This is a genomic window from Burkholderia gladioli (assembly GCF_000959725.1).
In the GTDB taxonomy this organism is placed as follows: Bacteria; Pseudomonadota; Gammaproteobacteria; order Burkholderiales; family Burkholderiaceae; genus Burkholderia; species Burkholderia gladioli.
The window spans coordinates 459,641-517,311 of the sequence record NZ_CP009322.1; the positions used below are offsets into that span (position 1 = coordinate 459,641).

Genomic DNA, 57,671 nt, shown 5'->3' on the forward strand with positions numbered 1-57,671 from the left:
CTGGTCCTGAGTGGGCGTAGCGAACTCGATGCCGAGGCGCGCGAGGCCTTGCGCGCGCTGGCGGGCGAGGGCGACGCGCGCGTCGAATACCGCCGCCTCGACCTGGGCGACGCGGCGGCGGTGCGCGCGGCGGTCGACTCGGTGGTGGCCGATCACGGCCGCCTGGACGGCGTGCTGCACAGCGCGGGTCTGCTGCGCGACGCGTTCCTGTTCAACAAGCAGCCGTCGCAATTGCGCGAGGTATTGGCGCCGAAGGTGGCGGGCCTGCAGGCGCTGGATGCGGCCACGGCGGCGCTGCGGCTGGATTTCCTGGTGAGCTTCTCGTCGACGGCTGCCGTGTTCGGCAACGTGGGCCAGGCCGACTACGCGAGCGCGAACGGCTTCATGGACGGCTTCGCGGCGATGCGCAACGCGCGGGTTCGCGGGGGGCAACGGCATGGCCGGACGCTGTCGATCAACTGGCCGCTGTGGGCGCAGGGTGGGATGCGGGTGGACGCGGCGACGGCCGAGCGTCTGCGCGAGCGCTACGGCGTTCGGCCGTTGTCGAGCGAGGCGGGGCTGGCGGCGTTCTATCGCGCCTTCGCCTCGGGCTTGGACCAGGTCTGCGTGCTGCCTGCCGGCCAGACGCCGCCGGCTCGGGCCGCCGCGCCGGTGACCGGCACCGCGTCCGGCGCGCGGCCCGACCCGCTGGAAGAACCGGCACACGCGCTGATCGAGCGTATCGCGAACGGCACGTTGAGCGAAACCGAATTCGAGGAGTGGCTCCTGGCATGAACCCGGCAACGCAACGCGCCGATGTGCGCGACGAAATCACGGCGCTCTATCGTCAGATCCAGGCGGGCAGCATCGAGCGCGGCGAGGCCGCCGCGCGCATCGCCCGGTTGCGCGCGTTGGCGCGTGACGGTGGCTCGGACGGCTCGAGCGGCACGGACGACGGGCCGGCCGTGCCGCTGGCCGCCATCGTCGAAGCGGTCAAGACGCGGGTGGCGGCCGTGCTGGAGGTACCGCTCGCACGCATCGAGGTCGACGCCCCGCTGGATCGCTACGGCATCGACTCGGTGACGGTGATGCGGCTGACCGGCGAGTTCGAGCGCGAACTCGGCCCTCTGTCGAAAACGCTGCTGTTCGAGTACCGGACCGTCGGCGAGGTCAGTCGATATTTCTCCGTGTCGCATGCGGCTTCGGTGGCGCGCTGGCTCGGCGTGGCCGCGAGCGCGCCGTCGGCGCCGCCCGGGGCGTACCAGGCGGGCGCGAGGACGATGCGCGCCATGGCCGTGGCCACGCGCGGCCTGGCCGTGCCGCCGGCGACAGCGAGCGCGAGCTTGCCGCAAGACCGTCCCGAGGCGACGGCGACCGGCACCCAGGCAGTCGCCGTGATCGGCCTGGCGGGACGTTACCCGCAGGCAGCCGATCTCGATGCGTTCTGGGAGAACCTCAGCACCGGTCGCGACTGCATTACCGAGATTCCGAGCACGCGCTGGGATCACGAGGTCTATTTCGACGCGCGCAAGGGCCAGCCGGGCAAGAGCTACAGCAAGTGGGGCGGTTTCCTGGACGGCGTGGACGAGTTCGATCCGTCCTTCTTCAGCATCTCGCCGCGCGAGGCGCAGCTGATGGACCCGCAGGAGCGGCTGTTCCTGCAATGCGCGTATCACGCGCTGGAGGATGCGGGGCACACGCGCGCCTCGCTCGGCGCGGCGCGCGTCGGCGTGTTCGTCGGCGTGATGTACGAGGAATACCCCTATCACGGCAGCCCTTCGCAGGGCACGACCCAGCCGCAGGCACTCGGCGGCAGCTCCGCGTCGATCGCGAACCGCGTCTCGTACGCCTTCAACCTGAACGGTCCCAGCATCGCGATGGACACCATGTGCTCGTCGTCGCTGACGGCGCTGCATCTGGCGTGCCAGAGCCTGCGCCTGGGCGAATGCGAGCTGGCGCTGGCGGGTGGGGTGAACGTGTCGATCCACCCGAACAAGTACCTTGGGCTGAGCCAGGGGCAGTTCGCCTCGAGCGAGGGCCGCTGCCGCAGCTTCGGCGCGGGCGGCGACGGCTACGTGCCGAGCGAGGGTGTGGGCTGCGTGCTGCTCAGGCCGCTGGCGGCGGCCGAGGCGGCTGGCGACCGGATCCTCGGTGTGATCCGCGCAAGCGCGATCAACCACGGCGGGCGTACCAACGGCTACACGGTGCCGAACCCGAACGCGCAGGGGGAGTTGATTGCCGAGGCCTTGCGGGCGAGCGGCGTCGACGCGCGCGCGATCAGCTACCTGGAGGCGCACGGCACGGGCACGGCGCTGGGCGACCCGATCGAGATCGCGGGGCTGGTGAAGGCCTATGGGGCGTGGGAGGGCGAGCCGGGTGAGCCGGGCGACGCACGGCTGGAGCCTTGCGCGATCGGCTCGGTGAAATCGAACATCGGGCATTGCGAGAGCGCGGCGGGCATCGCGGGGCTGACCAAGGTGCTGCTGCAGATGCGTCACGGAAAGCTGGCGCCGAGCCTGCATGCGCAGACGCTGAATCCGCTGATCGATTTCGGCCGCACGCCGTTTCGGGTGCAGCGCGAGCTGGCGCCGTGGCGGCGGCCGCGCGTGCGTGTGGACGGGGTGGAGCGGGAGATGCCGCGGCTGGCCGGGATTTCGTCGTTCGGAGCGGGCGGGGCGAATGCACACGTGATCGTCGAGGAATACGTGGCGCGGGCGGTGGAGGCAGCCGATGCGAGACGGGAAGGGCAGCCGGCGATCGTGGTGCTGTCGGCCCGGAGCGAGGCGCAGGTGCTGATTCAGGCGAGGAACCTGCAGGCGGCGATCGAGCGCGAGGCATATGGAGAAGGCGAGCTGGCGGCGCTGGCGCACACGCTGCAGGCAGGTCGCGAGGCGTTCGAGGTGAGGCTGGCGACGACGGTGACGAGCATGGCGATGCTGGTGGAGCGCCTTGCCTCGCTGGCCGGCGAGACGCCCGATTACTCGGCCTGGATGCGCGGCGAGGCGCGGCGCGACGCGGCCGACCTGCCGGCACCCGAGACGGTCGAGGGCTGGCTCGCGCAGGGCCGCGTCGAGCCGCTGCTGCGCGCCTGGCTGGACGGGCTCGCGTTCGACTGGAGGCGCCTGCGGGCGGCCGATCCGCCGATCCGGCCGCTGCGCCTGCCCGGCTACCCGTTCGCGCGCCAGCGCTACTGGGCGGATCCGCCCGCCGCGGCCGCGCCTCGGGTTGCGCGGCTTCATCCGCTGCTGCACGAAAACCGTTCCACCGCGTTCGAGCCGCAATTCGTCTCGCACTTCGACGGCCGCGAGGCGTGCCTGGCCGATCATCGCGTCGTTCACGCGCGCGTGCTGCCCGGCGCGGCCCAGCTCGAGATCGCGCGCGCCGCGGCGGCCCTGAGCCTGGGCGAGGCGGCGGCGCTGGAATTGACCGAGGTCGCCTGGCTGCAGCCGGCATGCTTCGACGAACAGGGCGGCTCGCTGCGTATCGCCCTGTTCGTCGACAGCGAGACCGAAGCCGAATTCGACATCGGCAGCCTCGACGGCGATACCGTCTACAGCCAGGGGCGGCTGAGATTGCGCGAGGCGGCTTCGCCGGTCGTGCTCGAACTCGCCTCGCTGCGCGCGGCCTGCGGGCAGGTGCCGCTCGCCCCGGAAGCGCTGTATGCGAGTTTCGCCGCGGCCGGGCTGCAATACGGGCCGGCCCATCGCGCCATCGCCGAACTGCGCACCGGCCTCGACACGGCTGGCCGGCCGCAGGTGCTGGCGCGGCTGGAGGTACCGGACGGCGCGGCCGATGAAGCCCTGGTGCTGCATCCGTCGCTCGTCGATGGCGCGATCCAGGCCACCATCGGCCTGCTGCTCGCGCCGGGCGGCGCTCGCCGCGCGATGCTGCCGGCCCGTCTCGGCCGCGTCGGCGTCGCGGCGGCCACGCCGGCGCGGGGCTGGGCATGGCTGCGCTTCGCCGAGGGCAGCGGCCCCGAGGATGTCGCGCCGCGCATCGACCTCAGCATTTGCGACGAGCACGGCGCGGTGGCGCTCGAGATCGAGGCCCTGACCTTGATGCCGGCGCCCGTCGCGAGCCAGACCGGTGTCGAGACGCTCTGGCTCGCACCGGCCTGGGACGAGGCGGAAGCGCCCCTCGATGCCCCGCGCGGCGCGGCGCAGCCGACCCGCGAAGTGTTCGTGGCAGGCCGGCTGCCCGACGGCGTGCTCGCCGCGCTCGCGCGGCGCTACGGCGAGAGCCGCGTGCATGTCGCGCCGGGTGCCGACGCGATGCCGCTTGCCGCGCGCTACGTCGCCGCCGCCGATGCGCTGTTCGCGATCGTGCGCGAACGTCTTGCCGATGTCGCGTCGGGCGAATGCCTGTTCCAGTTGCTGCGGGTCGAGGACGGCACCGCCGGCGCGGCCTGCCTCGACGGCCTGGGCGCGCTGCTGCGCACGGCCAGCATCGAGAATCCGCGTTTCGCGACCCAGTCGATCCGGATCGATGCCGCCGACGCGACCGACGGCGAGACGCTGCTCGCCCTGCTCGACGCGAATGCCCGCGAGCGGGACAGCCGTGAAATCGCCTACCTCGACGGCCGACGCCGCCAGCGCCGCCATCTCGAACTGTCGCAACCTGGCGGCGATGTGCCTGCCTGGCCGGCCGGCACCGTGGCGCTGATCACGGGCGGCCTGGGCGGCATCGGCTATCGCGTGGCCGAGTCGATCGCGGCGAGCGGCCCCGGCACGACGCTGCTGCTGTGCGGCCGCAGCGAGCCGGCCGACGCCGCGGCGCGGCTCGGCGCGCTGCGCGCGGCAGGTGCGAACGCGGAGTTCGTACGGACCGACATCACCGATGCGGCGGCCACCGAGGCACTCGTGGCAGGGATCGTGGCACGTCACGGCCGTCTCGATACGGTGATCCACAGCGCCGGCATCGTGCGCGACAACTTCGTGATCCGCAAGAACGCCTCCGAGCTGCATGCGGTCCTGGCGCCCAAGGTGGCCGGCCTGGTCAACCTCGATGCGGCGACCCGCTCGCTGCCGTTGCGCGAACTGATCGTGTTCTCGTCGGTTTCGGGCGCGTTCGGCAATGCGGGGCAGGCCGACTACGCCTGCGCCAACGCCTTCATGGACGCGTTCGCCGCGTGGCGGGCCACGCGCGTGGCCGCCGGCGAGCGCAGCGGCCGGACCCTGTCGATCGGCTGGCCGTTGTGGGCCGAGGGCGGCATGCGGGTGGACGCGGCAGTCGAGGCGAAACTGCGCCGCGACGGCCTGGCGCCGCTCGACACGGCCAGCGGCCTGGCGGTGCTCGCGCGCTGCCGGCAACTGCCGCCCGAGCTCACGCAGGTGGTCGTGCTGGCCGGCGACGCGGCGCGGCTGCGCGCGCGTCATGGCCTCGCCGCGGCGGCCATCGGCACCGCGGCATCGGCTCCAAATCGGGCGCCGAATCCGGCGCCGAATCCAGCGTCGCTTTCGTCCGTGCCTGGCGGCCAGGACGCGACACGCGCGGCGTCGGCGGCGTTGCTTGCCGACGAGGCCCTGCGGCACGTGAAGCGGCAGCTCGCGGCCGTGATTCGCCTGCCGGTCGAGCGCATCGACGAGGACGCCTCGTTCGAGGAATACGGTATCGATTCGGTGATGGCGGTCGAACTGACCGACCGGCTCGAACGCGCCTGCGGGCCGCTGTCCAAGACCTTGCTGTTCGAGTACCAGTCGGTACGTGATCTGACGGCCTTCCTGGTTCGTCACCATGCCGAGGGGCTGGGCGCCGCGTTGGGCCTCGGTGAAGCGTCGAGCGACGGCGAGACGGCCAAGGCGGAGGTCGCGGTCGCGGCGCTTGCCGCTGGTGCGGTCGCCACGGCACGCGCGGCTGGACCGGCGCTCGCGCCGGTTGCGCCGCGCACGCGCCGCCGTCCGCGCGGCCGCCTTCCCGGGCGTGAGAGCGAGCCGCCGCGCATCACCGCGATCGCCGTGATCGGCCTGGCGGGACGTTACCCGCAGGCAGCCGATCTCGATGCGTTCTGGGAGAACCTCAGCACCGGTCGCGACTGCATCACCGAGATTCCGAGCACGCGCTGGGATCACGAGGCCTATTTCGACGCGCGCAAGGGCCAGCCGGGCAAGAGCTACAGCAAGTGGGGGGGCTTCCTGGACGGCGTGGACGAGTTCGATCCGTTCTTTTTCAACATCTCGCCGCGCGAGGCGCAGCTGATGGACCCGCAGGAACGGCTGTTCCTGCAATGCGCGTATCACGCGCTGGAGGATGCGGGGCATACGCGCGCCTCGCTCGGCGCGGTGCGCGTCGGCGTATTCGTCGGCGTGATGTACGAGGAATATCACCTGCTCAGCGATCCGGCCGGCGGGGATCTCGCGCAGACCTACATTCCGGGCGGCTATCTCTCGTCGGTCGCGAATCGGGTGTCCTACTTCGGCAATTTCCGCGGGCCGAGCTTCGGCGTCGACACCATGTGCTCGTCGTCGCTGACGGCGCTGCACCTGGCGTGCCAGAGCCTGCGCCTGGGCGAATGCGAGCTGGCGCTGGCGGGTGGGGTGAACGTGTCGATCCACCCGAACAAGTACCTTGGGCTGAGCCAGGGGCAGTTCGCCTCGAGCGAGGGCCGCTGCCGCAGCTTCGGCGCGGGCGGCGACGGCTACGTGCCGAGCGAGGGCGTGGGCTGCGTGCTGCTCAGGCCGCTGGCGGCGGCCGAGGCGGCGGGCGACCGGATTCTCGGTGTGATCCGCGCAAGCGCGATCAACCACGGCGGGCGTACCAACGGCTACACGGTGCCGAACCCGAACGCGCAGGGGGAGTTGATCGCCGAGGCCTTGCGGGCGAGCGGCGTCGACGCGCGCGCGATCAGCTACCTGGAGGCGCACGGCACGGGCACGGCGCTGGGCGATCCGATCGAGATCGCGGGGCTGGTGAAGGCCTATGGGGCGTGGGAGGGCGAGCCGGGTGAGCCGGGCGACGCACGGCTGGAGCCTTGCGCGATCGGCTCGGTGAAATCGAACATCGGGCATTGCGAGAGCGCGGCGGGCATCGCGGGGCTGACCAAGGTGCTGCTGCAGATGCGTCACGGAAAGCTGGCGCCGAGCCTGCATGCGCAGACGCTGAATCCGCTGATCGATTTCGGCCGCACGCCGTTTCGGGTGCAGCGCGAGCTGGCGCCGTGGCGGCGGCCGCGCGTGCGCGTGGACGGGGTGGAGCGGGAGATGCCGCGGCTGGCCGGGATTTCGTCGTTCGGAGCGGGCGGGGCGAATGCGCACGTGATCGTCGAGGAATACGTGGCGCGGGCGGTGGAGGCAGCCGATGCGAGACGGGAAGGGCAGCCGGCGATCGTGGTGCTGTCGGCCCGAAGCGAGGCGCAGGTGCTGATCCAGGCGAGGAACCTGCAGGCGGCGATCGAGCGCGAGGCATATGGAGAAGGCGAGCTGGCGGCGCTGGCGCACACGCTGCAGGCAGGTCGCGAGGCGTTCGAGGTGAGGCTGGCGACGACGGTGACGAGCATGGCGATGCTGGTGGAGCGCCTTGCCTCGCTGGCCGGCGAGACGCCCGATTACTCGGCCTGGATGCGCGGCGAGGCGCGGCGCGACGGCAATGACGCACTCGCGCATTTCGCCAAGGATCCCGAACTGAACGAGGTGCTGCGCAAATGGCTCCGCGCCGGCAACCCGGTGCGTATCGCCGAATTGTGGACACGCGGGCTCGACATCGATTGGGCCGCCATGCAGGAAGACGGACCGGCGCCGGCTCGGCTGCGCTTGCCTGGTTATCCGTTCGCGACGAAGCGCTACTGGATGGCGCGCGCGGACGGCTCGCCGGCACTGGCCGCGCGGGCGGCGGTCCCGGCCCGGCCTGAGCCGCCGACCCGGGCCGCCGTGCCGCCCGCGGCCGTCGAGGTGCTGGCCGATGCGCCGCGCGTCGCCATCGTGCTCGGCGAGCCCGGCGGATTCGAAGCGCGTTCCGAAGGCGCCGCGCGTGCGGCGTCGATTCGCCTGGCCGTGCTCGACCCGCTCGACGAGTTCGAGCCGCCCGCGACGTCGGCGGCGCCGGCGGCAGCCCGGCAGGACGACGGGCAGACGGCGGCCGCGGCGCGGCAGGTGCCGGCCGGCATCGAGGTGAGTATCGAGCGTCTGCGCCTGAGCCTCGCGCAGATGCTTTGCGCCGAGGCGGCCGATCTCGGGCCCGATGTGCCCTTCGGCGAGCTCGGGCTCGATTCGGTGGTGGGCGTCGAGTGGACGCGCGCGATCGGTCGCGAGTACGGCGTGACGCTGGCCGCGGCGACGCTCTACGATCATCCGACGCTGACCACGCTGGCCGCCTGGCTCGCCGCGACGGTCGAGGCCGGTGCCGCGATAGCGACGGCTGGGCGCGATGTGCCGCCGCGGCCGGGTGCGCATCCGGTGCGGCTCGTCGAGCCGGACCAGGATGTCGCGACGCCGCTCGCAGCCGCAGCCGCAGCCGCCGTCGAAGGAGGCAACGAAGCCGAGGTGGCGGCCGGCATGGTGATGCCGATCGAAGCCTTGGTCGAGCGGCTCGCCGGCACGCTCGCGCAGGCGCTGTGCGCCGAGCGCGAGGAGATCGATCCCGACACGCCGTTCGCCGAACTGGGCATCGATTCGGTGGTCGGTGTCGAGTGGGTGCGCGACATCAATCGCGCCTTCGGCACCGAGCTGAAGGCGACGGTGCTGTTCGACCATGCCACCGTGAAGCTGCTCGCCGCGCATCTGGCGCCGCTCGCGTGTCCGGCGCCGCACTCCGTTCGCGTCGACCCGCCCGCAGCGCCCGTCGAGCAGTTGGCGGCCGCGAGCGCCGTGCCCGCCCGGGAGCTCGCGGACACGGCGCGCCACGCCGGATCGCGGGGGCATGTCCAGGCTGTTGAACCTGCCGCTCCCGTCGCCAAGACCGGAAACGCCCCGCGCGTCGAGGCAGGCAGCTCCGGCGCGCGGCCCGCTTCCGTCGCCGGTGCGATGCGCATCGCCGTGATCGGCGGCGCCGGCCGCTACCCCGGCGCGCCCGATCTCGACAGCTACTGGCGCAATCTTGCCGCCGGGGTCGATTCGGTCGGCGAGGTGCCGGCCTGGCGCTGGTCGGGCCAGCCGTACGCTGACGACGAGGCCCTCTACTGCCGCCGGCTCGGCGCGCTCGACGACATCGAGTACTTCGATCCGCTGTTCTTCAACATCAGCCCGGCCGAGGCGGAACTGATCGATCCGCAGCACCGGCTGTTCCTGCAGGAAAGCCATCGCGCCTTCGAGGATGCCGGCTATGCGGGCGCCGGTCTCGACGGCCTGAACTGCGGCGTCTATCTCGGCATCATGGGCTGCGAGTACGCGCAGATCGTGATGCGTGCCGGCCGCGGCAGCGCGACCGGCGCCAGCGCGGCCATCGCGGCCGGGCGGGTGGCCTATCACTACAACCTGAACGGCCCGGCGATCCCGGTCGATACCGCCTGCTCGTCGTCGCTGGTCGCGATCCACCTGGCCGCGCTCGCGCTCGAACGCGGCGAGATCGACCTGGCGCTGGCGGGCGGCGTTTCGCTCTACCTGAGCGCGGAAACCTACGCGCGGATGTGCGAGGCCGGCATGTTGTCGCGCAGCGGCAGTTGCCGCAGCTTCGACGACGGCGCCGACGGTTTCGTGCCCGGCGAGGGAGTCGGCGCGGTGGTCCTCAAGCGGCTCGACGACGCCCTGCGCGACGGCGATCGCGTGGATGCCGTGATCGTCGCCTCGGGCATCAACCAGGACGGCCGCACCAACGGCATCACCGCGCCGAGCATGAAGAGCCAGGCCGCCTTGCTGCGCACCGTGCATGCCCGCCATGGCATCGACCCGGCCAGCATCGGCTACGTCGAGGCGCATGGCACCGGCACGCGACTCGGCGACCCGATCGAACTGGCCGCGCTGGCTACCGCCTTCGGTGCCGCGCCGCGCGCCGGCGGCCCCTGCGCGCTGGGCGCGGTCAAGACCAACCTCGGCCATACCTCGGCCGCGGCCGGGGTTGCCGGTCTGCACAAGATCCTGCTTTGCCTGCGTCATCGCGAACTCGTGCCGAGCCTGCACTTCACGCGCCCCAACGCGCATTTCGAGTTCGCCGGCTCCGGGTTGCGCCTGGTGAGCGAGCGCGAAGCCTGGGCGACGCACGGCGATGCGCCGCGACGGGCCGCCCTCAGTTCGTTCGGCTACAGCGGCACCAATGCGCACCTGGTGGTCGAGGAGTATGTCGATGCCCGGCTCGGCGCCGGGGAGCCATCGCGCGAGCCGCTCGACCTGGTGCTGTCGGCCAAGACGCCGGCGCAGTTGCGGGCGCGTGCCGCCGCCTTGCTGGAGCGGATCGAGGACGGTGCTTACCGCGACCGGGACCTGCCCCGGATCGCCTGGACCCTGCTGCATGGCCGCGCGGCCTTCGGTGAGCGGCTCGGCATCGTGGCCGCCGATCTCGGCGGGCTCGCGCAGGGGCTGCGCGCGTTCCTGGAAGGACGCGGCGTGCCGAACCTGTTCGTGCCCGGCGGCGGCGCCGAGGACAGCGCGCTGGTGCGCTGGGTCGAGGGCGGCGCGTTCGACGCGCCGCGGGTGTCGCATGGCGAGTGCCAGCCGGTGCGGATCGGCCTGCCGACCTATCCGTTCGCGCGCCTGCGCTGCTGGGTCGAGACGGAACGCGCGGTCGCGCCGCTTGCCGCGGCCGCGGCGTCCAGCCAGGATCCGCGGCGCGAGGACGGCACGAGTTTGCAGGCCTTCGCCTCCGAATGGGTCGTCGATACGCGCGACGGCGCCGCGGCGATCCCGCCCGGCCGCGTGGTGCTGGTCGCCGCGCGCGAGGGCGACACGCTGGCCGACGCGCTCGGGGTGGACTGGCCCGAGGCGGCACGGCTCGATCCGGCGCGCGACGGCGGCTCGCCCGAGACGCTGCGCGAGGCGCTCGGCGCTGCCGGCTCGATCGGTCGGCTGATCTGGCTGCTGCCGCGCGAGGCCGGCACGTCGGCCGAGCTGCTGGCCGCGGCCCAGGCGGGCGGCGTCGGATTCGGCCTGCGCCTGGTCCAGGCGCTGCTCGCGCTCGGCTACGGCACGCGGGCGCTGCGGCTCGATGTCCTCACGCGGCAGGCCGCGGCGCTCGACGGCGAGGCCGTCGAGCCTGCCCACGCGGGCGTGCATGGGCTGCTCGGGGCGCTCGCGAAGGAATACCCGCACTGGTCGGTGCGGCTCGCGGATCTGCCGGCCGACGACAGCGCGCGCGAGCCGCTCGCGCAGAGCCTGCGGCGCGAGGCCGATCCGCAGGGCGAACTGCTGGCGTGGCGCGGCGGTGCCTGGCACCGCGAGCGCATGGTGCCGGTCGGGTTGCCCGCGCGCGCGGCCGCCGCGCCGTTTCGCGAGCGCGGCGTGTACGTCGTGATCGGCGGCGCGGGCGGGCTCGGCGTGGTGCTGACCGAGCATCTGGTGCGCCACTACCGGGCGCGCGTGGCCTGGATCGGCCGCCGCCAGATGGATGCCTCGATCGCCGCGAATCTCGACCGGATCGCCGCGCTCGGGCAGCGCCCGCTCTACCTGCAGGCCGATGCGACCGACGCACGGGCGTTGGCCCGGGCGCGCGAGGCGATCCACGCGGACTTCGGGCCGGTGCAAGGCCTGGTGCATAGCGCGATCGTGCTCAAGGACCGCGCGCTGGCCGGCATGGACGAGGCGCGCTTCGAGGCGAGCCTGCGCGCCAAGGTCGACACCAGCGTATGGATGGCCGCCGCGTTCGGCGGCGAGCCGCTCGACTTCGTGCTGTTCTTCTCCTCGATGCAGAGTTTCCTGAAGGCGCCCGGGCAGAGCAATTACGCGGCCGGCTGCACCTTCGCCGACGCCTACGCGCGTCATCTCGCGCGCAGCTGGCCGTGCGCCGTGAAGATCATGAACTGGGGCTACTGGGGCAGCGCGGGCGTGGTGGCCGATCCGGCCTACCGGCGGCGCATGGCCGAACTCGGTATCGGCTCGATCGAGGCGGCCGAGGGGATGGACGCGGTCGAGCGCCTGCTCGGTTCGCCGCGGATGCAGCTGGCGGTCGTGCGGCAGCGGCGCGCCGACGACGATTCGAATCAGCGGGACGCTGGATACGACGGCGGGGCCGTCGAAACCGCGCCGGCGATGGAGGCCTTATGGAACGACTGACGACGGTCGCGAAGACCCTGCTCGAACGGCGCAAGCTGCCCGCCAACCGCGAGTTGACGCGGCTCCAGCTGCATCTGCTGTGGCACCGGCTCGGCACGCTCGGCTTCGGGTTGACGCCGACCGGCTGGCAGGTGGGCGAGGCGCTGCTGCCCGGCTATACGCGCTGGCTCGACGAATCGGCGCGGCTGCTGCGCGAGGCCGGGTTCCCCGCCTGCGCCGGGCAGGATGCGCAGACGCTGCGTGCCCGCTGGCGCGAACTGGAGGCGAGCGGCGCCTTCGAACAGGCCGGCGTGGCCAGTCAGGCCCGTCTGGTGGCGGCCACGCTCGAGGCGCTGCCGGATGTGCTGACCGGGCGCCGGCCGATCACCGACGTGCTGTTTCCCGATTCGTCGATGGCCCAGGTCGAGGCCATCTACAAGCACAACGCGCAGGCCGACTATTTCAACGACCTGGCCGCCTGGTGCGTGCGCCGCGTGATCGATGCGCGGCGCGACGAGGGCGTCGACGCGCCGCTGCGCATCCTCGAGATCGGCGCGGGAACCGGCGGTACCAGCGAGCGGATCTTCGAGGCGCTGGCGCCGGTGCGCGAGCGCATCGCCGTGTACACCTACACCGACGTGTCGCGCGCCTTCCTGCAGCACGCCCAGGACAGCTACGTGGCCGCGCATCCCTACGTGGACTGCCGGCTGTTCGACGTCGAGCGGCCGCTCGCGGCCCAACAGATGGCCAGCGGCAGCTACGACATCGTGCTCGCCGCCAACGTGCTGCATGCCACGCGCAATATCCGCCGCACGCTCGACAACGCGAAGGCGCTGCTCAAGCGCAACGGCGTGCTGATCGTCAACGAGATCGTCGAGCGCAGCCTGTTCGCCCACCTCAGTTTCGGGCTGACCGACGGCTGGTGGCTGGTCGAGGACGGCGAGTCTCGGCTCGAGGGCTGTCCGGCGCTGTCGACCGCGCAGTGGGACGCGCGGCTCGGCGAGGCCGGCTTCGATCGCGTGCGCTGGCCCGTGCCCTTGGCCGGCGAGCTTGGCCAGCAGGTGTTCATGGCGCGCAGCGACGGGCGCATCCGTCAGCCGGAGGCCGTGACGCCGCCGTCCTCGCCGTCCTCGCCGTCTTCGTCGGTGAGCGCGTGGCCCGCGCCGGACCTGCCTGCCGGCCGGGAGCATGCCGCGCGGGTGGCGCAGGCGCCGGTCGCGCACGCGGGGAACGACGACGATCCGGCGCTGGTCGATGCGGTTCGGGCCGCGATCGCCAGGCACCTGACCGAGACGCTGCGCGTGCCGGCCGAGCAGATCGCCTACACGGCGCCGTTCGGCGACTACGGCGTCGATTCGATCACCGGCGTGAAGCTCGTGCATCGCCTGAACGACGCGCTCGGCGCGACGCTCGAGACCACCCATCTCTACGACTACAGCACGATCCGGCAACTGGCCGATCATCTCGTGCGCACCAGCGCCGCTGCGCTGCGCGCGCGCCTGCTGCCGGCCCCGGCGGGCCGCGCGGCGGTCATGGCGGACGTGCCGGCACCGCGAGCCGCCCACGCGGCGCCGATGCCGGCCGGGTGCGGCGAGCAGGGCGACGGCGGCAACGACCGCATGGCGAGCCCCTCGCGGGAGCCCGCCGCGGCGGCCCGGGCGGAGCGCCCGCCGCGCGATCCGATCGCCGTGGTCGGCATGAGCGGTCGCTTCGCGCGGGCCGCCGACCTGGATGCGCTGTGGGCCCATCTGGCCAACGGCGACGACCTGGTCGGGCCGGTGACGCGCTGGCCGAAGCCCGCCGGCCGGGCCAGCGGGGATGCCGCCTGGTTCGGCGGCCTGCTCGACGATATCGACCGCTTCGATGCACGCTTCTTCAACATCTCGGCGACCGAGGCCAGCGTGATGGATCCGCAGCAGCGCTTGTTCCTCGAGGAAGCCTGGCAGGCCCTCGAGGCGGCCGGTTATGCGGGCGAGGCGCTCGACGCGGCGCGCTGCGGCGTCTATGTCGGCTACAACGGCGCCGATTACCAGACGCTCGTCGACGAACACGCGCCGGCCCAGGCGATGTGGGGCAACGCGGGTTCTATCCTGTCGGCGCGCATCGCCTACTGCCTGAACCTGCAGGGGCCGGCGGTCACGATCGACACGGCCTGCTCGAGTTCGCTGGTATCGGTGCATCTGGCCTGCCAGGCGCTGCGGGCCAGGGAAATCGACGCGGCGCTGGCGGGCGGCGCGTTCGTGCAGGCCACGCCGGGCTTCTACCTGCTCGCCGGACGCGCCGGCATGCTCTCGCCGACCGGGCGTTGCGCGACCTTCGCCGCCGGCGCGGACGGCTTCGTGCCGGCCGAGGGCGTGGGCGTGGTCATGCTCAAGCGGCTGGCCGACGCGCTGGACGACGGCGACACGATCCATGGCGTGATTCGCGGCTCGGGCATCAATCAGGACGGCACCACCAGCGGCATCACCGCGCCGAGCGCGCTGTCGCAGGAACGCTTGCAGCGCGAGGTCTACGACAGTTGGGGCATCGACGTCGAGACCATCGGCCTGGTCGAGGCGCACGGCACCGGCACGCGGCTCGGCGATCCGGTCGAACATCGCGCGCTGGCCAGCGCGTTCCGCCGCGATACCGCAAAGCGCGGCTTTTGCGCCCTGGGCGCGATCAAGACCAATCTCGGGCATGCCGCCGCCGCCGCCGGTATCGCGGGGTTGCTGAAGCTGCTGCTCGCGCTGCGCCACCGGCAGATCCCGCCTAGCCTGCACTTCGACGCGCCGAACCCGGCGATCGACTTCGCCGACAGTCCGTTCTACGTCAACACGACGCTGCAGGCCTGGAATCCGCCGCCCGGCATGCCGCGCCGCGCCGCCCTGAGCGCCTTCGGCTTCAGCGGCACCAACGCACATCTGGTGATCGACGGCCACGAGGGTGCGGTGCCCGCCGCGCCCGCGCGCCCGGCGCGGCTGCTGGTGCTGTCGGCGCGCACCCCCGAACAATTGCGCGAGCTCGCGCTCAGGCTGGCCCGTCATCTGCGCGCGCAGCCGGCGCTGGACCTGGGCAACGTCTGCCACACCCTGTGCGTGGGCCGTCGCCACCTGGCCCACCGGCTCGCCTGCACGCCCGCCACGCTCGACGAACTGGCGGCGACGCTCGAGAGCTGGCTGGCCGGCGAGGCGCCGCCGCGGCTGTTCACCGGCCATTGCAGCGACGGCGCGCGCCACGAGCGCGCGGTGCTCCGCCATTACGCGACCGATTGCATCGCGCGGCTCGCGCCGGCCGCGCCCGCGCTCGATGCGGCGGATTTCGTCGCGCAACTGGCGGTGCTCGCGGAGCTGTACGTCGAGGGATACGCGCTCGACTATGCACGGCTGTTCGAATACGCGCGCCACGGGCGCGTGCCCCTGCCGACCTATCCGTTCTCGGACGAGCGCTACTGGATTCGCGCGAGCGCACCGGCGGCGGTGCCGGACAGCCGCCCGCGCGATGCCGGCGCGGCGCGCGCGGCGGCCGAGGTCTGGCTCGCGCGGCCGGCCTGGCGCGCCGAGCCCGCGACCCCGGCCGCGACCGCGGGCGGTTTCGCGGGGGATCGCCATGTGTGGGTGCTCGCCGGGCTCGACGACGCGAGCCTCGCGGCGATCGACGGCGAACGTCTGTGCACGGCCGGCCCCGACGACGCGGCATCCTATGTCGAGGCCGCCGCCGCGCTGCTGGAGCGGGTGCGCGGCGTGCTGGAGCATGGCGTGGCGCGGCCGGTCCTGGTCCAGTTGCTGATCGGCGCGGGCGAGGGGGCTGGGTTCGGCGGCCTGGCCGCGCTGCTGAAGACGGCGGTGCATGAAAATCCGAAGCTGCTCGCGCAAACCATCGAGATCGCGGGCCGGCCCGACGGCGAGACCCTGCGGGCCTGGCTCGATGCCGATGCGGCCGATGCCGCCGGCGCGGGCGAGATTCGCCGCGCCGGCGCGCTGCGCGAGGTGCGGCGGCTCGAGCGTGTCGCCGCGCCGGTGCTGGCACCCGAGCCGGTCTGGCGCGACGGCGCGGTGCACCTGATCACGGGCGGTCTCGGCGGTCTCGGCCACGCGTTCGCGAATGCGATCGCGCGGGCCTCGCGCCGGGCGACCCTGGTGCTGGTGAACCGCTCGGCGCCGGATGCGACGGCCCGCGCCCGGGTGGCCGCGCTCGAAGCCCTGGGTGCGCGCGTGGTGGTGTGCCGCGCCGACGTCGCGGACGCGGACGCGGTGCGCGAGCTGGTCCGGCGCGTGGTGCATGAACACGGCGCGCTCGCCTCGGTGATCCATGCCGCCGGCGTGTTGCGCGACAGCCTGATCCTCAAGAAGACCGGCGAGGAGCTGCGCGAGGTGATGGCACCCAAGGTCGCCGGCCTCGTCAATCTCGATGCGGCCACGCGCGAGCTGAGGCTCGATCGCTTCGTCTGCTTCTCGGCGCTCGCGGGGGTCTACGGCAACCCGGGGCAGGCCGACTACGCCGCCGCCAGTGCCTTTGCCGACCGCTTCGCCGCCTGGCGCGAGGCTCGGGTTCGCGAGGGCGAGCGCCACGGGCGCACGCTCGCGATCGCGTGGCCGCTGTGGGCCGACGGCGGCATGCAGATGAACGACCTGGTCAAGGAGCGGATGCTGCGCAGCGGGCTGGGCGAACTCGGCACCGCCGAGGGCTTGGCCGCCTTCGAGGCCGGCCTGGCCGGCGATGCCGCCGAGCTGGTGGTGCTGTGCGGCACCGCGAGCCGGCTCGACGCTTTCGTCGGCGTGCCGCGCGCGGCCGCCGAGGCCGCGCCGGCGCCCGCGCGCAGCCGCCCCGCGGCGCGGCACGACGCGCCGGAAGGATTGCGCGCCGGCGTGCTGGCACGGCTTGCCGGGATGCTGGCCGAGGTCACCAATCTCGATGCGGCGCGCATCGACGGCAACGAGCCCTTCGAGCATTTCGGCATCGACTCGATCATGATCGGCAAGCTCAACCACGCGCTCGACGAGGTATTCGACGCCTTGCCGCGTACGCTGTTCTACGAATACCGGAACCTGGGCGCCTTGGCCGAGCATCTGGTGCGGGAGGACGCGCCGGCCTGCGCGGCATGGCTCGAGGCCGGCGGCGAGCCCGCCGGCCGCGGCGCGCACGAGGCCGCCGAGCGCGCCGGCCGTGCCGCCGCATCCTTGTCGGGCGTGGCGGCCGTGCCCGCGCTGGCGTCGGCGCCCGGCGCGGATACGGCTGTCGAGGACACGACGCGCGCCGAGGCCAGCCTGCCGGCCGCACTCGCGCCCGAGCGGGGCGGCCAGGCCGAAGCCGGCGCGCCGGCGGCCGTATCGAACCCGGCCGGCCCGCGGGCGCAGGACACGCTGCCGTCCGGCTACCAGATCGCGATCATCGGGCTGAGCGGGCGTTACCCGCGGGCGCGCACGCTCGACGACTATTGGGACAACCTGCGCACGGGCCGCGACTGCATCACGGAGATCCCGCCCGAGCGCTGGTCGCTCGAGGGCTTCTACGATCCCCAGGCCGACTGCTCGCCGGGCAATGGCAAGAGCTATTGCAAGTGGGGCGGTTTCCTGGAGGGCTTCGCCGAATTCGATCCCTTGTTCTTCGGCATCTCGCCGCGCGAGGCCGAAAGCATGGATCCGCAGGAGCGGCTGTTCGTCGAGACCTGCTGGGAGGTGATCGAGGATGCCGGTTATACGCGCCGCACGCTGCGTGAGCGGCACGACGGCCGGATCGGCGTCTATGCCGGCATCACCAAGACCGGTTTCGATCTTTACGGCCCCGCGCTGTGGGCGCGCGGCGACGACACCTATCCGCACACCTCGTTCTGTTCCCTCGCGAACCGCGTGTCCTATCTGTTCGACTTCAACGGGCCGAGCCTGGCGTTCGACACCATGTGCTCGTCGTCCCTGGTCGCGATCCACGAGGCCTGCGCGCACCTGCTCGCCGGCGAGTGCGAGCTGGCGATCGCCGGCGGCGTCAACCTGTACCTGCATCCCTCGAACTACGTCGCGCTCTGCGCGCATCGGATGCTGTCGCCCGACGGCCGCTGCAGGAGCTTCGGCGCCGGCGCGAACGGCTATGTGCCGGGCGAGGCGGTAGGCGCGGTCCTGCTCAAGCCGCTGGCGGCCGCGCAGGCCGACGGCGACAACATCCACGGCATCGTGCGCGGCTCGGCGATCAATCACGGTGGCAAGACGCATGGTTATACCGTGCCGAATCCGGGCGCGCAGGGCGCCCTGATCGAGCGGGCGCTCGCGCGTGCCGGCGTCGCCGCGCGGCAGCTCGGTTATGTCGAGGCGCACGGTACGGGCACCGAACTCGGCGACCCGATCGAGATCGCCGGGCTGATGCGGGCGTTCGGCGCCGACGCGATGCCGGCCGAGGACCGGCCTTGCGCGCTCGGCTCGGTGAAGTCGAACATCGGCCATGCCGAGAGCGCGGCCGGCATCGCCGCGGTGACCAAGGTGCTGCTGCAGTTCCGGCATCGCCAGCTCGTGCCGACCCTGCATGTCGACACGCCGAGCCCGCAGATTCGTTTCGAGCGCACGCCGTTGCGCCTGCAGACGCAGCTCGCGGATTGGGATGCCCCCGGCGGGACGCCGCGCCTGGCCGGCGTGTCCTCGTTCGGCGCGGCCGGCACCAATGCGCACGTGGTGCTGCAGGAATACCCGGCGCCCGATGCGAGTCCGGCGGCCGATGGCGAGCCGGTGCTGATCGTGCTGTCGGCGCGCGACGAGCGAGCCTTGCGCGACAGCGCGGCCCGGCTCGGCGCGGCGCTGGCCCGGCGCGGCCACCACGATCGCGACCTGCCCGATATCGCCTGGACGCTGCAGATCGGGCGCGAACCGATGGACGAACGGCTCGCGCTGGTGGTTCGCGACGTGGCGGCGTTGCGCGAGGCACTGGATGCGTTCGCGGCCGACGGCCGTTGTCTCGACGGCGTGCTGCGCGGCAGCGCCGTCGAGCGGCCCGATGCGCTCGGCACGGCCGAGGCCCTGGCCGAGGTGGCGGCGCAATGGCTGGCCCAGCGCCGTTATCGTGAGCTGGCGAAGCTCTGGGTTGCCGGATTCGAGCCCGACTGGCGCGCGCTGACGCCGGCCGGTCGGCCCGCGCGGCGGGTCAGCCTGCCGACCTATCCGTTCGCGCGCGAGTGCTACGGGCTGCCTGTCGTGGCGGTCGCGACCGCCTCCTCGGATGCTCCCGCTCCCGCATCCGCCAGGCCGGTGGACGGCCCGCTCGAATACGAGCCGGCCTGGCTTCCGGCGGCGTCGGCCGAGGCAGCGCTCGATACGACCGGCATCGCGGCGCTGCTCCACGTGAGCGAGGATCCGGCCGTCACGGCGGATGTCTCGGCCGCCTTGCGCGCGGCGGGCGAGACGGTGGTGGTGATTCCCGTGACACGCGAGGCATCGGCGCGGCCGGCCCAAGCGCAGACGATCGTCCTGGACGGCACCGACGAGACGGCATGGCGCGCCGTGTTTGCCGGGTTGCGCGAACGACTGCCGCGGGACGCGGCGATCGGCATCGTCCATGCACATCGCTCGGGCGCGGCACGACTGGCCGAGCTGCATGCGCTGCTGCGCGCGGCGCGGGCCGAGGCGGTGGCGTTGCGGCGGCTGGTGGTGCTGGGTAGCTGGGACGAAGCGCAGGCGCAGGGCTGCGGCGACCAGGCCGCGATCGGGCTGGTTCGCTCGCTGCGGCTGTCGATGCCGCAACTGCGGGCGTCGGTGCTGTTCGGCGAGGGCGGCTTGCCCGATGCGGAGTCGGTGGTTCGGAGCTGGCGCGAGACGAGCGGCGCGGATGTGCTGCGCGAGCGCGCGGGCCGGCGCGAGACGCTGGGCTGGCGCGCGGCGGAGCCGGCGCCGGCTGCGGCGGATCTGCGCGAGCGCGGCGTGTACCTGATCACGGGCGGCGCGGGTGGCTTGGGGCGCTTGTTCGCCCGGCATCTGGCGCGGCGCTGCCACGCGCGCCTGGCGCTGGTCGGGCGTCGCGCGCGGGATGGCGAGATCGACGCGCTGCTCGACGAGTTGCGCGCGCATGGCGCGACGGACGCGGCGTATTTCCCGGCCGAGGTGGCCGACGAGGATGCGCTGCGCGGGGTGGTGGAGACGATTCGCATGCGCTGGGGCGGGCTGCACGGCGTGCTGCATGCGGCGGGCGTGGCCACACGAGGCACGCTGGAGGATCGCAGGCCAGAGGACGTGGAGGCGGTGATATCGCCGAAGGTGGCGGGAACGCAGGCGCTGGACGCGGCGACGGCGGATGAGGCGCTGGATTTCTTCTGTTGCTTCTCGTCGTCGTCGGCGGTGCTGGGCGACAGCGGTGCGGGCGACTACGCGGGCGCGAACGCGTATCAACTGGCGTATGCGGCGTATCGCAACGCGCGGGTGGAGGCGGGCGAGCGCTCGGGGCGGACGGTGTCGGTGGCGTGGCCGCTGTGGCGCGAAGGCGGGATGGGCGCGCAGGAGGGCGAGGCGATCGAGCAGTACCTGCGCAGCAGCGCTCAGCGTTACCTGGAGCGCGAGGAGGGGTTGGCGGCGTGGGAGCGCGCGCTGGCCTCGGGTGCCGCGCAGCGTTTGGTGCTGGCGGGCGATCGCGCCCGCGTCGAGGGCTTCCTCGCGCGCCTGGGCGCGACGCGCCAGGAGACCGGCGCCGAGGCGCCGCCCTCGCTGCCGCGCGTGGCGAGCGGCGAAGCCGATACCTGGCTGCCGGTGCTGGTGCGCGCCGGCATCGAGGCCGTGCTGAAGGTCCCGGGCGAGCGGGTGCGCGATACCACGCCGTTCGCCGACATCGGCTTCGATTCGATCGGCCTGGCTCAACTGGCCAAGTGGCTGAGCCGGCAGCTCGGCGTCGAGGTGATTCCCAGCGTGTTCTTCAGCTACAGCACGGTCGCGACCCTGGCCGCGCATCTGCTCGCCTCGCATGGCGAAGCTCTGATCGCCTCGTCGGCCGCATTACCTGCTGCCTCGCCGGCCCGGGCGACGCCGCCGGGCGCGCCCGCTACGCCCGCGCCCGCCGTGCCGGCAGAATCGGTGCCGATTGCGCCGGCGGCGCCCGTCGCGCAAGCGCGCCAGGCCACGCCGGCGCAACAGCCATCGGAGCCGGCCGGGCGCGCCGGCGCGGTGTTGCCGCCGCCGATCGCCATCATCGGCGTTTCGGTGCGCACGGCGGGGGCGAACGACGCGGGCGAACTCTGGGAACTGCTGCGCGCAGGGCGCCAGGCGATCGGCGAGGTGCCGGCCTCGCGCTGGGACTGGCGGCCGTACTTCAGCGGTCCGGGCGAGGCGTCCAATCGCATCGCCACCAATCGCGGCGCCTTCATCGAGGGGCTGGACGGCTTCGACCCGCTGTTCTTCGAGATCTCGCCGCGCGAGGCGCAGTGGATGGACCCGCGCCAGCGGCTGATCCTGGAGGAAGCCTGGCGGGCCTTCGAGGACGCCGGCTATGCGGGCGAGCGGCTGCGCGGCAGCCGCTGCGGGGTGTTCGTCGGGGTGGAGGAAGGCGTGCCTGGCGAGGCGGCCGACGGCCTGGCGACCAGCCACCACAACGGCATCCTGGCGGCGCGGATTTCGTACGTGCTGGACCTGAAGGGGCCGAACCTGGCGATCAACACGGCCTGCTCGTCGGGGCTGGTGGCGGTGCACGCGGCCTGCCAGAGCGTGCAGCGCGACGAATGCGAGCTGGCGCTGGCCGGCGGCGTGAACGTGCTGAATTCGCCGCTCATGTACCTGGCGCTGACGCAGGGCGGGATGCTGTCGCCGGACGGCGAGTGCTACACCTTCGACGCGCGTGCCAACGGCATGGTGCCGGGCGAGGCGGTGGCGGCGGTGGTGCTGAAGGACCTGGCGCGTGCGCAGGCGGACGGCGACCCGATCCACGGGGTGATCCGCGCGAGCGGGGTGAACTACGACGGCCGCACCAACGGCATCACGGCGCCGAGCGGGCTTTCGCAGCAGCAACTGGTGGAGCAGCTCTACCGGCGCTACCGGATCGACGCGAGCGAGATCGGCTACGTGATCGCGCACGGCACCGGCACCCGGCTCGGCGATCCGGTCGAGGTCAACAGTCTCGCCGACGCTTTCCGCACCTTCACCGACCGGCGCGGCTTCTGCGCGCTCGGCTCGTTCAAGCCGAATCTCGGCCATACCTTCGCGGCCTCGGGCGTGGTGAGCCTGGTCGCGATGCTGGCGGCGATCCGCCACCGGCAGATTCCGCCCTCGGCCAATCATCGCAGCGACAACGAATTCCTCGATCTGCCGAACTCCGCGTTCCGGCTCGTCGAGCATTGCACGCGATGGGAGTCCGATGCGCCGCGCGTGGGCGCGATCAGTGCCTTCGGCATGAGCGGCACCAACGCGCATCTCGTGATTGCCGAATACGTCGACGCGCGCGTGCCGGATGCGGGCCAGGCGTGGCCGGCGGCCGCCTGCCTGGTGCCGCTGTCCGCGCGCCGGCCGGAGCAACTGGTCGATGCCGTGCGCCGGCTGCTGCGCCATCTTGCCGACTTGCGGCGCGATGCCGAGGAGAGCGGCGTCGCGCCGCCGTCGCTGGCCAGCATCGCCTGGACGCTGCAGACCGGCCGCGAGGCGATGAAGCATCGCCTGATCTTCCGCGCCGGCGGGCTCGACGAGCTGTCCGCGCGCCTGGGCGCGTGGCTCGGTGCGGGGCCGGGCCGGGCGCTCGACGACCGCGACACCGATCCGCTCGCGGCCCGCTGGGCGGCGGGCGAAGCGCTCGACTGGCGTGCCGAGTACCCACACGACGTGCCGCGGCGCACGCCGCTGCCCGCCTATCCGTTCACGCGCCGCGCCGCCGCCGGCGAGATCCGTTCGCGCGATCCGTCGGCCCGCCTGCATCCGCTCGTTCACGAAAAACTCTCCGCCTAATCCACGAGGTCGCATGGAAACGAATCACACGTTCAAAACGACGTTGCACGAGCAGGACGCGATCCTGCGCGACCATCGCCTGTTCGACGACGCCGTGCTGCCCGGTACCGCCTACCTCGAGATGGCGCGCGCGGCGGCGCTCAACAGCCTGCGCCACGGCGTCGGCGGACTGGCGAACGTGGTCTGGCGCTCGCCGGTGGTGGTCGGTGCCACGCCCCGCGAGATCCGTATCGACATCGACGAGGGCGGCGAACGCGCGCGCTTCGCGGTACGCGGCGAATCCGGCGAGGCCGGCGCCGCCGGGATCCTGCATTGCGACGGCGAGATCCTCGGCCGCGAAGCCTTGCCCGGGCTCGGGCAGGCGGCGCCGCGGCTCGACCTGGCCGCGCTGGCGCGGCGTTGCCGGCCCGCCTGGCGCGGCGACGCCTTCTACGCCTTCTTCGCGCGGCACGAGATGCGCTACGGCCCGAGCTTCCGCTGCATCGAGCAGCTCTCGCGCGGCGACACCGAGGTGTTCGCGACCTATCGGCTGCCCGCGACGGAGCATGCCGAGGCGGCCGCGTTCGACCTGCACCCGGGGATTCTCGACGGCGCGCTGCAGGCGACCCTCGGCCTGCTGCTCGACGATCTGGACTCGAGCGTCGAGGCGAGCTACCTGCCGTATTCGGTGCGCGAGGTGATCGTGCATGCGCGCACGCCGGAGACGGGCTGCATCGTGGCCCGCTGGAGCGATCCGCTCGCGCATGGCGAGGAGATGCTGAAGTTCGACATCGACCTGACCGACGAGAGCGGCGCCGTGTGCGTGTCCTTGCGCGAATTCGCGAGCCGGCGCATCGCGCGCGAGGCGAGCGCCGAGCTGTTGTTCGGCACCACCGACTGGCTCGACAGCCCGCTGCCCGCGCCGGCGCCGGGCGAGGCGCCCTGGGCCGACACGCTGCTGGCCGTGGCGAACCTGAGCGCCGAGCTCGATGCGCGCCTGCGCGCGCTCGCGCCGTCCGCGATCTCGCTCGAGGCGCTGGTCGACGACGCGGGCGAGCTGCGCGGCGAGCGCCTGGCCGAGCCGGTGATCGCGCTGCTGGATGCGCTGCGCGCGATGCCGAACGGCAAGCGTGCGCGCGCGGTGATGGTGGTGCTCGGCGACGACGCGCGCGCCTGGCCTTATGCCTCGCTCTCGGCGGTGCTGAAGACCTTGCGCCAGGAGTATTCGGGGCTGCGCGCGCGAATCCTGCGCCTCGCGCCGACGCTGTCCGCGCAGGCGGCATGCGAGGCGGTGGCGGCCGAGCTGTGCGAGCCCGAGGATCGCGATGTCGAGGTCCGCTACGACGCGCGGGGCCGTCGCGGCGCGCGTCGTTTCGTGGAGCTCGCGCTGCCGGCGCCGCGCGTGCCCCGCTCGTGCTTCCGCTCGGGCGGCGTCTACTGGATCACCGGGGGCATGGGCGGGCTGGGGCGGCTGTTCGCCGAGCACGCGGCCGCCACGCGCGGCGTGACGCTGGTGCTGAGCGCGCGCACGGCCGCCTCCGCCGAGGACGAGGCCTGGCTCACCCGGCTGCGCGCGAGCGGGGCGAACCTCGAACATCGCCGCGTCGACCTCACCGATGCCGGCGCGCTGCGCGCCTGCTACGAGGCGATCGTCTCGCGGCATGGGCATCTGGACGGCATCATCCATGCCGCCGGCGTGCTGCGCGATGGTTATGTCGAGAGCAAGACGGCCGACGCGGTAAGGGATGTCTTCGCCGCGAAGGCCGCCGCGCTCGTCGAGCTCGATGCGATCACGGCCGATGCGCCGCTCGACTTCTTCGTGCTGTTCGCCTCGATCGCCGGTATCTGGGGCAATGCGGGGCAGGCCGACTACGCCGGCGCGAATGCCCTGCTCGACGCCTTCGCGATCGAGCGCAACCGGCTGGTCGCCGAGGGGCGGCGCGCCGGACGCACGCTGTCGATAGACTGGCCGCTGTGGCGCACGGGCGGCATGAACGTCGACGCCGCCAGCGAGCGCCGCACGCGCCGCGCCTACGGGCTCGCCATGCTCGAGCGCCAGGCCGGCATGCTCGGCTTCGAGCGCGCGATGGCCGCGCCGCACGATCACGTGGTCGTGCTGTGCGGCGATGCCGAGCGCATCCGTGGCTGGGTCGCGGGCCCGGCCCAGGCGAAGCCGGTTGCCGGTGCCGCCCCGGCCGCGGCGGGCGTGCCCGCTCCCGCACCGATTGCCGATGCCGCCGAGCTGGGCGCGCGCGTCGACGCGGCGCTGGCGCGCGCGGTCTGCGAGATCCTGCGCATCGGCGAATCCGATGTCGACGCCGAGACCGACTTCAGCGCCTATGGCTTCGATTCGATCAGCCTGACCGAATTCAGCAACCGGATCGGCGAGCGCCTCGGCGTCGAGCTGCTGCCGACCATCTTCTACGAATACCCCTCGCTGCTCGCGCTGCGCGGCTTCCTGCTCGCCGAGCATGGCGCCGCGCTCGCCGCCGCGCTGCAGGTGCAGCCGGCCGCGCGGCGGCAGGTCGAGCCCGATCCCGAACCCCATCGCGAGTCGAATCGCGAGTCCAATCCCGGCGCAGCCGCCGTTGGCCTGCCCGAGGGCGTCGCGGCGGCTGTCGCGACGCCCGGGCCGGCGCCGCGCTCGGCGTCGACATCGGCACCGACACCGACACCGACACCGACACCGACACCGACACCGACACCGCTGGCGCTCGACGCGATGCCGGCCGGCGCGGTCGCGATCGTCGGCTTCAGCGGGCGCTTTCCGCGCGCTCGCTCGCTCGACGCGTTCTGGACCAACCTGCTCGAGCAGCGCGACTGCATCGACGAGATCCCGGCCGAGCGCTGGGACTGGCGGGCGATCCACGGCGACCCGCACGAGCCGGGCAATCGCACCACGATCCGCTGGGGCGGTTTCATCGACGAGATCGCCGCGTTCGATTCGCAATTCTTCGGCATCTCGCCGAGGGAGGCCGAGCTGATGGATCCGCAGCAGCGATTGCTGATGGAGCACGTCTGGGCCGCCATGGAGGATGCCGGCTATTCGGCGAAGTCGATCGCCGGCAGCCGCACCGGCGTGTTCCTCGCGATCGGCCCGGGCGGCTACCGCCAGAGCGCCTCGCAGCCGATCGAGAGCTACAGCGCGACCGGGGCGGTGCCGTCGATGGCGCCGAACCGCATCTCGTTCCTGCTGAACCTGCACGGCCCGAGCGAGCCGGTCGAGACCGCCTGCTCGAGCTCGCTGGTGGCGGTGCATCGCGCCATGCGGGCGATCGAGGCGGGCGATTGCGAACAGGCCTTCGTCGGCGGGGTCAACACCATCGTCTCGCCGGAGCTGCATATCTGTTTTTCCAAGGCGGGCATGCTGAGCCCCGACGGGCGTTGCAAGACCTTCTCGCGCGAGGCGAACGGCTATGTGCGCGGCGAGGGCGTCGGCGCGATGCTGCTGCGCCCGCTCGGGCGCGCCATCGCGGACGGCGACACCATCCACGGCGTGATCCGCGCGGTCAGCGTGAACCACGGCGGTCGCGCGGCCTCGCTGACCGCGCCGAATGTCCAGGCGCAGGCGGCCCTGCTGACCGACGCCTATCGCCGCGCCAACCTCGACATTCGCACCGTGAGCTATGTCGAGGCCCACGGCACCGGCACCTCGCTCGGCGATCCGGCCGAGATCAACGGCCTGAAGCGGGCCTTCGCGACGCTCTACGAGCAGCAGCAGGCACGCGTCGAACGCGTCCACTGCGCGCTGGGCAGCGTGAAGAGCAGCATCGGCCACCTCGAGGTCGCGGCCGGCATGGCGGGCCTCTTCAAGGTGCTGCTGGCGATGCGCCACGGCGTGCTGCCCGGCACGCTGCATTGCGAGGACACCAATCCCTATATCGAACTCGAGGGCACGCCTTTCGAGATCCTGAAGCAGAACCGCGCCTGGACGCGACTGAGCGATGCGCGCGGCGCGCCGGTGCCGCGTCGCGCCGGGATCAGCAGTTTCGGTTTCGGCGGCGTGAACGCGCATCTGGTCGTCGAGGAGTATCTCGATGCGCGCCCGGGCGCCGACGCGGCGGCGGGCGACCGGGCCGCGCCCTTGCCCGTGCAGACCGTCGTGCCCTTGTCGGCCAGGAGCGCCGCGAGCCTGCGCGACTACGCGCTGGCCCTGCTCGCCTTCGTCGAGGGCGCCGGCACGGCGCGTCCCGCCTTGCGCGAGCTGGCCTGGACGCTGCAGGTCGGCCGCGATGCGATGGCGTATCGCGTCGCCTTCGTGGTCGCGAGTCTCGACGAGCTGGCCGAACGCCTGCGTCGCTTCCTGGACGGCGAGACGCGCTTCGACGGCATCCATGTGGCCGAGGCGGCAGGCGAGCGCGACGGTATCCGGCTGCTCAACGGCGACGACGACGCGCGCACGATGATCGCGAGCTGGATCGCGCAGCGCAAGTGGTCGTCGCTGGCGCGGGCCTGGGCCGCGGGCCTCGAGGTGGACTGGCGCATGGCGGTGCCGCCGGGGGCCTTGCCGCGGCGTATCCAGGCGCCGACCTATCCGTTCGCGCGCGAGCTGCATTGGGTGGCGCGCGACGATGCCGCCGTCGTCGAGGCGGTCGCGATGCCGCTGCTCGAGTACGAGCCGGCGTGGCTTCCCGCGCCCGACGCGGCGGCTGACGCGGCACGGGCGCCGGAGCGCGATGCGGAACCGGTGCGGCTGCTGCATTTCGCCGAGAGCGCGGGCGCCTCGCATGCGCTCGAAGGTGCCCTGCGCGAGCACGGCGCGCCGGTCGAGCTGATCCGGGTGACGCGCGGCGCGCTGAACGGGCGCCTCGGCCGCCGGCACTTCGAGGTGGCCGCGATGGACGAGGCCACGCTGCGGGACCTGCTGGCCGCCTGCGACGCCGGGACCAGCGCGCAGGGTGCCGTCGACATCGTGTACGGATGGCGCGGCGATCCGTCGAGCCTGGCCGAGCTGCACGCGCTGCTGCGCGCGGCGCGGGCCGAGGCGGTGGCGCTGCGGCGGCTGGTGGTGCTGGGTAGCTGGGACGAAGCGCAGGCGCAGGGCTGCGGCGACCAGGCCGCGATCGGGCTGGTTCGCTCGCTGCGGCTGTCGATGCCGCAACTACGAGCGTCGGTGCTGTTCGGCGAGGGCGGCTTGCCCGATGCGGAGTCGGTGGTTCGGATCTGGCGCGAGACGAGCGGCGCGGATGTGCTGCGCGAGCGCGCGGGCCGGCGCGAGACGCTGGGCTGGCGCGCGGTGGCGCCGGCGCCGGCTGCGGCGGATCTGCGCGAGCGCGGCGTGTACCTGATCACGGGCGGCGCGGGTGGCTTGGGACGCTTGTTCGCCCGGCATCTGGCGCGGCGCTGCCACGCGCGCCTGGCGTTGGTCGGGCGTCGCGCGCGGGATGGCGAGATCGACGCGCTGCTCGACGAGTTGCGCGCGCATGGCGCGACGGACGCGGCGTATTTCCCGGCCGAGGTGGCCGACGAGGATGCGCTGCGCGGGGTGGTGGAGACGATTCGCACGCGCTGGGGCGGGCTGCACGGCGTGCTGCACGCGGCGGGCGTGGCCACGCGAGGCACGCTGGAGGATCGCAGGCCAGAGGACGTGGAGGCGGTGATATCGCCGAAGGTGGCGGGAACGCAGGCGCTGGACGCGGCGACGGCGGGCGAGACGCTGGATTTCTTCTGTTGCTTCTCGTCGTCGGCGGCGGTGCTGGGCGACAGCGGTGCGGGCGACTACGCGGGCGCGAACGCGTATCAACTGGCGTATGCGGCGTATCGCAACGCGCGGGTGGAGGCGGGCGAGCGCTCGGGGCGGACGGTGTCGGTGGCGTGGCCGCTGTGGCGCGAGGGCGGGATGGGCGCGCAGGAGGGCGAGGCGATCGAGCAGTACCTGCGCAGCAGCGCTCAGCGTTACCTGGAGCGCGAGGAGGGGTTGGCGGCGTGGGAGCGCGCGCTGGCCTCGGGCGCCGCGCAGCGTTTGGTGCTGGCGGGCGATCGCGCCCGCGTCGAGGGCTTCCTCGCGCGCCTGGGCGCGACGCGCCAGGACGAGCAGGCCGGCTCGATATCCACCGGCTTTCATGACGAGGAAGACGAAACCATGAGTGCTCCGCTGCAAGATGCGGCCGACCATGACGCAACCGATGCGTTCCAGCGCTGGCTGCATGCCGGCATCCGGGCCGGCGTCGAATCCTTGTTGAAGCTTTCCGGCGAGCGCTTGCGCGATACCGCGAACTTCGCCGATCTCGGTTTCGATTCGATCGGCCTGGCGCATTTCGGCCGCTGGTTGAGCCGGCGTTTCGGCATCGACGTCACGCCCGACCTGTTTTTCGACCACAGCACCATCGTGGCGCTCGTCGCGCATCTGTCCGCGGCGTCGCGCGAGGCGCTGATCGAACGTTGGCGCGCCGATACGCGAGGGGCAGCCGTGCCGCCCACCGCGGCGCGGGCCGATCTCGCTCGGCCCGCCTCCACGTCACGCGCACGCACGGCGCGGCCCGCCAATGCCTTCGCCGCGAACCGGAGCGAAGCGACACGGCCGGATCAGGGCGGGGTAGCGATCATTGGCGTTTCGGTGCGCACGGCGGGGGCGAACGACGCGGGCGAGCTCTGGGAACTGCTGCGCTCGGGACGCCGGGCGATCGGCGAAGTACCGGCCTCGCGCTGGGACTGGCGGCCGTACTTCAACGGCCCGGGCGAGGCGTCCAATCGCATCGCCACCCATCGCGGCGCCTTCATCGAGGGGCTGGACGGCTTCGACCCGCTGTTCTTCGAGATCTCGCCGCGCGAGGCGCAGTGGATGGACCCGCGCCAGCGGCTGATCCTGGAGGAAGCCTGGCGGGCCTTCGAGGATGCCGGCTACGCGGGCGAGCGGCTGCGCGGCAGCCGCTGCGGGGTGTTCATCGGGGTGGAGGAAGGCGTGCCGGGCGAGGCGGCCGACGGCCTGGCGACCAGCCACCACAACGGCATCCTGGCGGCGCGGATCTCGTACGTGCTGGACCTGAAGGGGCCGAACCTGGCGATCAACACGGCCTGCTCGTCGGGGCTGGTGGCGGTGCACACGGCCTGCCAGAGCGTGCAGCGCGGCGAATGCGAACTGGCGCTGGCCGGCGGCGTGAACGTGCTGAATTCGCCGCTCACCTACGTGGCGCTGACGCAGGGCGGGATGCTGTCGTCGAGCGGCGAGTGCCATGCGTTCGACGCGCGCGCGGACGGCATGGTGCCGGGCGAGGCGGTGGCGGCGGTGGTGCTGAAGGACCTGGCGCGTGCGCAGGCGGACGGCGACCCGATCCACGGGGTGATTCGCGCGAGCGGAGTGAACTACGACGGTCGCACCAACGGCATCACGGCGCCGAGCGCGCGTTCGCAACGCGCGCTGATCAGCGAGGTGCTGGAGCGGGGCGGGGTCGAGGCGGAGCGGATCGAGGCGGTGCTGGCGCACAGCGTGGGTTCGCCGCTGGGGGATCCGATCGAGGCGCGGGCATTGTGCGAGGCGCTGGGTGAGGGGCTGAATGAGGGGCTGAATGAGGGGACGCAGACGCGGGTGCTGGGCTCGGTGAAGCCGCAGATCGGGCATACCTTCGCGGCGTCGGGGGTGGTGAACGTGATTGCGATGTGCGCGTCGCTGCGGCACGAGCTTCGGCTGGGCATCGCGAACCATGAGGTGGCGAACCCGGATCTGCGGATCGGCGATGGGGCGCTGAGCCTGGGTGCCGGGGCGCAGCCGTGGCCGAAGCGGGCGGGGGTGGCGCGCTGCGGTCTGGTGAGCGCGACGGGGATGAGCGGGACGAATGCGTGCGTGGTGATCGAGGAGGCGCCGGAGGCGGCGTCGGGCGCGGTTGGGAAGGAGGCGAGGCGGGAGTGGCTGGTGAAGCTGTCGGCGCGGGAATCGGGTGCGCTGCGGGAATCGGCGCGTCGCCTGCGGGCCTGGCTGGGCGGCGAGGCCGGGGCGGAGGTGGAGCTGGACGCCTTGTCGCTGACGCTGGACGTGGGGCGGGAGGCGATGCGTTATCGGCTGGCGATGGTGGTGGGGGCGGGAGGATCGGAGGAGGGACGCTTGGGGCTGATGGCGGCGCTGGACGCGTATCTGGAAGGCGCGGAGGGCGCCGCGTTGGCAGGCAAGGGCGTTTATGTCGGCGAGGTGGCGGACGAGGGGATGGAGGAAGCGGGAAGCGCGGCGCTCTCGAAGGCATCGGCGCTGTCTGGCCAGGCGCGGGACTGGTGCGAGGGGCTGCGCACGGACGATGCGGTGCTGCACCGAGGCGGCCGGCCGAGGCGTCTCGCCGGGCTGCCGACTTATCCGTTCGCGCGCCGTCCGCTCGGCCAGCCGCCGGCTGCCGAAGCATCGCCGGCCTGGACGGGCGGCACGGGCGGTCCGGGCGGTCCGGGTGACAAGGCCGCCGAGTACTACACCTTCGACGCGCAGCGCCGTTCCGATACCTATCACGAGGAATACCTGACGTTCTGCCCGTTCGAGCGCGAGCAGCCGGGCTTCTCGATGACGCGCGTGCTGAGCGCGCCCGAAGCCTATCCCGACGAGTATCGCCAGGTGCTCGACAAGCAGAAGGAAATGCGCGCGGTGACGTTCCGCCACGAGCGCTTCGAGCGCGTTGGCCGCGTGCTCGACATCGGCTGCGGCTGCGGCAGCGATCTGATCGAGCTGGCCTTGCGGCACCCCGCGCTGCACGCCGACGGCTTCACGATCACGCCGGCGCAGGCGGAGCTCGGCAATCGGCGGATCGCCAATCTCGGTATCGCGGAACGCGTCAGGATCCGCCATGCCGACAGCTCGCGCGACGCCTTCCCGCATCGCTACGATCTCGTGATCGGCTTCGAGGTGAGCTGCCACATCGCCGACAAGACGGCCCTGTTCTCGAACATCCGGCGCTCGCTCGCGCCCACCGGCAGCATCCTGCTGATGGACTTCATCGCGAACCTGCGCGGCTCGATCGTCGACGACAAGGTGGACATCGCGATCTCTCCGCAGGCCGAATGGGCGAACGTGCTGGCCGAGCAGGGGCTGGTGATCGACGACCTGGTCGATCTCAGCGAGGGGATCGCCAACTACGTGTTCGATCCCGACGTCGAGCGCAATATCGCGCACTTCCCCGAAGCCGCGCGACGCTCGTCGCGCAACTTCGCGAACATGGCGGTATCGCTGCGGCAGAACTGGATCAGCTATTGCCTGTTCCGCATCGTCGTCGACCGGCATGGACGATCCACCGAGGCGCTGCGCGCCGCGAACGCGGCCGTCATCGCGCGCCGCACGCCGTATCGCGAGGCGCTGGCCGACCTGTTCGCGCGCCGCGACGGCAGCGGCGATATCGGCCTGACCGCGGCGGTGATGGCGGCCGCGTCGCGGCAGGCGCCGGCCAGGGAGGCGGCAAAGGAGGCTGTGCAGCAGGCGGCACCCGCGCCGCAGCCCGCCGCCGCGCCGTCGGCCGGAGCGCGCGCCGCGACGGTGCGCGAGGCGCTCGAGCGCGTGATGATCGACACGCTGGGCGTGAGCCCGGCGGAATTGCGCGCCGCGCGCTCGTTCGCCGAACTGGGCGTCGATTCGCTGCTCGCGGTGCGGCTGCTCGAGGCGATCAACGTCGCGTTCGACCTGCACGAGCCGACCAGCGTGATGTTCGAGTTCCACGACACGCAGGCGCTGGCCGCGCACCTGGAAACGCGTGGCGCCCGCGTGGCGGCGCTGCCTGCCGAGGCGGCCGTCGCGCTGGCGGGCGTGCCCGCGGCACGAGCCGATTCGCGACCCGCCGGGCCGGCGCTCGAGCCGGGCGCGGGGCACGAGGGGCTGCCCGGCCCATCGCCGGAAGCCTTGCTGCCCGGCACGCAGCCGGCTCGCGACGGCATCGCCGTGGTCGGCATGGCCTGTCGCTGCGCGGGCGCGCAGGATCCGGCCGCATTCTGGAAGCTGGTCGCGCGCGGCGAGATCCATCTCGATTCGGTCGCCGCGCGCCGTCCCGCCTGGGGCGAGTACCTGGCCGCGCACGAGATCGACGCGCAGTCGCTGCGCGCCGGATTCGCCGACGACATCGATGCCTTCGATCCGCTGTTCTTCGACATCTCGCCAGTCCAGGCCGAACAGATGGACGCCTCGCAGCGCGTCCTGCTGGAGGGCATCCACGCCGCCATCGAGGATGCCGGTTACGATCCGGCCTCGCTGGCGGCGCGCGAGGTGGGCACCTTCATCGGCTCGATGGGCGTGGCCGGCGCCGACAGCCTCTCGCATCACGCGATGCTCGGCAACGACGGCGCGATCCTGTCCTCGCGGATCGCCTACCACCTGAACCTGAGCGGCCCGGCGATGACGGTCAACACCGCCTGCTCGTCGGCCCTGGTCGCGATCTCGCTGGCCTGCGACAAGCTTCGTGCCGGCGAGCTGGACATGGCGATCGCGGGCGGCATCACGCTCTACACGCAGCCGGCTTCCTTCGTGATGATGCGCAATGCCGGCATGCTGTCGCCGAGCGGCGCCTGCCGCCCGTTCGACGACGGCGCCGACGGCATCGTGGTGGGCGACGGCATGGGCGTGGTGGTGCTGATGCCGGCCGAGCGGGCGCGCGCCGAGGGCGCGCACGTGTACGGCGTGATCCGCGCGATCGGCACCAACCAGGACGGCAGGACCTCCGGCATCACCGCGCCGAGCTTCCTGGCGCAGAGCCGCCTGGAGACGCAGGTCTATCGTGCGGCGCGGCTGTCGCCCGAGGCCCTCCAGTACGTCGAGGCGCACGGTACCGGCACCCGGCTCGGCGATCCGGTCGAGCTGCATGCGCTGACCGAGGCGTTTCGCGGTTTCACCGCGCGGCGGAGTTTTTGCGCGATCGGCTCGGTGAAGGCCAATATCGGCCATGCCACGGCTGCGGCCGGCGCGCTCGGGCTGATCAAGGTGCTGCTGGCGATGCGCCATGCGACGCTGCCGCCGGTCAGCGGCTTCGCGCAGCCGAACCGGCACGTCGATTTCGCGGCGAGCCCGTTCCGTGTCGAGACGCAGGCGCGGCCCTGGCTGCCCGGCGAGGACGGGATGCGCCGCGCGGCACTCAGTGCCTTCGGTTTCAGCGGGACCAATGCCCACCTGGTAGTCGAGGCCGAAGCCGTGCCCGAGGCCGGCGAGGCCATCGAGGCCGTGCTGCCCGGCGGCCTCGAGATCGTGCCGCTGTCGGCGCGCCAGCCCGCGCAGCTCGAGGCCGTGGCGCGGCGGCTGCTGGCCTTCCTCGAGGGCGAGGGAGCGCGCAGCGCGCTGGGCGACCTTGCTTGGACCCTGCAGGTCGGTCGCACGGCGCATGAATATCGCGTCGCATTCACGGTGCCCGATCTCGCGGCGCTGAAGGGCGCCTTGTCGGCCTGGCTCGCGAGCGGCGCGGCCGAGCGGCTGGTGCCGGTACGCGGCGAGGCGCGCCCGCCCATCGAGGCCCATGCGGGCCTCGATCCCGCCGCCCGCGCGACCGCCTGGAGCGCCGGCGGCCTGGCCGACTGGTCCGCCTGGCGAGCGCGACCGGCCCGGCGGATCCCGCTGCCGACCTATCCGTTCGCCCGGCAGCGTTTCGGCACGCCCACGCCGCCGCCCACTTCCGGGCAGGCCGGCCCGGGCGCCGCGCGTGCCACGGCGGCCGCGGCGGGGCGTCGTGCGGCGCTGGCCGCCAAGCAATGGCACGCGGCGCCGCTCGCGGCTGGCCGTCGCGTGGAAGGCCGGGTCGAGATCCTGGCGACGCCGGCACTGGCCGATTTCGCCGCCTCGCTCGCGCGCGAGCTGCCCGACGCGCGTATCTGGCTCGACCACGAACTCGCGGCGGCGCCCGCGCACGCGGAACACTGGCGAGGCTCGCGCGGCTGCCTGGACCTGAGCGCGCTCGATCCCGTCTCCTCGACCGGCCACCACGCGGCCTGGTTCGGCTGGCTGCAGCGCCTGGTGGAGCATGCCGACGCGACGCTCGAGGCGCCGCTGATGGTGCAGCAATGGACCGCCGGGCTCGCGGGCCACCCGCGACCGTCGCTGGCCGGCGCGGCACGCAGCGGCCTGTATCGGATGCTGCAGAGCGAATACCGTCGCGTGGTCTCGCGCCATGTCGATACCGATCTCGATGCCGGCGCCGACCGCGCCGCGCTGATCGCGCAGATCGTGGCCGAGTTCGCCGCCGACGACGGCATGCCCGAGGTGCGCTACCGGGGCGGCGTGCGCGAGCGCGCCGTGCTCGACTGGATCGAGCCGCCGGCGCGGCAACCGGAAGGTAAATCGGTCGAGCCGGGCTGGCCGGCCGACGGCGTGCTGTGGATCACCGGCGGCACGCGCGGTATCGGCATGCGGCTCGCGCATCACTTCGCGACGCGCCACGGCGTACGCGGCTTCGTGCTCGCGGGCGAGCGGCCGCTGCCGCCGCGCGCGAGCTGGCCGGCGCTTGCCGCCGGCGCCGAGGATCCGCTGCTGCGCCGCAAGCTGTCGGACCTGCTCGCGCTCGAGGCGCTCGGCGCGCAGGTGCGCGTGACGAGCGCGCCGCTGACCGATCTCGCTGCCTGGCGGGCCGCCGTCGAGGCCCTGAGCGCCGAACTGGGCGAGCCCTTCGGCCTGATCCATTGCGCCGGCCGCGTCGATTTCGAGGCACCGGCCTTCGTGCGCAAGACGGCCGAATCGGTCGCCGCCGTGAGCGCGCCGAAGGTGGCCGGCGTCGAGACGCTGCGGGCGGCCTTCGCGGACCGGCCGCTGCGCTTCGTGCTGCTGTGTTCGTCGATCTCGGCCGCGCTGCCGGCGATCGCGGTCGGGCAGGCCGAGTACGCGGCGGCGAACGCCTATCTCGACCACGTCGCCGAGGCCGGTTTCGGGCCGCGCGCTGCGCGCTGCGTCAGCATCCAGTGGCCGAGCTGGCGCGATACCGGCATGGGCGCGGCCAGCGGTGCCGCGCATCGCGACGGCGGCCTGCTGGCCTGCAGCGACGAGGAAGGGCTGGCCTTTCTCGATGCGATCCTCGCCGGGGCGACCGGGCCGGTGGTGACGCCGCTGGTGGTCGATCCGTCCCGCTTCGCCTTCGCCGCGCTCGGCGGCGTGCGCGCGGCGCGGGCGAGCAGCGAGCCGGCGCGCTTGGCGCAGGCCGCGGCCGGCGGCGATGCCGGGGTGGCCGTCGACAAGTCCGCCGAAGCCGGCCGCGCGGCGCCGGCGGACCCGGGGGCGGCGGCGAGCGCCTGGCTCGCGCGCATCGTGGGCGACGAGTTGAAGATCGCCCACGACGCGCTCGATGTCGAACGCCGCTTCGACGACTACGGCGTCGACTCGATCATGCTCGCGCAGATGGTCAAGCGTATCGACGCCGGCCTGCCCGGCACCCACCTCGATCCCTCGGCCCTGCTGGAGCACCCGAGCGTCGCGCGGCTGGCGGCGTATCTGCTGGGAAGCTGTCGCGAGGCGGTGATGCTCGCGGTGAGCGGCGGCCGGCGGGATGCGGCCGCGAGCGAGGCTGTCGTCGCGCCCGGCCCGGTCGAGCCCGCCGAGCCGGCCGGTTCGGCCGATACGCCTCGCGAGGCCGGCCCGGCGCCCGCGCGCGACCCGCGGGCGGGCGGCGGCGCGCGCGAGCGGATCGCGGTGGTCGGCATGGCCTGCCATTTCCCGGCCGCGCAGGACATCGACGCCTTCTGGCGCAACCTGCGCGACGGCCGCGACTGCATCGGCGAGGTGCCTGCCTCGCGCTGGAGCGTCGCGCGGCACTACGGCGGCCCCGATTACGCGGACGGCAAGAGCGTGACGCACCAGGGCGGTTTCCTGGACGACATCGAGTCCTTCGATCCGGGCTATTTCGGCATTCCGGAGGCGGTCGCGCCCGGCGTCGATCCGCTCGCGCGGCAGTGGCTGGAAGTCAGCGCCGAGGCGCTGGCCGATGCGGGTTATACCCGCCAGGACGTGTGGGGCCGGCGAGTCGGCGTGTTCTGCGGCTCGCGCACCAGCAATTATTCGTCGCGGCTCGCCCAGCTCGACAGCAAGGCGGTGATCGGCGTCGGCCAGAACTTCATCTCCGCGCATCTCTCGCACTGCTACCACCTCGGCGGCCCGAACGTGGTGGTCGATACGGCCTGCGCCAGCGCGCTGACGGCCATCCATCTCGCCGCGCAGAGCCTGCGCAGCGGCGAGTCCTCGCTGGCCATCGCCGGCGGCGTGGACATCCTGCTCGATGAGGGGCCGTTCCTGCTGCTGAGCAGCGCGCGCATCCTGTCGGCGGGCGGGCGCTGCCGGACCTTCGACGAAGGCGCGGACGGCATCGGCATCGGCGAGGGATGCGGCGTGCTGATTCTCAAGCGCCTGTCGGACGCGGTGCGCGAGGGCAACAAGATCTACGGCGTGATCGACGGCTCGGCCGTCAATGCCGACGGCAGCACGATGGGGATCACCACGCCGAACCCCGAGCGGCAGCGCGAGCTGATCGAACTGGCGATCGCCGACGCGGCGGTCGACGCGGCCAGCATCAGCTATGTCGAGGCGCACGGCACCGGCACCTTGATCGGCGATCCGATCGAGCTGCGCAGCCTGACCGCGGTGCTCGCGCCGCATCACCGCGCGGCGCGCGCCTGCGGCGTGGGCAGCGTCAAGAGCAACCTGGGGCATCTGCTCAGCGCGGCGGGCGCGGCCGGCATGGTCAAGGTGCTGCTCTCGCTCGCGCACCGCGCGCTGCCGCCGACCCTGCACTGCGACACGCCGAATCCGCGCTTCGATTTCGAGGCCTCGCCGCTCTATCCGGTGCGCGAGCTGCAGGCCTGGGCGGGCGTGGACGGCGTGCTGCGGGCCGGCATCAGCGCGTTCGGTCTGGGCGGCCACAACGCGCACCTGATCGTCAGCGACGAGGGCGTGCCCGATGCGCTGCGCGCCGACACCGTGCCGCGCGCCGGCCCGGTGCGTTACGCGCGCCGCCGCTACTGGATCGGCGAGGCCCGGTCGGATGCGCTCGCGCCGGCGGCGCCGCTCGAGCGGGAGCCGCTGCCCGCCGAGGCGATGGGCGCCTATTTCGCGATTCGCCGCACCGATGCGGACGACACCGTTGCCGCGCACTAATCAGTCGATTTCAGGAATCTCACTCATGACTCATCGCCATGCAGCGTCATACGAGCTGGACTTCGAACACGACAACCTCATCCTGCGCGATCACCGCGTGCATGGCGTGAGCATCCTGCCCGGCGTGACGCTGATCGACGTCGTGTATCGGCTCGGGCAGCACCTGCTCGGACATCAGCGCTTCGAACTCGCGCAGTTGCTGTTCCGGCTGCCGCTGGCCACCTCCGGACACCTCGCGCGGCGCATGACGGTGCGCTTCGCACCCGGCGCGGACCGCGGGTGCTGGACCGTCTCGCTGTCGAGCGTGCCGCTGCGCTCGGGCGTGCCGGGCACGGGGCGCGACCTGCATGCCGAATGCGTGCTGCGCGAACTCGATGCGGAGGACCTGCGCGACCCGGCCGAGGCGGATTTCGACGTGGCCGGCTTCATCGCCTCGGCCGAGCGCAGCACGCGCGTCGACGAGGTCTATCGCGGCGTGCGCGAGCTCGGCGTGGTACATGGCCCGTTCATGCAGACGCTCGGCGAGATCTTCCACCGCGGCGACGAGGAGCTGATGCGCCTGTCGCTCGGCCCGCTGGCCGAAAGCCTGCGCGAGCGCTTCCATGCGCATCCGGCCCTGCTCGACGGCGCGACTTTCGCGGGCAGTGCATTCAAGCTGGTCGGCGAGGTGGCCGCCGACTTCCGCGACGACCGCCCGCATATCCCGTTCTCGGTCGAGCGGGTGCGGCTGTTGCGGCCGTTTCCGGCGCGCATCCTGGTCGCCAGCCGTCATGGCGACAAGCTCGGCGGCGCGGGCGCGGCGCGGCGCGAGGTGACCAGCTCCGACCTGCGGATCCTCGACGAGGAAGGCCGCGTGCTGGCCCTGTTCGAACGGCTCTCGTACAAGCGCGTGAGGCAGGCGGCGGATATCGTGCGGCTGGTCGACCAGGCTCCGGGGGAGGCGGAAGGGGCCGTGGCGGGCGAGGCGGCGCGCTCCGCTGGCGCCGACGTCGGCGTTGGCGCCGTGCCGGCGTCGACGGTGGCGGCCGGGCACGACGGCGCCCGGGCGGCTGCGCTCGCTGCCGGCGAGTCGACCCGCGCGAGCTTCGACGAGGCGCTCCGGCGCTTCGTGACCGACCAGCTCGCGGCGCAGGGCGTGGCGCTGGCCGGACGGCTCGGCGACGATACGCCGTTCTTCGACGCCGGTCTCGATTCGACCCACCTGCTCGCGCTGGTGCGTGCGTTGGAGACGCATTGCGGGCGGACCTTCTATCCCACGTTGCTGTTCGAGCACCAGACGTTGCGCGAACTGGCCGCGCATCTGCACCGCGAGACGCCGGCCGCGTTCGGTCAGGCGGTGCCGGTGTGGAGCGAATCGGTGGCTGCATCGAGCCAGCAGCCGGCCGCACCGAGCGAACCGTCCGTTGCATCGAGCCAGCCGTCGGCTGCATCGCCAGCCGCCGCCACCTCGCACGCGGGCGCCGAAGACGCTGCCGCGCCGGCGCGGCGCGAGATCGCCGTGATCGGCCTGGCAGGCCGCTATCCGGGCGCGGCCACGCTCGAGGCGTTCTGGGAGGCCGTGGTCGCAGCGCGGCCGGCCACCGGCGCCTTGCCGGCCGACCAATGGTCGCGTCATGTCGGCGAGGACGACGCCGAGGCGACCGCGGCCGCGACGCTCGGGCATGGCGGCGCGCTCGCGGACGCCGATGCCTTCGACGCGCTGTTCTTCGGCATGACGCCGGCCGACGCGGCGGCGGTCGATCCGCAGGCGCGCCTGCTGCTCGAGACGGCCTGGCACGCCTGCGAGGACGCGGCCTGCCTGCCGGCGACGCTGGCGCGCGGGCGCACCGGCGTCTACATCGGCGTGATGAACGACGACTACACCTGGGTGGCGGCCGAGCATCTCGCCCGCACCGGCAGTTATGCCAGCGCGGGCAGCTACGCCCACGAACTCGCGAACCGGCTCTCTCACCAGTTCGACCTGCGCGGCCCCAGCATGACGGTCGAATCGGCCTGCTCGAGCTCCCTGCTGGCGCTGCATCTGGCGCGCACGGCGCTGCTGGCCGGCGAATGCGATCTCGCGCTCGCCGGCGGCGTGAACCTGAGCCTGCACCGCAGCAAGTACCTGCTGCTCGCCGGGCTCGGCCTGATGTCGGCCGACGGTCGCGAACGCACCTTCGATATCGGCGCGAACGGCTATGTGCCCGGCGAGGGCGTCGGCCTGGCGCTGCTCAAGCCGATGGAGGCGGCGCTGGCCGACGGCGATCGCATCCACGGCGTGATCGCCGGCAGCGCCACCAATCATTCGGGCCGCGCCGCCGGCCGCTACAGCCCGAACCTGCACGCGCTGGTGGAGGTGATCGAGCGCGGCGTGGCCAGCGCCGGCCTCGCTCCCGAGGCGATCGGCCATGTCGAGACGCACGGCACGGGCACGCAGCTCGGCGATCCGATCGAGGTGCAGGCGATCGCGCGCGCGCTGGGCGCGGCCGGCCGGGGCGACAAGCGCTGCACGCTGGGCTCGCGCGCGAACTTCGGCCATCTCGAATCGGCCTCCGGTATCGGCGCGTTGACCAAGACCCTGCTCGGCATGCGGCGCGGCCTGATCCCGCCCTGCGCGAACCTGGAGACGCTCAACCCGGCCCTGCGCCTCGACGAGACCGCCCTGACCATTCCCCGCGAGGCGATGCGCTGGACGCTGCCGCTCGAGTCGCGCGTGAGCGGCATCCATGCCTTCGGGATCGGCGGCTCGAACGTGTTCATGGTGGCGCGCGGCGCCGCCCGGCCGGCCCGGCCGGCCGCGCCGGCGGCCCGGGACGAGCTGATCGTGCTGTCGGCGCGCGACGCGGCCGGGCTCGAGCGCGTGCGTGCCGCGCTGGCCGCGCATCTGCGCGGGCCGGCGCCGATCACCGACGAGGAGCCGGCCACGCTCGGCGATCTCGCGTTGACGCTGCAGCTCGGGCGCACCGCCTTCGCGCATCGTCTGGCCTTCGTCGTCGCCTCGCGCGAGGCGCTGCTCGCCGCGCTCGATGCCCATGCCGAGCAAGGCGGGCAGGGCGCGGACTTCGCCCATGGCGTGGTGCGCGTGGACCTCGGCGCCGGCGCGCCGGCCGATCGCCGGGACGGCCCGGCCCGGTCGCCGGAGCTCGAGGCGCGCAGCCGCGACGGGCTGCGCCGTCTCGCCGATGCCTGGGTGAACGGAGCGACGATCGACTGGGCGCGGCTGCATGCGGGGCGCGCGACGCGCCGCGTGGCCGCGCCGCTCTATCCGTTCGCGCGCGACCGGCATCGTATCGACGCCGCGCTCGCGTTGCGCGCCGGCACGGCAAGCCGCGCCGACGCCGTCGACGCGCAAGCCGCGGCCCGGCCGGCCGGCGGCACGGCGCCGGTGCAGGTCCGCTACGGCGTGCCGGCGTGGCGCGAGGAGGCGGTGCCCGATACCGGCGTCCCGTCGGACGAGGTGGTTCATCTGGTGACGAGCGGCGTGTCGGCCGAGGTGCTCGCCGGCATCGCCGCCGAAACGGCGCCGGCCTCGGCATTCGCGTTGCCGGTGCCGGGCGACGATGGCGCGCGTGGCGCGGCGGCGGTCTATTTCGCCGCGTTCGAGGCGCTGCGCCGGGTGAGCGCCGACGGCGTGCGCGAGCCGCGCCGCCTCGTGGTGCTGGTCGCCGGCGAGGCCGACGAGTTGTTGCATGCGCCGCTGGCGGGCCTGCTGCGCACGGCGGCACGCGAATACCCGCGGCTTCGCCCGGTGCTCGTGTTCGCGCCGGGCCCGCTCGATATCGCGCGCGGCGCCGCGATCCTGCGCGACGAGATGCGGGCGTCGAGCGGCGACGGGCAGGCGCTCGTGTGCCGCCATCTCGACGGCCGTCGCGAGCGGCGAGTCCACCGCGAAGCCATACCGCCGGCCGCCGGGCCGCTGCCGGTGCGGCAGCGCGGCGTGTACTGGATTACCGGCGGCCTGGGCGGGCTCGGCCGCCTCTTCGCGCGCTACCTGGCCGGCTTCGGCGAGGTCGACGTGATCCTGAGCGGGCGGGCACCGGCTTCCGAGCAGACGCGGGCCGCCTGTGCCGCGCTCGCGGCCGGCGGCGCGCCCGGCGCGTGCGTGCACTACCTGGCCGTCGATGTCGGCCGGGCCGACGAGGTCGAGCGCGGCGTCGCGCAGATCGTCGCGCAGCATGGCGGCCTCGACGGGGTACTGCATTGCGCCGGACTCACGCGCGATGCGCTGATCGTCCGCAAGACGGCCGATCAGGCCGGCGAGGTGTTCGCCGCCAAGCTGGCCGGCACCGAGGCGATCGATCGCGCCACGCGCGCGCTGCCACTCGATTTCCTGGTGCTCTGTTCGTCGATCGCGGCCGTATGGGGCAATCCCGGGCAGGCCGACTATGCGGCCGCCAATGCCTGGCTCGACGCCTTCGCGGCACGTCGCAACGCGTGCGTGGCACGGGGGATGCGGCAAGGCCGGACCGTCTCGATCAACTGGCCGCTCTGGCGCGAGGGCGGAATGCGGGTCGCGGCGGAGGCGATCGAGGCCTTGCGCGCGCAAACCGGCATGGCGCCGCTGGAGACCGCCGACGGCCTGGCCGCTCTGGAGCACGCGCTGGCCGGCGATGCAGACCAGTGGATCGTCTGCCCGAGCGACGGCCGCCTGGCGCTGTTCGACAACGGCGCGGCGCCGCCACCGAGCCCGGCCCGGGATCAGGCTCCGGCGGTTCAGCCCCAGTCCCGGGCTCCCGCCGCGCAGCCGGTCGGCGAGGCGGTGCTCGACTATCTGCGCGACAAGCTCGCGCGGATCTTCCGGCTGCCGGCCGCCTCGCTCGATCCCGATGCCTTCCTCTCGTCCTACGGCATCGACTCGGCCAACGTGCTCGCGCTGACGGCCGAACTCGAACGCGACCTGGGCGTGCTGCCGAAGACGCTGGTCTACGAGCATCCGACGCTGGCCGCGCTGGCCGCCTACCTGGGCCGCACGCATCATGCGGCGCTGGCGCGGCGGCTGCCGGCCGCCGACGCAGCGGGCGGCCCCGGCCGCGAGACCGCCGGCGCGGTTGCGCCTGCGCCTGCCCCGGCATCCGCGCCTTCCACCGCGGCCCCGGCCGCGCCCGCCGCTGCCGCTGCCGCTGCCGCTGCCGCCGGCGCGCCGCTGGACATCGCCATCGTCGGCATGAGCGGACGGTTCCCGCAGGCGCGCGATCTCGATGCGTTCTGGCGCAACCTGCGCGACGGCCGCGACTGCATCAGCGAGATCCCGGCCTCGCGCTGGGACCTCGCGCACTACTACGACGACGGCGCCGCCGAGCCGGGCCGGATCCACAGCAAGTGGGGCGGCTTCATCGACGGCGTCGACGAATTCGATCCGCTGTTCTTCCGGATCTCGCCGCTCGAGGCCGAGATGATGGATCCGCAGGAGCGGCTGTTCCTGCAGGCGGCCTGGGAGACCATCGAGGACGCCGGTTATACGCGCGCGGCCCTGGCCGACGCGGGCCGCGCCCCGCACCAGCGCGTCGGCGTCTATGTCGGCGTGATGTATTCCGAATATCAGCTCTACGGCTTCCAGCAGCAGGCCGAGCGGCGCATCTTCGGGCTGCCCGGCAATACCGCCGGCGTCGCCAACCGCGTGTCCTATTTCTTCGACTTCCACGGCCCGAGCATGTCGCTCGACACCATGTGCTCGTCGTCGCTGACGGCGATCCACCTGGCCTGCCGCGGCATCGCCTACGGCGAATGCGGCGTGGCGCTGGCGGGCGGGGTGAACCTGAGCATCCATCCGAACAAGTACGCGGTGCTGAGCCAGGCGCGGATCATCTCCACCAAGGGGCGCTGCGAGAGTTTCGGCAAGGGCGGCGAGGGTTACATCCCGGGCGAGGGCGTGGGCTGCGTGATGCTCAAGCCGCTGGCGCGCGCGCTGGCGGATCGCGACGCGATCCACGGCATCGTGAAGGGCACGGCGCTGAGCCACGGCGGTCGCGCCAACGGCTATACGGTGCCGAATCCGGGCGCGCAGGCCGCCACCATCTCGATGGCTATCGAGCAGGCCGGCGTCGCGCCGCGCGCGATCAGCTATATCGAGGCGCACGGCACCGGCACCAGCCTGGGCGACCCGATCGAGATCGCGGGGCTGGTCCACGCCTTCGGCGAGCTCGGCGCCAGCGGCCAGTTCTGCGCGATCGGCTCGGCCAAGTCCAACATCGGCCACGGCGAATCGGCCGCGGGCATCGCCGGCGTCTGCAAGGTGCTGCTGCAGATGCGGCATCGCCAGCTCGCGCCGTCGCTGCATTCGGCCGAGCTGAATCCTTACATCGATTTCGCGTCGAGCCCGTTCGCCGTGCAGCGCGAGCTGGGCGAGTGGCGCGCGCCGCTCGTCGACGGCGTGCCGATGCCGCGCGTGGCGGGCGTCAGCTCGTTCGGCGCCGGCGGCTCGAACGCGCACGTGGTGATCGAGGAAGCGCCGGCCGTCGAGGCGCCCGCCGCATCGGCGCAGGCGCCCGGGGCGCGGCTGCTGGTGCCGATCTCGGCGCGCACCGAGGAGCGGCTGCGGGTACGGGTCGCCGACCTGATCGAGGCGCTGTCGCGGCCCGATGCGCCGCCGCTGGACGATGTCGCCTGGACCTTGCGGGTCGGCCGCGAGCCGATGGAGTACCGCGCCGCCTTCGTGGTGTCGACGCTCGACGGGCTGCTGGACGCGCTGCGCGGCTTCCTCGACGGCGCCTCGTCGGCGAACGGCTGGCATGGCCGCGCGAGCGCCGAGAGCCGCGACGTGCTCGGCGACGAGGACGTGCGGCGCGCGGTGATCCAGTCGTGGAGCGCCGCCGGCCGGATCGACAAGCTCGCCCAGTTCTGGACCTGCGGCCTGGAACTCGACTGGGAGGCGCCCGCTCTCGCGCTGCCTTCGGCGCGGCGGACGCACCTGCCGCCCTATCCGTTCGAGCGCCGCGCCTGCTGGGTGCCGGTGCGCCCCACGCCGGCCGCCTCGGCGGCGCGCCCGGGCAGCCTGCTGTCGCGCATGCTGCCGGCCGCGAGCCTGACCGACCGGCCGCGGGTGGCCTTCGAGACCACGCTGAGCCCGGCGCTGCCGCTGGTCGACGAGCACCGCGTGCGCGGCCAGCGCGTGCTGCCCGGCGTCGCGTATGCCGAGCTGGTGCTCGAGGCCGCGCGCCATGTCTATCCCGAGCGGCGCGCCAGCCTGACGGAGCTGGTCTGGATGCAGCCGCTGGTGGTGGGCGAGGAGAGCGTGGCGGTCGTCACGCAGCTCGAACGCCATGACGGCGTGCTGCGCTTCGAGATCGCCTCGATGGCGGACGGCGCGAGGCGCGTGCATGCGCAGGGCACGGCCGAACTCGATGCGCCCGAGGCCGCGGCCGCCGGCGAGGCGCCGGCGGCGCTGCGCGCGCGCCTGGCGCCCTGGTGGGAGGGCGAGGCCGGGCGCGAGGCCTTCTACGAGGCCCATCGCGGCAACGGCATCGAGTATGGTCCGGGCCTGCGTCGCGTGCTCGGCCTGTGGGGCGGGGACCAGGAAGCGCTCGGTCTGGTGGATGCGCGGCCCGCGCGCGGCGAGACCGGGACGGACTTCCTGCTGCCGCCGCCGGTGGCCGACGCGGCGCTGCAATGCGTGGCGGGCATCGCCGGCGCGCGCGGCGCGGCCGGCGAACTGCAACTGCCCTATTCGATCGGCCGCGTCGCGGTGCTGAGGCCGATCGAGGCGGCGAGCGTTCACGTCCACGTGCGGCGCACCGCGCCCGGGCACTACGATCTCGCGATCGTCGACGAGGCCGGCGAACCTTATGCCGTGCTCGGCGACCTGGTGGTGCGCGCCGCGAAGCCGGCCATCGAGCCGCTCTGCTACGCGGGCCGCTGGCAGCGCGCGGGCGCCGTCGCGGTGGCCGAAGCCGCCCCGGCGGCCGGGACGGCCCTGATCGTCAGCCGCGAGGCGGGCGTCGCGCTGGGTGATGCCCTGGCGGCGGCCCATTCGCGCGCGGTGTGGGTGAGGCTGGGTGGTGCGGCGGCAGCGGCGCGGGCCGCGAACGCGCCGGCCGTCGACGGCGGCGCGGCGTTTGCCGAGGCGCTCGGCTCGGCCGGCGTCGTCGACACCGTCTACTTCCTCGCGGCGGTGGTCGGCCAGGCGCGCTACCGGCTCGACGCGCGCCATGTCGCCGAGGAACTCGAAGCCACCACGCTGGCCTGGTTCCGTTGCGTGAAGGCGCTGGTCGACGCGGGCTTCGACCAGCGCGCGCTCGACGTGGTGGTGGTCACGCAGGATGGCGAGACGCCGCCGCTGCAGCAGGAGATCAATATCGGCGGCGCCGCGCTGTCGGGCTTCACGCAGGCGCTGGCGAGCGAATATCCGCACTGGCGCGTGCGCGGCATCGACGTGGGGCGTGCCGCGCTCGCCGATCCGGCGCGGCTGGCCGCGGCCATCGCCGGCGAGCCGCATCGCGCCGGCGCCTTCCCGGTGGCCCTGCGCGACGGCCTGCGCTACGAGCACCGGATCGCGCCGCTCGAACTGCCGCCCGCCGGCCGTGCCGCCTTCGTCGAGGGCGGCGTCTACGTGATCGTCGGCGGGGCGGGCGGCATCGGCCGAATCCTGACCGCGCACCTGGTGCGGCGCTACCGTGCCACGGTGATCTGGCTCGGCCGCCGCGCGCTCGACGCGGCGTTGCGCGAGCAACTCGCGGCCGCCTCGACGGAGCAGGCCCGGGTCGACTATTTCCAGGTCGACGTGAGCGCGCGCGAGGCGCTGGAACGCGTACGCGACGCGATCCGCGCGAGCCACGGCCGCATCAACGGCGTGCTGCATTCGGCCCTGGTGCTGCGCGACGCCAGCGTGCGCGGGATGGACGAGACGGCCCTGCGCGAGGCGCTGGCGCCGAAGGTGGCGGGCAGCGCGGTGCTGGGCGAGGTGTTCATGCGCGAGGACCTCGACTGGCTCGGCTTCTATTCGTCGATGCAATCGTTCCGCGCCGGCGCGGGGCAGGCCAACTACGCGGCCGGCTGCACCTTCCAGGACAGCTATGCCCGCGCGCTCGGCCGCGCCTGCGCGTTCCCGGTCTTCACCCTCAACTGGGGCTACTGGGGCAGCGTGGGCGTGGTCGCGAACGAGCGGACCCGGCAGCGCATGGCCGCGCTCGGCATCGGCTCGATCGAGCCCGACGACGGCATGGCCGTGCAGGAGGCCGCGCTCGCGCACGAGATCGGGCAACTGCTCGCGATCCGGCTCGCGCCGGCCGCGCGCGAATCGCTCGGCTTCGAGGCGGCGGGCCAGCGGCTGCTGCCCGCGCGGGCGCCGTCGCGCCTGGCCGCGACCGTCGCGGCCCTGGAGGCGCGCGTGCCCGATGCGGCCGCGATCCGCGACATCGACGCCGCCGACATCGCGCTGAACGCCTTCGTGGTGGCGCGTCTGCGCGAGGCGATGCAGGCCCTCGGCCTGGCCCGGGCGCTGCCCGGCGCGGCCTCGGCCGACGCCGCGCGCCGCGCGCTGGGGGTGGTCGAGCGTCACGCGCCGCTGTTCGAGGAGATCCTGAGGATCCTCGCCGACGACCACGCCCAGCCGTCGCGCGCGGCACCCGGCGCGGCCGGCCTGCTGGCCGATTTCCCCGATCTCGCCGCCCATGTCGCGCTCGCCGAGGCCTGCCTCGATGCGCTGCCGCGGGTGCTGCGCGGCGAGCTGCCGGCCACCGAGGTGATGTTCCCGGGCGGCAGCATGGCGCTGGTGGAGGGCATCTACAAGCGCAACGTGTTCGCGGACTATCTCAACGATCTCGTCGCCGACGTGGTCGAGCGCCGCATCGCCGATGCGCTGGCCGATCCGGAGCGCGTTGCGCCGGTGCGCATCCTCGAGGTGGGGGCCGGCACCGGCGGCACGAGCGACGGGCTGTTCCGGCGTCTCGGCCGTTTCCAGGACCGCATCGAGTACGTCTACACCGATGTCTCGAAGCACTTCCTGCTGCACGCCCGCGAGCAGTATTCCGGCGTCGCGCCCTATCTCACGCTGCAATTGTTCGACGCCGAGCAGGCGCCCGATGCGCAGGGGATCGATCCGGGCAGCGTCGACATCGTGGTGGCCGCCAACGTGCTGCATGCGACCCGGGATATCGCCGCGACGCTGGCCAACGTCAAGCGCTGCCTGGCGCGCCATGGCCTGCTCGTGATGAACGAGATCGCCGGCAAGCGGCCGTTCACCACCCTCAGCTTCGGCCTGCTCGACGGCTGGTGGGCCGCCGTCGATCGCGAGGTGCGGCTCGAGGGCAGCCCCGGCCTGACGGCCGCGCAATGGACGCGGGTGCTGGCCGAGGTCGGTTTCTCGCGCAGCGCGCTGTCGGCCGAGGTGTCGTCGGTGATCCGCCAGCACGTGATCGTGGCGGAGAGCGACGGACGCATCGCGCAGGTCGCGCCGCGCGGCGCCGGACAGCAGACGCATGGCGAGGCCGGGGCCGGGGTGGCTCCGGCGGCTCCCGTGGCACCGGCGGCACCGGCGGCACCGGCGCGGGATGCCGAGCGGGCCGCCGCGCTGGCGGCGGCACCGGCATCAGCGACCCACCCGCCGCGCGTCTCGGGCGAACTGCCGTCGCTGCCCGCGCAGGCCGGCGCGTCGGCAGCCGATCCGCGCGCGCGCGTGGATGCGGCGCTGCGCGAGGCGGTCGCGCAGGCGCTCAAGCTCGCGCCCGACGAACTCGACCCGACGCTCGCCCTGTCCGAGCTCGGTGTCGATTCGATCGTCGCCGTCGATCTGGTACGCCGCATCAACGACACGCTCGGCCTCGCGCTGAAGACCACCGTGATCTTCGATTTCCCGACGCTCGATCGGCTGGCCGCGCACCTGTGCGCGACCTGCGCGGCTGAATTGAGCGGCGGGGGCGGGGCGATCGACGAGCTGGCCGATGCGCTCGAACGCGGGGCGCTCTCGCTCGAGGAGAGCCTGGCGCGGCTGAAGACCTGATCCTCGCAAACGGCCAGGGGCCATCCACCGCCCGGCCGCCGCTCGCGCGGCGCGTCGGCGCGGTATTTCATCGAATCCGGAGATTGCAGCGTGAAACGACAAATCGTGACGCTTTTGCAGCAGTACCAGGCGGGTCGGATGTCGGAGGCGGAACTGAAGCGGGAATACGCGCGCCTGCGCGAGGACGAGGGCGCGCAGGCGGCTACGCACGACGAGCGGCTCGCGGCCGGCGCCGTGCCGTGCCGGCGGGTGATGGTCGACGGCCCCGGCTCGATCGACGACATGCGCGTGGTCGAGACCTGGCTCGCGCCCCCTGGCGGTAGCGAGGTGCTGGTCGACACGGTGGCGTTCTCGCTGAATTTCGGCGATCTGCTGTGCCTGAAGGGACTGTATCCGACCATGCCGGCCTATCCGTTTACGCCCGGCTTCGAGGCGGCCGGCGTGGTGCGGGCGGTGGGCGAGCGCGTGCAGCGCTTTGCGCCGGGCGACCCGGTGATCGTCACGGCGAGCCCGCTGCTCGGCATCCAGTCGAGCGTGATCGTCGCCGACGAGGCGCAACTGGTCGACAAGCCGCCGTTCCTCGACTACGAGCAGGCGGCCTCGCTGCTGACGGTCGGCCTGACGGTGGTGGAGGCGTTCCGGCGCATGCGCCTGGCCGCGGGCGAGACGATCCTGATCCAGAGCGCTACCGGCGGCACCGGCCTGGTGGCCGTGCAGCTCGCGCTGCATGCCGGCGCCACGGTGATCGCGACGGCCAGCGCGGCGGCCAAGCTCGACTATCTGCGCGCGATGGGCGTGCATCACACGATCCATTACGTCGAGCAGGATTTCGAGGCGGAGGTGATGCGCCTGACCGGCGGACGCGGCGTCGACGTGGTGCTCAACGCGCTGGCCGGCGACTACATCCAGAAGGGCCTGAATTGCCTGAGCCCGCGCGGCCGCTACGTCGAGATCGCGATGACGGGGCTGAAGTCGGCGCGCAACATCGACCTGAGCCGGCTCTCGAACAACCAGAGCTTTCACAGCCTCGACCTGCGCAAGCTGCTGCTCGACCTGCCCTCGTATGCGCAAGGGCTGGGCGAGGAGCTGTTCGAATTCGCCGCGCGCGGCGTGGTGAACGTGCCGATCGGCCAGCGCTTCGATTTTTCCCGGCTCGCGGACGCCTATCGCTACATCGAGGATCGCCGCAACATCGGCAAGGTGGTGGTCGGCGTGGCGGGGCCGCATACGCCCGAGCGCGCCACGCCCAAGCCGCTCGCGGCACGCGCGTTCGCACCGGCGCCGGGCGCGGCGGCGGCTACGGCCACCGCGGCGGAATTCTCGAGCCCGGCCGCGCAGGCCGTCTCGCGCGATGCGCCGATCGCGATCATCGGCATGTCCGGACGTTTCGGCGCGGCCGGCGACATCGATGCGTTCTGGCGCTGCGTGGCCGACGGCGTGAGCCTGATCGGCCCGCTGCCGCCGGAGCGCGCCGCGCTGTTCCGCTCGCTGGAGGCGGGCGAGGCGGGCAAGCTCGCGCATCGCGGCTGGAGCAGCCACCTCGAGGCGATCGAGGCGTTCGATCCGCTGTTCTTCAATATCTCGGGGGTCGAGGCGCGCCACATGGACCCGCAGCAGCGCCTGTTCCTCGAGGAGAGCTGGCGCGCCCTGGAGGATGCGGGATTGACGCCCGCGCGGCTCGACGGCAGCCGCACCGGCGTCTATGCAGGCGCGGCCGACAGCAAGTACGGCAGCTACGTGCGCGAGGACGAGGTCGGCCATTCGTTCTGGGGCACGGCGCCCTCGATCCTGCCGGCGCGCGTGGCGTATTTCCTGAACCTGAAGGGGCCGGCGGTGACGATCGACACGGCCTGTTCGAGCTCGCTGGTCGCGATCCACCTCGGATGCGAGAGCCTGCGCAACCACGAGACCGACCTGATCCTGGCCGGCGGCGCGTTCCTGCAGGCCACGCCGCATTTCGGCGCGGCCGCCGGCAATGCGCAGATGCTGGCCGCCGACGGCAAGTGCCATACCTTCGACGATCGCGCCAACGGCATGGTGTCGGGCGAGGCCGTCGCGGTGCTGGTGCTCAAGCGGCTCGACGAGGCCCGTGCCGACGGCGACCGGATCCACGGCGTGATCGTGGGCAGCGGCATCAACCAGGACGGCGCCACCAACGGCATCACGGCGCCGAGCGCGCTCGCGCAGCAGCAGTTGCAGACCGACGTGTATGCGCGCTTCGGCATCGATCCGGACGGCATCCAGTACGTCGAGGCGCACGGCACCGGCACCTCGCTCGGCGATCCGATCGAGATGCGCGCGCTGACCGACGCGTTTCGTCGCCATACCGAGCGCCGCGGCTATTGCGCGATCGGTTCGGTCAAGACCAATGTCGGCCACACCGTCACGGCGGCCGGCGTGACCGGCGTCGTGAAGGTGCTGATGGCGATGCGGCATCGGCTGCTGCCCGCCTTGCTGAACTACGAGGTGCCGAATCGCCATATCGATTTCGAGACGAGTCCGTTCTTCGTCAATACCGAGGCGCTGCCGTGGACGCCCGCGCCCGGCGGCGTGCTTCGCGCGGCGGTCAGTTCGTTCGGCTTCAGCGGCACCAATGCCCACCTGGTGCTGGAGAGCCACCACGATGCGCGCGCGGCGCGCGCGGCTGCCGACGCGCCGCAACTGCTGGTGCTGTCGGCACGCACGCCCGAGCGGTTGCGCACCCATGCCGCGCGCGTGGCCGGCTGGCTCGCCGCCAATCCGGCCTGCGATCTCGAGGCCGTCGCCTGCACCCTGCAGACGGGCCGCGAGGCGATGTCGCAACGTGTTGCGCTGGTGGCGCGCGATGCCGCCGACGCCGCGCATCGATTGGCGCGATGGGCGCAGCGGGAAGGCGCCGACGACGGCGACCACGGGCTGCTGCTCGGCCAGGTGAAGCGACCGGGCGCCGTGCTCGATGCGCAGGCGGTGCGAGCCCTGCTCGACGAGACGGGCCGTGAAGGCGGCTTGCGCGAGCTGGCGCGGCGCTGGGTCGAAGGCATGCGTTGCGATTGGCAGGCCCTGTATCCGGGAGAGCGGCCGCTGCTCGCGGATCTGCCGACGTATCCGTTCGCGCGCGAGCCTTATTGGGCTGCGCCGCTCGCGGAGGACGGGGAGGGCGAGGGTGGGGCGCTGGATGCGGCGGTGGTCTCGCCCGCGGCCGAAGTGGAGAAGAAGGCTGAGTGGGTTGATTCGGCGCACGCGGCGGGTTTGGCGGAGGCGGCGGATGCCGCCGGCGAGGCCGGGCCTTCGCTGTCATCGGCACGGATGCTGGAGCCGGTCTGGTTGGCCGGGCCGGCGGCGCCAGCCTTGGAGGCGCCGGCGGCACGCTGGATCCTGGTGGAAGGCGAGGCCGCGCGCGTGATCGTGCCTGAAGAGGCATCGACGCGCGTGATCGCACTCGCCGACAGCGACGCGTCGAGCGCGCGTCACTCGCTCGCTCGGCGCTACACGGCGCAGGTCGGGCAGGTATTCGCGTTGCTGCGTGAATGGCTGGCCACGCATCCGCGCACGCCGCTGCGGGTGCAGCTCGTGCGGTTCGGCGGGCAGGCCGAGGGCGCCGCGCTGGACGGCGTGATTGCCTTGATCAAGAGCCTCGCTCGAGAAAATCCGCTGCTGTCGGGCCAGGCGATCCGGATGCCGGTGGATGTCGCGCCGGCCGTGCTCGCGCAACGACTGGACGACGATGCGCGCCGTCACGGCGATCGCGAGATTCGCTATCGGGCCGATGGTGTACGCGAGGTGCTGACGTTGCGCGCCTGGCCTGAGACGGAAGCACCATCCTCGCCGTGGCGCGAGGGCGGCGTGTACCTGATCACGGGCGGCGTGGGCGGGCTGGGTCGGCTGCTGGCGGGCCGTCTGGCGGCGACGGTACAGGGCGTGAAGCTCGTGTTGGCCGGGCGGCGCGCGGCCTCGGCCGAGACGGACGAAGTGATCGGGGCACTGCACGCGCGTGCGGTAGTGAGCGGCGGCAGCGTGCGCTACGTATCGCTGGACGTGACGGATGCGCCGGCGGTGCATGCCGCGTTGGCGGATATCGTGGCGCGCGAGGGCGCCTTGCACGGCGTGCTGCACGCGGCGGGCCTGATCGACGACGCCTATGCCCTGCGCAAGACAGCGGCGAGCCTCGACGCGGTGCTGGCGCCGAAGGTGGCGGGCACGGTGAACCTGGACGCGGCGAGCGCGCAACTGGACCTGGACTGCTTCGTGCTGTTCTCGTCGATCGCCGGCGTATGGGGCAATGTGGGGCAGGGCGATTACGCGGCGGCGAACGCGTTCGAGGACGGATTCGCGCGCTACCGGGCGAGCCTGGTGGAAGCGGGGCTGAGGCGTGGCGCGTCGGTATCGGTGGCGTGGCCGTGGTGGGCCGAAGGCGGCATGCGGCTGGGCGAGGAGGCGGAGCGGGCGCTGCGGGAGGCGGGATGGCCGGGGCTGGGCACGGAGCCGGGAATGCGGCTGCTGTCGCAGGCGGTGACGTCTGGGCGGCCGTGCGCGGTGGTGCTCGGCGGCGAGCCGGCGGGCCTGGGCCTGGATCTGGCGGCGACCGAGCCGGTTGCCGCGCTTGCCGCGCGAGAACCGGGGCACGAGGTGGACGCGCAATGGCGCGAACGCGTCGTGCAGCGTCTGAAGGTGCTGTTCGCGTCGGTGACGCAACTGCCGGTATCGCGCATCGACAGCGAGGAAGCGCTCGAAAGCTACGGCATCGATTCGGTGCTGATCACGCGCTTGAACCGCGAGCTGGAGAAGACCTTCGAGGCGATCCCGAAGACCTTGTGGTTCGAATATCCGACGCTCGCCGGATTGGCGGGTTACCTGAGCGAGCATCACGCGGCGGCGTGCCTGGGCTGGGTGGGCCCGGTTCGCGCGGCGGCTGCGGCCGCTGCCGAGCCCAGGCCGAGGGACAAACTGGCCGTCGAGGCGCGCAAGCCGGCGCCGACGCTTGCAGCCGAAGCACGCCCTCGCGAGGGCATCGCGATCATCGGGCTGGCGGGCCGCTACCCGCAAGCGCCGGACCTGAACGCGTACTGGGAGAACCTGCGCGAGGGACGCGACTGCATCACCGAGATCCCGGCCGAACGCTGGTCGCTTGACGGCTTCTATTGCGAGGACGTCGAGCGGGCGGTGTCCGAGGGGCTCAGCTACAGCAAGTGGGGTGGCTTCATCGAAGGCTTCGCGGATTTCGATCCGCTGTTCTTCAACCTGTCGCCGCGCGAGGCGGAGGGGATCGACCCGCAGGAACGGCTGTTCATGCAGACCTGCTGGCACGTGATCGAGGATGCGGGATACACGCGCGATTCGCTGGCGCGTCGTCATGGCGGGCGGGTGGGCGTGTTCGCGGGGATCACCAAGACCGGTTTCGAGCTGCACGGCCCCGAGCTGTGGCGGCGCGGCGTGCCGGCGTTTCCTCGCACCTCGTTCAGCTCGGTGGCGAACCGCGTGTCGTACTTCCTGAACCTGCACGGCCCGAGCCTGCCGATCGACACGATGTGCTCGTCGTCGCTGACGGCGATCCACGAAGCCTGCGAGCACCTGCTGCGCGACGAGTGCGAGCTGGCGATCGCGGGCGGGGTCAACCTGTACCTGCACCCGAGCAGCTACGTGATGCTGTGCCTGAGCCGCATGCTGTCGCCGCGAGGGCGGTGCCGCAGCTTCGGCGAGGGCGGCGACGGGATGGTGCCGGGCGAGGGCGTGGGCGCGGTGCTGCTCAAGCGCTTGAGTGCGGCCGAGGCGGATGGCGATCGGATCCACGGCGTGATCCGGGCGAGCGCGATCAATCACGGCGGCAAGACCAACGGCTACACGGTGCCGAATCCGGGGGCGCAGCGGGAGCTGATCGTATCGGCGCTGGCGAAGTCGGGGATCGAGGCACGCGACATCGGTTACGTGGAGGCGCACGGCACGGGCACGGAGCTGGGCGATCCGATCGAGATCGCGGGGCTGTCGCAGGCGTATGGCGATACGGGAGGGTCGAGCTGCGCGATCGGCTCGGCGAAGTCGAACATCGGGCACGCGGAGAGCGCGGCGGGGATCGCCGGGTTGACCAAGGTGCTGCTGCAGATGCGTCACGGGGAGCTGGTGCCGAGCCTGCACGCGCAGCGGCCGAATCCGCACATCGATTTCGGTCGCACGCCGTTCCGGTTGCAGACGGCGCTGTCGGCGTGGCCGCGGCCGGTGTGCGAGGAAGCGGGCGAGCGACGCGAGCGCCCGCGCATCGCGGCGATCTCGTCGTTCGGAGCGGGCGGTGCGAATGCGCACCTGATCGTGGAGGAATATCGGGACCTGCGGGAGCAACCGGCAAGTGGCGGTGAGGGGGAGCCGTCGGCGCTGGTGCTGTCGGCCAAGAGCGAGGGGCAATTGCGGGAGGTGGCCGAACGCCTGCTCGCCGCGCTGCGCGAGGGTAGTTGGTCGGATGCGGACCTGGCCGATATCGCCTACACGCTGCAGGTGGGCCGTGAAGCCTTCGAGCATCGGCTCGCCCTGGTGGCCGGCTCGATCGCCGAAGCCATCGACGAACTCGACCGCTTCGTGCGCGGCATCGATTCCGAAGGCGAACGCCATCTCGACGATATCCGCCGCCACAAGGACAGCAAGGACACGCTGGACGCGTTCGCCGCCGATGACGATCTGCGTGGCACGCTCGACTCCTGGTTCGACAAGCGCAAATATCCTCGCCTGCTCGATTTGTGGGTCAAGGGCGTCGACCTCGACTGGGGGCGCCTGCACGACGGCCGCGGGCGCCGGCGCGTGCCGCTGCCCACTTATCCGTTCGCGAGCGAGCGGCTCTGGCTCGCCCTCGAACCGAAGCCGGCGAGCGTGACGCGGGACAAGCCGTTCGTCGTCCTGCATCCGCTGCTGCATCGCAATACCTCGAACTTCGACGGCCAGCGCTTCAGCAGCGAGTTCGACGGCGAGGAATTCTTCCTGCGCGAACATGTCGTCGACGGCATGCGCCTGCTTCCGGGTTCGGCCTACGTGGAGATGGCGCGCGCGGCGTGGTGTGCGTCGAGCGAGGCCGACCTGCTGGCGCCGCTGGCCGTCACGCTGCGGGGCCTGACCTGGCTGAAGCCGGTCGCGGTCGAGACCGCGCCGGTCAGCGTGCATCTGTGGCTCGACGAGGACGAGCACGGCGCGATCGCCTTCGAGGTCGAGGGCGACACGCCCGAGGCCGGCGAGGCCCCCGTGTTCTGTCGCGGCGAGATCGGCTGGCTCGACGATCCGGAAAGGTCCGCGCCCGCCGCGCTCGATCTCGATGCGCTGCGGGCCCAGTGCGCGCGGCTGCGCCTGAGTCCCGACCAGTGTTATGCCGTGTTCGACGCGAGCGGCATCGCCTACGGCAGCTCGTTCCGCACCATCGTGCATGCCGAGGTGGGACACGGCCAGGCGCTGCTCGAACTGGCCTTGAGCGAAGCCCGGCTTGCCGACCTGCATCGCTACCTGCTGCATCCGGCCTTGCTCGACGGCGCGCTGCAGGGCTGCGCCTGCGTCGAGCTGGGTGCCGCGGCCGACGAGGCGGCGCCGGCCCGTCCCATGCTGCTGTTCGCGATCGACCGGATCGACCTGCTCGGCGCCTGCGGCGCGCGGATGTGGGCCGCCGTGCGTCGCACCACCGATCGCGACGCCGCGGTGCGCCGCTACGACATCGACCTGTGCGACGACGCCGGCCGCATCCAGGCGCGGCTGTCGGGCGTCAGCGCGCGCGTGCTCGATGCCGGCGCGACGACCGCCGACTCGGCGCGCGGCGATACGGCCCTGCTGCTCGCGCCGACCTGGGAGCGCCTGCGGGCCTTGCCCGAGCCGGCCGCCTCGCCGCGTCTCGCGGGCGAGACCTGGCTGGCCGCCAGTGCCGACATGGCGGCGCTCGGCATGGCCGCCGCCTCGGCCGCGCCGCGCCGTCTCGTCGATCCCCATGGTGCCAGTGTCGAGGCACTGGCCGCGCAACTGCGCGGCTCGGCGGCCATCGCCGAAGTGATCTGGGTCGCCCCCGATGCGGCCGCGACGGACGCGGGCGCGCTCGACGCGCGGCGTCTGCGCGAGGCCCAGACGCGCGGCGTGCTGGCTTGCCTGCGTCTGATCAAGGCGCTGCTGATGCTGGGCTGCGATGCTCGGCCGCTGCGCTTCGTCGCGATCACGTCCGGCGCGCTGCCGGTGATCCCGCGCGAGCGCATCGATCCGGCCCACGCGGGCGTGCACGGCCTGGTCGGCGCCCTGGCGAACGAGTATCCGAAATGGACGGTCACGGTCGCCGACATCGAGCCGGGCAGCAACCCGCAGGCGCTGCCCGCGCCGCGCCGCTGGCCCGGCGCCCAGGCGGGCGCCAGCCACGCCTGGCGGCATGGCGCCTGGTACCGGCAGGCGCTGGCCCGCTGCGAGTGTCCGGCGCCCCGGCGGCCGGTGTTTCGCGAGGGCGGTGTGTACCTGATCGTCGGCGGTGCCGGCGGGATCGGCGAAGTGCTCAGCGAGCAGTTGATCCTGCGGCACCGCGCGCAGCTCGTCTGGCTCGGCCGGCGCCCGGAGGACGCGGCGATCACGGCCCGGCTGGACCGGCTGGCCGCGCTCGGCCCGCGTCCGCGATACCTGCGGGCCGATGCGACGCGGCGCGACGCGCTGGCGCCTGCCCTGGCCGAGCTGCGCGCGCGGCATCCGGTGATCCACGGCGTGATCCACTCGGCGGTGGGCCTGTTCGACGAGAGCCTGGCCGGCACCACGCCCGAGCATTTCGCCGAGGTCCTGGCCGCGAAGACCGAGATCAGCATCAACCTGGCCGACCTGTTCGCCGATGCACAGCTCGA

General features: G+C 72.9%; 6 protein-coding genes (2 of these 6 running past the window's edge). All 6 read left to right on the forward strand.

Annotated elements, in window-relative coordinates; genetic code table 11:
• Nucleotides 1-774 carry the end of an SDR family NAD(P)-dependent oxidoreductase gene (locus BM43_RS42465; protein ID WP_052710559.1) on the forward strand. It extends 15,642 nt beyond the left edge of the window, so the window shows 774 of its 16,416 coding nt (coding positions 15,643-16,416); its start codon lies off the left edge, out of view; it ends in the stop codon at nt 772-774.
• A complete protein-coding gene (locus BM43_RS37410; RefSeq protein WP_052710560.1) occupies nt 771-12,110 on the forward strand; it encodes an SDR family NAD(P)-dependent oxidoreductase in 11,340 nt (3,779 codons plus the stop codon). Before BM43_RS42465 ends, BM43_RS37410 begins: the two co-directional genes overlap by 4 nt.
• Nucleotides 12,098-22,960: an SDR family NAD(P)-dependent oxidoreductase gene (locus BM43_RS03240; protein WP_045577434.1), complete on the forward strand. Its 10,863-nt coding sequence runs from the start codon at nt 12,098-12,100 to the stop codon at nt 22,958-22,960. The genes BM43_RS37410 and BM43_RS03240 overlap by 13 nt, the downstream gene beginning before the upstream one ends.
• Nucleotides 22,961-22,973: 13 nt before the next feature.
• Nucleotides 22,974-37,952: an SDR family NAD(P)-dependent oxidoreductase gene (locus BM43_RS42470; RefSeq protein ID WP_045577435.1), complete on the forward strand. Its 14,979-nt coding sequence runs from the start codon at nt 22,974-22,976 to the stop codon at nt 37,950-37,952.
• A gap of 25 nt (nt 37,953-37,977) precedes the next feature.
• On the forward strand, nt 37,978-48,864 hold the full coding sequence (locus BM43_RS03250) for an SDR family NAD(P)-dependent oxidoreductase (protein ID WP_045577436.1): 10,887 nt from the start codon (nt 37,978-37,980) through the stop codon (nt 48,862-48,864).
• 90 nt (nt 48,865-48,954) lie between these two features.
• Nucleotides 48,955-57,671, forward strand: partial view of an SDR family NAD(P)-dependent oxidoreductase gene (locus BM43_RS40125; protein ID WP_144417621.1) — the 5' portion only. It continues 9,022 nt past the right edge of the window; 8,717 of the gene's 17,739 nt are visible here — the first part of the coding sequence; its start codon is at nt 48,955-48,957; its stop codon lies off the right edge, out of view.

Coding starts and splice junctions, on each gene's coding strand:
- BM43_RS03250 (WP_045577436.1), top strand. CDS start 37,978: ATGACTCATCGCCATGCAGCGTCATACGAGCTGGACTTCGAACACGAC.
- BM43_RS03240 (WP_045577434.1), top strand. CDS start 12,098: ATGGAACGACTGACGACGGTCGCGAAGACCCTGCTCGAACGGCGCAAG.
- BM43_RS42470 (WP_045577435.1), top strand. CDS start 22,974: ATGGAAACGAATCACACGTTCAAAACGACGTTGCACGAGCAGGACGCG.
- BM43_RS37410 (WP_052710560.1), top strand. CDS start 771: ATGAACCCGGCAACGCAACGCGCCGATGTGCGCGACGAAATCACGGCG.